Raw genomic sequence first — 57224 nt, 5'->3', positions numbered from 1 at the left:
CGTGTTGAGCGTCGAAAACGGCGTGGTCCACGAGTTGGCCACCAGCGTGGGCGAAACGTCGGCACCGGTTGCGGCCGAACCTGCCGAAGGCCCGGCGCCTGCGATTGCCAATCGATTGTGGGACGCCAGCCATGTGAATGACAAATCACAGGTCATCGCCAGCAGCCGCGCCGACAAGCAGAGCTTCCAGATCGTCAATATGGATGTGCGCTTCGTCTATCGCATCGGCCTGAGCGATCAGGCGGCGCTGGCAGCAACGTACAACAGCGCTGACGTGCCCACGTTGATCCGCAGCACGGCCAGCCGGATTCTGGTTCACGATTTCGCTTCGCGAACCCTGGATGGTTTGCTCGGCGAGGACAGGGTAGGGCTCGCTGAAGAGATCGGTCGCGCCGTGCAGGCTGATCTGCAAAAACTCGATAGTGGCGTGGAAATTCTCGCCACGGTGGTTGAAGCCATCCACCCGCCAGCGGGGGCGGCCAATGCTTATCATGGCGTGCAAGCTGCGCAGATTGGGGCTCAGGCATTGATTTCCCGTGAGCGCGGTGCCGCGGCGGAGGCGACCAACCAGGCGCAACTGCAAGCCAGCATCGCTCACGATCAAGCCACGGCCAGAGCTCATGAAATCAACGCGACCGCTCAGGCCGCCGACCTGAAATTTGCCGCCGAGCGAAAGGCTTATTCCAGCGCCGGCCAGGCCTTCGTGCTGGAGCAATACCTCAGCCAACTGACCCAAGGCCTGACCAACGCCAAGCTGCTGGTTCTCGATCATCGTCTGGGCGGCAGCAACAATGCGCCGACCATCGACCTACGTACATTCACGCTGCCGGCTGACCCTGGGCCGCCGCGTAATTCCGCTCAGCCAGGAGCCATCCATTGAGCCAGCCGACGCCTACACACAATCGCGATCACGATGATCACGCCGGCCACGATCCCGGCCATGGCGGGCATCACCACGGTCATCACCATCATCACCACGGTGATGCACACGAAGCGGGCCCTTTCCCGTGGCGGCGAATGGGTTGGGCGGCGCTGCTGGTGGCGTTTGCCATCGCGGCGGCGAGCCTGGTGCAAGTACGTTCGGGAGAGGCCACGGTCATCACTCGCTTCGGGAATCCATCGCGGGTGTTGCTGGAACCCGGTCTTGGCTGGCGCTGGCCGGCACCGTTCGAAGCGGCGATCCCGGTGGATCTGCGGCTGCGTACAACCTCTAGCGGTTTGCAGGATGTGGGCACGCGCGATGGTCTACGCATCATCGTGCAAGCCTACGTGGCCTGGCAGGTGCAGGGTGATCCAGACAACGTGCAACGTTTTATGCGCGCCGTACAGAATCAGCCGGACGAAGCCGCGCGACAGATCCGCACCTTTGTCGGCTCGGCGCTGGAAACCACCGCCAGCAGTTTCGATCTGGCCAACCTGGTGAACACCGATGCCAACCAAGTACGCATCGCCGATTTTGAAGCGCAACTGCGTCAGCAGATCGATCAACAGCTGCTCACCACCTATGGCGTGCGAGTGCTGCAAGTCGGTATCGAGCGATTGACGCTGCCCTCGGTGACGCTCACCGCGACGGTTGATCGTATGCGTGCCGAGCGTGAAACAATTGCCACTGAACGCACAGCCATTGGCAAGCGTGAAGCCGCGCAAATTCGCTCTGCGGCCGAGCGTGATGCGCGAATCGTGCAAGCCGATGCGACAGTGAAAGCCGCGGACATCGAAGCCCAATCCCGCGTCGAAGCTGCGCAGATTTACGGTCGTGCCTACGCCGGTTCGCCGCAGCTCTACAACTTGCTGCGCTCTCTCGATACCTTGGGCACCATCGTCACGCCAGGCACCAAGTTGATCTTACGCACTGATGCCGCGCCATTCCGGGTGTTGGTTGACGGCCCGCCGACGCTCGATAACAAGTCCGGGTCGCAGCCATGAGTTTAGTTCCACGTGGAACACATGAGTTGAGCAGCCCCTGGATTCAGGCCGGGCGTTTGGCTTTTTTGGCGCTGTACGCCGTGACCGTGCTGGCTGCGTTGGCGTGGGCATTCTCCAATGTGCGGCAAATCGACCCGCAGAATCGGGCCGTGGTGCTGCACTTCGGCGCACTGGATCGCATTCAAAATGCCGGTTTGCTGTTGGCATGGCCGCGCCCGTTTGAGCAGGTGATCTTGTTGCCTGCGGCGGATCGGGTGATCGAGCGTCGGGTGGAAAATCTGCTGCGCACGGATGCTGCATTGCAGGCGGATCGTGTGGCGAGTTTCGCTACGCCGATCAGCGATGCGCTTGCCGGCTCCGGCTATTTGTTGACCGGTGATGCAGGCGTGGTGCAACTGGATGTGCGGGTATTCTACAAAGTCACCGAGCCCTATGCCTTCGTGCTCCAGGGTGAACATGTGCTGCCGGCACTGGATCGGCTGGTGACCCGTAGTGCCGTGGCGCTCACCGCCGCGCGAGATTTGGACACTATTCTGGTGGCTCGACCGGAACTGATCGGCCCCGACAATCAGGCCGCTGAGCGCCGCGAACGTCTGCGCGGCGATCTGGTGCGGGGCATCAATCAACGCTTGGCCGAACTGACGGCGACCGGGCAGGGGCTGGGCATCGAAGTGGCGCGGGTCGATGTGCAATCGAGTCTGCCCGGCCCGGCGGTGAACGCGTTCAACGCGGTGTTAACCGCCAGCCAGCAGGCCGACAAAGCCGTGGCCAACGCGCGCACTGAAGCCGAGAAGCTAACTCAGTCTGCCAACGAACAAGCCGACCGCACGCTGCAAGTAGCTCACGCCCAAGCCAGCGAACGACTGGCCAAAGCCTCCGCCGACACCGCCACGGTGCTGAGTTTGGCCAAGGCGCAACAGCAAGGCACCGACCCGCAAATGCTGCTGCGTATTTACCGTGAGCGGATGCCGAAGATTCTCGGTCAGGCTGGTTCGGTGACCACGGTCGATCCGAAAGACGATTCCCGCCTGATCATTCAGGGAGCTACGCAATGACTGCCCAAACCGCCGCCGCGCCGAGCATGTTGTCCTCGGCTGAACAACGTAGCGCCGCGCGCCAGTTGACCCTGGCCATGCTTGCACTGGGCTTGCTTGCGCTGGGTCTGGTCTGGCGCTGGTTGTCGCCAGAGCAGACCGGTGTGAGTCAATTGCTGCTGGGTTTCGCTTCCTTGCTGGTGGCCGTGCCGGTCATGCGTTCGGCGTGGTACAGCCTGCGTTATCCGAGCTTGCACGGGATTACCGATCAGTTGATCGCCTTGGCCATGCTCGGCGCCTGGGCCACGGGCGATCTGCTCACCGCGGCACTGTTGCCGATCATCATGATCTTCGGTCACGTGCTGGAAGAGCGCAGCGTAATCGGTTCCCAGGAAGCGATTCATGCCCTTGGCAAGCTGACTCGCAGCCATGCACGCAAGATTCAGGCTGACGGTTCCGTCGTAGAAGTCGACAACGGCACACTCAAGGCCGGCGACCTCGTGGAGGTGCGAGCCGGTGATCGGGTACCGGCGGATGGCCGAGTGTTGTCTGGACAGGCAAGCCTCGACACCGCCTCGATCACCGGTGAGTCGGTGCCGATAGAAGCCGGTGTGGGTATGCCGGTGTTCGGCGGGGCGATCAATCTTGATGGTCTGCTGCGCATTGAAGTGACCCGCACCGGTAACGAATCGACCCTGGGTAAAGTCATTGCGCTGATGCAAAGCGCCGAACGTTCCAAGCCGCCGATCACCCGTTTGCTCGAACGCTATGCCGGCAGCTACATGGTGCTGGTGTTGTTGCTGGCGGCTGTAACCTGGTTCATCACCAACGACGCCCAAGCGATGCTCGCGGTGTTGGTAGCGGCTTGCCCTTGTGCGCTGGTGTTGTCGGCACCCGCCACGGCCATTGCCGGGGTGGCGGTGGCGGCTCGGCACGGGATTCTGATTCGCAGCTCGGCGTTCCTCGAGGAATTGGCTGACCTGACGTCGTTGGTGGTCGACAAGACCGGAACCCTGACGTTCGGCACCTTGCGCCTGCAATCCATCGACAGTCCGCTGGAGGATCGCAGTCACGTACTGAAGCTCGCTGCCAGCCTCGGTTCTGCCAGCAGCCACCCGGTCAGCCGCGCCTTGGCCGGGTTGGTCACTCAGGAACACTTTCTGCTGCTCTCTGACATTCATGAGCGTCAGGGGCTGGGTGTGGTGGCGATGACCGAGCAGGGCGAAGCGGCCCTCGGTCGTCCAGAGTTGTTCGCGCAATTAGGCATCGACACTTCAGCTGTTCCCGAACACGACGGCCCGATTGCCGGGCTGGCACTCAACGGTGAATTTCTCGCCTGGCTGTTGCTCGCTGACAGTATCAAACCCGAGGCGCGGTTTGCCCTGAGCGAATTGCGTGAACTGGGTTTGGGTCGTCAGCTGTTGCTCACCGGGGATCGGCAAAGTGTTGCGCACACGCTGGCCCGGGATGTGGGCATCAGCGATGTCGAAGCCCAGGCCTTGCCCGAGGACAAACTCAATCGTGTACTGAAAGAAATCGGCAGCGGATTCCGGCCGATGGTGGTGGGAGACGGCATCAACGATTCCCTGGCGCTCAAGGCCGGTGTGGTGGGCGTGGCCATGGGCGCAGGCGGTGCGGACATCGCGCTGGCCTCGGCCGATATCGTACTGATTGGTAGCGACCTGCGCCGGCTCGGGACTTGTGTGCGCTTGAGTCGCCAATGCCGCCAGACCTTGCAGGTCAACGTGATCATCGGGTTGGGCTGGACTCTGGCCATCGTCGCGTTTGCCGCATTCGGCTGGCTTGGGGCGGCCGGGGCGATGATTGCCGCGCTGTTGCACAACCTGAGTACGTTATTGGTGCTCGGTAATGCCGGGCGTTTGCTACGCTTTCAGGAACCCCTACTCAAGCTTAAGGATGAGGTGTGAGTGCCTACAACTTTCAGAACTGTGTGCCGGATTTGTAGTCATCTAGGGTAAGGCGGTCATTTTCAACGGTCGCCCGTTGGCTGGCTCCACTGTAGGTGGCAACATCGGGAATAGAAAAAGGCTATTAAATCGATAGCCTGCTATTTTTCAAGGATGGTCTACCCTCAGATTTGTCGTCTGAAAAAGGGGGGGCTTTTCATGCTCGCGCAACTTCCACCGGCCTTACAGAATCTGCATTTGCCGCTTCGCTTGCGTCTCTGGGACGGCCATGAGTTCAATCTGGGGCCCAAGCCCAGTGTCACCATTGTGGTCAAGGACCCGCACATGGTTTCCCAGTTCACCCATCCCAGCCTCCACGCGCTGGGGGCGGCGTTTGTCGAAGGCAAACTGGAGCTGGAAGGCTCCATCAGCGACGTGATTCGTGTCGCCGATGAATGGAGTCAGACGCTGCTCAACGAAGACGAAGCTGCGCAACCGGTACGTTCGGTTCACGACAAGGAAACCGACGCCAAAGCCATCTCCTACCATTACGACCTCTCCAATGCGTTTTACCAACTGTGGCTCGACAGCGACATGGCGTATTCCTGCGCCTATTTCGAAACCGGCAGTGAAACCCTCGAGCAAGCTCAACAAGCCAAGTTTCGCCACCTGTGCCGCAAGCTGCGGTTGCAGCCAGGCGAGTATCTGCTGGATGTCGGTTGCGGCTGGGGCGGGTTGGCGCGGTATGCGGCTCGGGAGTTCGGCGCGAAGGTGTTCGGGATCACGCTCAGTAAAGAGCAATTGGAACTGGCCCGCGAACGGGTGAAAGCCGAAGGCCTGGAGGATCAGATCGAACTGCAACTGCTCGACTACCGCGATTTGCCGCAGGACGGGCGCTTCGACAAGGTGGTCAGCGTCGGCATGTTCGAACACGTTGGACACGCCAATCTGGCCGAGTACTGCAAAACCTTGTTCGGCGCAGTGAAAGAGGGCGGCCTGGTGATGAACCACGGGATCACCGCCAAACACATCGACGGTCGTCCGGTCGGGCGCGGTGCCGGTGAGTTCATCGAGAAGTACGTGTTCCCCAACGGCGAGCTGCCACACCTGGCGATGATTTCGGCCGAGATCAGTGAAGCGGGACTGGAGGTCGTCGATGTCGAGAGCCTGCGCCTGCATTACGCGCGAACCCTGGACCACTGGAGCGAACGCCTGGAAGACAATCTGGAAGCCGCCGGCAAACTGGTGCCGGAGCAGGCTTTACGGATCTGGCGGTTGTACCTGGCGGGGTGCGCCTATGCCTTCGCCAGAGGCTGGATCAACCTGCATCAAATTCTCGCGGTGAAGGCCCATCCCGATGGCAGCCATGAACTGCCCTGGACCCGAGACGACATTTACAATTAGAGAATCGGTGAAATAAGCCGCGCGATCCGCATGCCAACCTTTTGCAGGCGGTGGGTCTCCCGGCTTTCTTCTTTGGCGATTTCGTGAGCCTGGGCGAAGTCGTCGTTGAGCATCTGCTCCACCTCGGCGGCAAACGCACTGTCGACCGTCAGCAACATCACTTCGAAATTCAGCCGGAACGAACGGTTGTCCATGTTGGCGCTGCCAATGGCGCTGATTTCGCTGTCGATCAACACCACTTTCTGATGCATGAACCCCGGCTGGTAACGGAACAAGCGCACGCCTGCACGTACCGCTTCGAAGGCGTAAAGGCTGGAAGCCGCGTAGACGATCCGGTGATCCGGCCGCGACGGCAACAGGATCCGTACATCCACACCACGTAGCACGGCCAGTCGCAACGCGGCGAACACCGCTTCGTCGGGGATGAAATAAGGGGTGGTGATCCACACCCGTTCCGTCGCCGCATGGATGGCTTCGACGAAGAATAGTGAACAGGTTTCGTAGGAATCCGCCGGGCCGGTGGCCAGCAATTGGCAGAGCACGCCGTCATCCGGATAAACCTCCGGCAGGATCAGCGGCGGCAGCGAACGAGCCGCCCAGAACCAGTCTTCGGCAAAGGATTCCTGCATACAGGCCACCACTGGCCCGCGTACTTGCACGTGGGTGTCACGCCATGGTGCCAGGGGCGGCTGCTCGCCCATGTATTCGTCGCCGACGTTGAGCCCGCCGACAAAACCGACAATCCCGTCGACCACGACGATCTTGCGGTGGTTGCGGAAATTGACCTGAAAGCGGTTGAGCCAGCCGCTGCGGGTAGCGAAGGCCTTGACCTCGATACCGGCATCGCGCAACGGTTGCACGTAACTGTGGGGCAGGGAGTGGCTGCCGATGCGGTCGTAGAGCAGGTAAATCGCCACGCCCTCGGCCGCTTTCTTCGTCAGTAGGGTGTGCAGGCGTTGGCCGAGGCGGTCATCGTGGATGATGAAGAACTGGATCAGCACCGCTTGCCGGGCATTGCTGATGGCGTCGAAAATCGCATCGAAGGTGGCTTGGCCGTCGATCAGCAAGCGCACTTCGTTATTGGCCAGGCACGGCATGCGTCCCAGTTTCGGCATGGCCCTCAAAGACGCGTAGGCGCTGGAGGCACGCGCAGTCAGTGCCTCTTCTACCCAGGGGCGCCAGTTGAGCTCGGAGATTGCCTTGCGCATTTCTTCGTTGGCTTGCCGCCGGGCCTTGATGTAGCCATCGAAGGTGCTGCGGCCGAAGACCAGATAAGGAATAAGCGTGAGGTAGGGAATGAACAGCAGTGACAGAGCCCAGGCGATCGAGCCTTGAGCGGTCCGAACGGTCAATACGGCATGGATGGCGGCAATCAAGCCCAGCGTGTGCAGCAGAGCGATCAGATAACCAAAAACATGCGGTCCAAAATAATCCATGGGGCAGCCTTGCTCCTGAAGATTCAGTGCTTAACAGACCATGTTCCGGGCAGAATGTCGCTATTTAATTGGCCCATGAACCGAAGCCCGTGGCTGACGTCTAACGGCCACTAATGATCAGGAGTTACTCGATGAACGTTCGTCTGCTGGGTTTGGCCATTGCGTTTGGTTTGGCACTTCCTGTGGCTGCTCAGGCGCAGATGTTGCAACCGGGCTTGTGGGAAATGACTTCAAGCAACATGAAGGTCGATGACCAGAACCTGCCCGATCTGCAATTGATCCTCGGCCAGATACAGAGCCAGATGACCCCTGAACAGCGCGCGCAGCTGGAGAAGCAGGGCATCACCATGGGCGGCAAAGGGATTCGGGCCTGCCTGACGCCTGAGCAGGTGAAGACCGACAACATTCCACTGACGGACCCACAATCGGGCTGCAAGCAGGAAATCACCGAGCGTACCGGCAACCAGTGGAAATTCCGTTTCAGCTGTCCGAAAGCGCAAGGTGCGGGTGTCGCCACATTCCTCAGCGATCGTGAGTTCACCACCAAGGTCAACGGCACCTTCAACGCCACCGGCATTCAGCAGAAGGGTAGCCTCGATACGCGTGCGGTGTGGTTGGGCCAGGATTGCGGGACCGTTAAACCACGGGCCTAACAGCTTTGCGGGCAAGCCGGATCGCCGCACCGCTCGCTCCTACGGGTCATTAACATTCCGTAGGAGCGAGCGGTGCGGCAATCCGACTTGCCCGCGAAGGCGTCCGCCTAGCCACCTTGAATCTTCGGCGGATTCAACCATTCACACACTGCCTCAATCCCCTTCTCCCCGAAATCCTCTCCACTGCAGCTGCGCATGCTGACAAGCCCGCCGTCCTTTTCCTTTGTCATATGGACGATTAGCGTGCGAGGCAATCTGGTCAGAACTCGTTTTGCAGGGCTTTGTAGCCCCGCACCAGATCGACGTTGGTGCGCGCCACGTCTTCGGAAAACTCCGAGGCGCTGACGCTCACCGGTGGGAACTGCGACAGGTCGGTGTTGGGGCCGATGCGTGTGGTGGAGGGTACGTAGAAGTCCTCAGGCAAGTCACGACCATCGACCACCGAATTGTGCCGCACCACGCAACCGTCGCCCACTGCGCAATTGAACAGCACACTGTTGAAACCGATGAATACGCGGTTACCGACGGTGCAGGGGCCATGCACGATGGAGCGGTGGGCGATGGAGCTGAACTCGCCGATGGTCACCGCCGCGCCGGACTTTGAGTGGATCACCACGCCGTCCTGGATGTTCGAATTGGCACCGATGGTGATTGGCTCCATCTCGCCCGAGTCATCCACTTCGTCGGCGCGAATCACCGCGTACGGACCGACGAACACGTTCTCGCCAATCACCACCTTGCCGCAGATGATGGCGGTTTTATCCACGTACGCCGACTCCGCAATCGACGGCAGATCGCCTGAAGGATTCTTGCGGATCATGGCTTGCTCAACGCGTCGTACAAGGTGTTGAGGTTGTATTCGAACAACCCGGCGAACGTGCTGGCCGGGCCGGTCGCCGCGAGGGCATCGGAGTACAGCGTGCCGCCGATATGCGCGCCGCTTTCATCAGCGATTTGCTTGAGCAGGCGCGCGTCCTTGATGTTTTCCATGAACACCGCTTTCACCTTGGCCTGACGAATCTGCGTGATCAGCGCAGCGACTTCGGCAGCCGACGGTTCACGTTCGGTGGACAGCCCTTGTGGCGCCATGAAGTCGATGCCGTAAGCCTGACCGAGATAACCGAAGGCGTCATGGGAGGTCACGATTTTGCGATTACCGGGTGGCAGTGAACCGAGCTTGGCTTTGGCCTCGGCGAGCAAGGCGTAGATTTTTTTCAGGTAGGCCTGGCTGTTGTGTTCGTAGTCGGTTCTGTTGGCAGGGTCGGCGGCGATCAGCGCTTTGGTGATGTTGCTGATGTACAGCTCGGTGTTCGCCAGGTTGTGCCAGGCGTGTGGGTCGGGAATGGTTTCGCCGTCTTCATCCAGTGAGCGCGGAATGACACCGTGGATGGCGCTGATGACCGCAGCTTTGGTCTCGGTGCTGGTCACCAGACGGTCCAGCCATGGCTCGAAACCTAGCCCGTTTTTGATGATCAGTTTGGCTTTGAGAAGGGCCTTTGAATCGTCCGGGGTCGGCTCGTAGGTATGGGCATCGGCGTCCGGCCCGACCATGTTGGTGATCTGAATATGGTCGCCGCCGACCTGATGGGTCATGTCGGCGAGGATGCTGAAGCTGGTGACTACCTGAAGTTTTTCCGCGGCAGACAGCGACATCGACAGCATCAAACTGAACAGCACGAGTAAAGCGCGCATCGGGTAACACCTCATTGGGATGTGAGCAAAGGCGAGCGGCGCAGCAAACCGTGCACCGGACCGAACACCACGGACAGCAAATACAAAGCTCCAGCCACCAGCACGATCGCCGGGCCACTGGGCAGTGAGTAGTAAAACGAAAGCAACAAACCGAGCCAGACCGAGAGGCAGCCGAGCAGTGCGGCGATGACCATCAGTACCGGCAAGCGACGACTCCAGAAGCGAGAAGCGGCGGCTGGCAACATCATCAAGCCGACCACCATCAGGGCGCCGATGGCCTGGAAACCGATCACCAGGTTCAGCACCACCAAGGTCAGAAATACCCCATGAGCCAGTGGCCCGAGGCGGCTGACGGTTTGCAGAAAGAGCGGGTCGAGGGTGTCCAGCAACAGGGGTTTGTAGATGAGGGCCATGGCGATCAGGCTGAAGCCCGAGACCCAAATCATGCCGGTCAAAGTCGGCCCGTCGACCGCGAGTGCCGAGCCAAACAACAGGTGCAACAGGTCCAGCCGTTTGCCGGCGATACCGAGGATCAGCACGCCGCTGGCCAGCGATATCGGGTAGATCGCGGCCAGGCTCGCGTCTTCCCGCAGGCCGGTGCGGCGGGTGATCCAGGCCGCCAGTCCGGCCATGCTCAGGCCTGCGCCGAGGCCGCCGATAGTCAGCGCGGGCAAGCTCAAGCCGGCGAACCAGAAACCCAATGCGGCACCAGGCAAGATGCCGTGGGCCACCGCGTCGCCGATCAGGCTCATGCGCCGCAGGATCAGAAACACCCCAAGCGGAGCGGTGCTGCACGCCAGAACGAGACCACCAAGCAACGCCCGGCGCATGAATACGAATTCGTGGAACGGTTGCCAAAGCTGAGCGGCAGCGATCATCAAGCCACCTGCGTCTGGGGTTGTTGGCGAATCAGCTCGGTACTGGGGCCGAGGACGCAGCCGCTGCTTTTGATCAATAGGGCTTGTGGGATGTGTTGGCGCACAGCGGCCAGGTCATGACACACCACGACCAGGGTTCGACCTTCGGCATGCCAGGCGTGGATGTGTTTCCAGAGCAGCGCCTGGCCGAGCTCGTCGAGCGCGGCGTGGGGTTCGTCGAGCAACAACAAGGGGGCTTCGGCGAGGCTCAGCCGGGCGAGCAGGGCACGTTGCAACTCACCCCCGGAGAGGGCCATCAATGGGCGATATTCCAGGCCTGTCAGACACCAGTCTTCCAGCGCAGATTTGAGGCGCTGGCTGCGAATTTCCGGAGTTTGCTTGCTACCCCAGAAACCTGCGGCCACCAACTCTTGCAGGCTGATGGGGAATTGTCGGTCCAAGTGTTGTTGCTGAGGCAGGAACGAAAGGCCGCCTTTGCGTGGAACATCAATGATGACTTTTCCGGTCAGTGGCTTTTGCAGGCCGGCGATGACTTTTAGCAGGCTGCTTTTACCCGAACCGTTGGCACCGATGACGGCGGTCAGACTTCCTTTGGGTAATTGGAAATCCACCGACGGAGTGAGCGGTTGACCGGGAGCGCCCCAGCGCAAGGCTTGGCATCGGATCATGCGGCCTCCCAATTCCAGCGACTTTCAGCGACAGCATCGTGGGCATGAAGACTTTCGGCGTGAACGACTCGCACATGAAAGGCGTTGATGCCCGGGGAGCGTTTCAGGGCCAGATTCAAGCGTCGAGCAGCGTCTTCGCAGAACATCAGGTTCTGTCCATTGGCGAGGGCGAAGGCTTGTTCGTCGGCGCGTTTCACGGCGGTTTGCACGGCGGTGCCGAGGGCTGCTTCCGCATCGTTGATCGCGGCGATCAGCGGCAGGTCATCCAGACAGTCGTCCAGACGCAGCTGCAATTGCGCATTGCTGCGTTGGCTATGCGGCGTGGCGACGATGCCTTTCGTAGAGCCGAGCCAAGCCAGAACATCAGCGTGTTGCAATGACCGATTAGCGAAATCATCGACGAATTGTTGCTGAATCAACTGCCGCGAAAGGGCCGCTGAGCATGGACAGGTTGAGGAATAAGGAACGTCGATTTTTAGTTCCACGTGGAACATCGTGTTTTTCAAACTCGCTTCGATGCTCACCGGATAAGTTTTCCAACCGGCTAGCGGACTGATGAGCGCGGGTCTTTTGAGCAATAGCTCGGTGTGAATTTTTAGGTAAGCGTTGTGGGAAAGTCCTTCATGGCTCTGAAGAAAACTCTGCAAGACTCGCCGCAACAACGCCGGAGAAAGGTTTTCCTGCTCAAGCATTTCCAACGCCAGATACAGCCGCGACATATGGATACCGCGCGCCTCTCCATCGTCGAGGCTAACACCAGCGTCGACCTTTGCGCTCAGTCGTTGGCCATCGAATAAAACAGGAAGAGCAATGCCGCACATGCCCACCCAATCGAGTGGCAGGGCTTGGCGTGAGGCCTGCGCGGCGATATCCGGCAGAGTCAGCGCATTCATGAGCAGGTCCATCGTGGGAGTTGATTTGGCATGTTATATTATAACAATAAAATCGACGATGCCTTTTTTGTGAGCGCGCTTTCATCATGCACAGACGTCACTTGCTCAACCTGATTCTGGCCAGCACGGCCTTCGCGTTACCCTTCGGTGCGTCGGCCACGCAAATTCGTAATGCACGACTGTGGCGTTCCGACGACAAGCTGCGACTGGTGCTCGATCTGAGCGGGCCGAAAGATCCGATGCTCGCCGGGGTGATTCTCGACATGTCGATGAACGCCACCATCGCCGCCAGTTTGCAGTTGGGCAATACGGTGCTCGGCAGCGGCCTAGCAGCCGGTCATCCGGCTACATGTGAACTTGCCGCTGCTGCCGCCGGAACTGGAGAACCGATTAATGGTGGTCCAGCCAACCCGGCGGTTGTAGCCGACCCAGGCTTCGCCATCGGACGCGATGCCCGTGAAGAACGTCAATTGCCCATAGCGGCTATTGGTTTGCGCCCATTGGCGTTTGCCGGCTGCTTCGAAGCCGCGCAGATAGATCGTGCTACCGACGGTGTTAACGCTGTAGGCATTGCCGTCGGCATCCACGCAGGCCAGCAGATTGGCGCTGCGGGTGCATTTAGCCAGGCTCGGGATTTGTCCCCAGGCATCGACCGCGATCAGCAGCGAAAGGCTCAACAGTGAGAATTTCAGGGCGTTTCCCATGGCATTTCTCAAAGGGGGGACGGGTTAAAGCATCGTGCCCTTTGTCGTGGGGAGCAAGAGGGGAGTGGTTTGTTCGTGTTGTTATGCTATAACATAAATACATCTGTTCTGATGAGCCGCCTCCCAGCCTGAAGCCAAAGAACGTGAAGAGCTTCGCGAACGCCATCAACGGGCGATTTGACCGGCCACATCCTGATGAGGAATACCTGATGCCTAATCGTCTCCCCGTGACCGTCCTATCGGGCTTTCTCGGCGCCGGAAAAAGTACACTTCTTAATTACGTATTACGTAATCGCGATAATTTGCGGGTCGCGGTGATCGTCAATGACATGAGCGAGATCAATATCGATGGTAGCGAAGTTCAACGCGATGTCAGCCTGAACCGTGCCGAAGAAAAACTCGTGGAAATGAGTAATGGCTGCATTTGCTGCACCTTGCGCGAAGACTTGCTCGAAGAAGTCAGCAAACTCGCCAAGGACGGTCGTTTCGATTACCTGTTGATCGAGTCCACGGGGATTTCCGAGCCTCTGCCCGTGGCGGAAACCTTCACTTTCCGCGATGAAGAAGGGCAGAGCCTGGCCGACATTGCGCGGCTAGACACCATGGTCACCGTGGTCGACGGCATGAATTTCCTGCTCGACTATCAGGCCGCCGAAAGCCTTGCTTCCCGTGGCGAAACGCTGGGGGAGGAGGACGAACGCTCGATCACCGACCTGTTGATCGAGCAGATCGAATTCGCCGACGTGATCCTGATCAGCAAGATCGATTTGATCAGCAGTAGCGAGCGCCAAGAGTTGATCGCGATCCTCGAGCGGCTCAATTCCCAGGCCGAAATCATTCCGATGGTCATGGGCGAAGTGCCGCTCAAGAAGATTCTCAACACCGGGCGCTTTGACTTTGAAAAGGCCGCTCAGGCGCCGGGATGGTTGCAAGAGTTGCGCGGTGAGCACGTGCCGGAAACCGAGGAATACGGCATCGCCTCTACGGCTTATCGGGCGCGGCGACCGTTTCATCCACAACGCTTCTTCAGCTTCATCGACCGTCCGTGGGTGAACGGCAAATTGCTGCGTTCCAAAGGCTTTTTCTGGCTGGCCAGCAAACACAGGGACGCTGGTAGCTGGTCCCAGGCCGGCGGCTTGATGCGTCACGGTTTTGCGGGACGCTGGTGGCGTTTCGTGCCGAAAAACCAGTGGCCGCAAGACGAAGAAAGTACCGCCGGGATCATGGAAAACTGGACGACCGCCACTGGAGATTGCCGCCAGGAACTGGTGTTTATCGGCCAGAACATCGACTTCGCGCAACTCACCGTCGAACTCGATAACTGCCTGCTGACGGATGCTGAAATGGCCTTGGGTGTCGAGGGCTGGCAGTTACTGCCCGATCCGTTTGGTCCTTGGCACGAAGAGGCGGCCGCGTGATGTTGGCGCCCAGTCTGAAGCTGCGACCGGTCATCCATCAGGTTCAAGGTGATACGCCAAAAGCGCTGACCGGGATTCTGGACGACGGCGTAAACCTCGCCCTCTGGCAACGCCAACTCCCGGCGCACATTGCCGATTTCGGTCGTTTGTTGTCCCTGAACGAGCCGCTGGCCGAGTCGCTGTCCCTGGAAATGCCCAGCGAAGAAGCCGAACCCAATCTCCACGGTTTAGCCTCAGGTTTCAGCGACCTCGAAGGCTATGAAGGCTTTATCGCTGATGTTTCCTGGCTGGTCAGCGCTTTCGCCTGTCTGTTGGGCGCCCGGCGTATCGGCCTGCGCCTGCGGGTTCTGGACACAGCCATGTGCCCGCGTTTCCATGTCGATCATGTGCCGGTGCGGTTGATCACTACCTACGCAGGAATCGGCAGCCAGTGGCTGAAAGAAGGGGCGATGGATCGTCGGCAATTAGGCAAGCCTGGCGCCGAACCGCAGGACGATTCGCTGATTCAGCAGATCACCAGTGGCGAAGTGGCGCTGCTTAAAGGGGAGAAGTGGCACGGCAACGAAGGCTTCGGCCTGATCCACCGCTCGCCGCAGCCGGCGCCAGGCGAGCGTCGTTTGATCCTGACCCTGGACTGGCTGAGTTAGTGGCTCAAGGTTTGAGCCAGGTTCCCTGGCTCTGGGCTTCGCAAAAAGGCTTCAAATACGCCGCATCGGTGGCCACGCCGTAATAGTGAATATCCTGCCGGTAAGGCATATTGGCGACTTGAGCGTTGCTGCAGACCCCGAATGCGCCGGTAGGGCATTGGTCGACATACTGCACCTCGACTTTCTGCCCAGGCAGATTCGGCTGGCAGAATCCGTCGGCGAACAATTTTTCCGGGATGTTGCGGTTTTGCTGGCAAACCTTCACGTCGAGCCGCTCAGCCGTGCTGTGCACCACGCAGGCCTGAGCCAGCGCGTCGCCCGATGTGAGCGCCAGAAGCAACGACCATCCCATCAACCGCATTCTTTACCTCCTCAGAAAACCTCGACCATGTTGCAGAACATTCCCACCCACGTCATTGCCGGCCCACTAGGTGCCGGCAAGACCAGCCTGATCAAGCACTTGCTGGCGCAACGGCCCGCGGGGGAGCGCTGGGCGGTGTTGATCAACGAGTTCGGCCAGATCGGTCTGGATGCCGCGCTGTTGACCCAGGACGCCGATGGTATCGCACTGGGGGAAGTGGCCGGGGGCTGTTTGTGTTGCGTCAATGGTGCCCCGTTTCAGATCGGCCTCGGGCGGCTGCTGCGCAAGGCACGACCGGATCGACTGTTCATCGAACCTTCCGGGCTGGGACATCCGGCGCAGTTGCTCAGGCAATTGAGTGAGGTTCCATGGCAAGGCGTCCTGGCGGTGCAGCCGTGTGTGCTGGTGCTGGATGCCCAGGCGCTCGCGGCCGGAAAACCGCTGCCTGAGGCGCAACAGCAAGCCTTGAACAGTGCCGGGTTGTTGTTGCTGAACAAGGCAGAAGGCCTCGACGACAATGATCGTCAGCGAATCGCTGCACAGTTGCCGGAGCGTTCTTTGTACTGGACGCAGCAAGCGGTCTTGCCGTTGAGCGAGTTACCGGGGTTCGGAGCTCAGGCTGTCGCGGGTGTGGATAACTTTGTCGTGCCCAAGGGATTGGCGCAGATGCCAGCCATCTGGACCGACCCCACGCTGCCGATTTGCTTGAGTCAGGCGCAAGAGGGTGGCTGGAGCGTTGGATGGCGGTGGCATCCGAGTCAGATATTCGATGCCGTACTGATTGGGAAGTGGCTTGAGCGCCTTGAATGGCGGCGGGTGAAGTTGGTTATCCACAGCGTCGAGGGTTGGGTGTCGGCCAATGCGCTGGATAACTCGTTACTGGAATGGCAACCCAGCGAATGGCGTAGGGATTCGCGTATTGAGTTGATTTTCAGTGAGTCGCAGGATGTTGAGGTGTTGCAGGAAGGTCTGGCGGGATGCAGGGTTCAAGCGAACTAGCTGATTTCTTGCACAGTCTGTGAAGGCCTCTTCGCGAGCAAGCCCGCTCCCACAGGGGGGCTGTGGTGGACACACAAGTTTGTGCAGCACAACAGATCAAATGTGGGAGCGGGCTTGCTCGCGAATGGTTCTAACAGACGACAACTGCCTTCAAGGCCGCCACTTGGTATGTTCTTGCCGCCACTGGCTCAGTTCAATCACCTCAGCTCTGGGCTTTGTGATATCCACCACCGGCGGTGTGTCATCGAACGGCATCGGGTAAGGCGCGAGTTCGATCTGTGCGCTATGGGCGCCGAACTGGGTGATGGTGCCGGTGTGGCGGGTCTCGCCGGTCACGGTGAATTCGAAGTTATACACACGGGCCAGGCGCCGACGGCCATTGGCGTCTTTAATGAAAGCGATCTTTCTCAAGGCTACATTGCCGTCCAGCAGCTCGATTCGCAGCTTGGCGCAATGCTGCATGACCCGCTCCAGCGCACGTTCGCGCAAGCCGTGGTTGTGCCACAACCACGCGCCACCGGTGGCGAGCAGCATCAGCACGAAGATATTTCCGAGGGTCAGCATCAACAGGGTGCTCCAACAAGATAGTGCCAGCTTAACTGTGTCGCCGGTCTGTCGTACAGGCTGCGTTTGGTCGCATACTGCGCGGCTCGAATTTCAATCGTTTGACGGAAAACTCACCGCATGAAGCGTACACCCCATCTGCTCGCCATCCAGTCCCACGTGGTGTTCGGCCACGCTGGCAACAGCGCCGCGGTTTTCCCGATGCAGCGGGTCGGGGTGAACGTGTGGCCGCTCAATACCGTGCAGTTCTCTAACCACACGCAATATGGCCAGTGGGCGGGTGCAGTGTTGGCCCCGCATCAGATTCCGGAACTGGTGGAAGGAATCGCCGCGATCGGCGAGCTGGGCAATTGCGACGCCGTGTTGTCTGGCTACCTCGGTAGCGCGGCCCAGGGCCGGGCGATTCTCGCGGGCGTGGAGCGAATCAAATCGATCAATCCCAAAGCGTTATACCTCTGCGACCCGGTGATGGGCCATCCGGAGAAGGGCTGCACCGTTCCAGCCGAGGTCAGCGATTTTCTGCTGGAAGAGGCGGCGGCAATGGCCGACTTCATGTGCCCGAACCAGTTAGAGCTGAACAGCTTCTCGGGGCGCAAGGCGCAGTCATTGTTCGATTGCCTGGCCATGGCGCGGGCGCTGCTGGCGCGCGGTCCGAAGGCGGTGCTGGTCAAGCATCTGGACTATCCGGGCAAACTGGCGGATGGCTTCGAGATGTTGCTGGTGACCGCTGAAGGTAGCTGGCACCTGCGTCGGCCGCTGCTGGCGTTTCCGCGTCAGCCGGTGGGCGTTGGCGATCTGACTGCCGGGTTGTTCCTGGCGCGTGTGCTGCTGGGTGACAGCCTGGTGGCCGCCTTCGAATTCACCGCGGCGGCGGTGCATGAAGTGCTGCTGGAAACCCAGGCCTGCGCCAGCTATGAGCTGGAGCTGGTGCGGGCGCAGGACCGGATCGCCCATCCGCGGGTGCGGTTCGAGGCGACAGCGATCAGCCTCTGAGCTTCGCGTCGGCCCCATTCGCGAGCAAGCCCGCTCCCACACTGGTTCTCTGTCGTACACGAAATCTGTGTGCGCTGAAAATCTATTGTGGGAGCGGGCTTGCTCGCGAAGACGATCTAATGAACGCCGTCAAACTGACTGAACAGCTCAGGCGTCGCCCTTGATGTCCTGATAACGCTTTTCCAGTTCCTGACGAATCTGCCGACGCTGCTGGGCCTGCATGTACCGACGCTTGTCTTCACTGTTCTGCGGTTGCAGTGGCGGGACCGAGGCGGGTTTGCGCTGGTCATCCACCGCCACCATGGTGAAGAAGCAGCTGTTGGTGTGACGTACCGAGCGCTCGCGGATGTTCTCGGTCACGACTTTGATGCCCACCTCCATCGAGGTGTTGCCGGTGTAGTTGACCGAGGCCAGAAAAGTCACCAGTTCGCCGACGTGAATCGGCTCGCGGAAAATTACCTGATCCACCGACAGGGTCACCACATAGCGGCCGGCATACCGGCTGGCGCAGGCGTAGGCCACTTCATCGAGGTATTTGAGCAGGGTGCCGCCGTGGACATTGCCAGAGAAGTTGGCCATGTCGGGGGTCATCAATACCGTCATCGACAGCTGGGCGTTTCCGGGTTCCATAACGTACTCACGGGTTCAAGGCAGGATTTCTGGGTTACACCTCTGCGGGTGCCTGGTTTTTCAATCTAACAGTTATCGGGACGCCGGGCGGGAAGCCGCCGTCACGCTCGGATCGATCTGTTTCCATATATTGCACCGTCTTCCCGCCGGAAGTCGCGGTGTTACCCTTCGAAAGCCCACGCCAAGGAGCACACGCCATGCATGCCATCAGTTTCATTCAGGACCTGGCAGTGATCATGTTGATCGCGGGTGTGGTGACCGTGCTCTTTCATCGTCTCAAACAACCGGTGGTGCTCGGCTACATCGTTGCCGGCTTCATCATCGGCCCGCACACGCCACCGTTCAGCCTGATCCACGATGAAGCGACCATCAAAACCCTGGCCGAGCTCGGGGTGATTTTCCTGATGTTCTGCCTGGGCCTGGAGTTCAGCCTGCGCAAGCTGTTCAAGGTCGGCGCCACGGCGTTCATTGCGGCCTTCCTGGAAATCGTCCTGATGATCTGGATCGGCTACGAAATCGGTCGCTGGTTCGACTGGAACACCATGGATTCGCTGTTCCTCGGCGCGATCCTGGCGATTTCCTCGACCACCATCATCGTCAAGGCGCTCAATGACCTGAAGATGAAGAACGAGCGTTTTGCGCAGCTGATCTTCGGCGTGTTGATCGTCGAAGACATCCTCGGCATTGGCATCATCGCGTTGCTGTCGAGCATCGCGGTCAGCGGCACCGTCAGTTCCGGCGAAGTGTTTTCCACGGTCGGCAAGCTTTCACTGTTCATGATTGTCGCACTGGTTATAGGCATTCTGCTGGTGCCCCGACTGCTGGCCTATGTGGCCAAATTCGACAGCAATGAGATGCTGCTGATCACCGTGCTGGGCCTGTGTTTCGGCTTTTGCCTGTTGGTGGTCAAACTTGAATACAGCATGGTCCTCGGCGCATTCCTGATCGGCGCGATCATGGCTGAATCGCGGCAACTGCTGAAGATCGAGCAGTTGATCGAGCCGGTTCGCGACTTGTTCAGTGCCATTTTCTTCGTCGCCATCGGCCTGATGCTCGACCCGATGATCCTGCTGCAATATGCCTGGCCGATCGCGGTGATCACCGTGGCTGTGGTGCTGGGAAAGATGTTGTCCTGCGGCCTCGGTGCCTTTATCGCCGGCAATGACGGACGTACCTCACTGCGAGTGGGGATGGGGCTTTCACAGATTGGCGAATTCTCTTTCATCATCGCGGCGCTGGGCATGACGCTGCAGGTCACCAGCAACTTTCTCTACCCGGTGGCGGTGGCCGTTTCAGTGATTACCACGCTGTTGACGCCGTATCTGATTCGCGCGGCCGATCCGCTGTCGATCAAGCTTGCTGCAGTGATGCCCCAGCGTCTGGGCCGTGTGCTGGGGATGTATGGCGAATGGCTGCGCAGCATTCAGCCTCAGGGCGAGGGCGCGCTGTTGGCGTCGATGATTCGGCGGATTCTGTTGCAGGTAGGGGTGAATCTGGCGCTGGTGGTTGCGATCTTTTTCTCGGGCGCATTCTTCGCCGAGCGCATGTCCGCTTACCTGCAAGCCTGGATCAGCGACCCAAGCTGGCAGAAAGCGTTGATCTGGGGCGGGGCGTTGCTGTTGTCGCTGCCGTTCCTGATCGCCGCCTATCGCAAGCTCAAGGCGCTGTCGATGCTGCTGGCGGAAATGGGGGTGAAGCCGGAGATGGCCGGCCGCCACACACAGCGAGTGCGTCGGGTGATCGCCGAAGTGATCCCGATACTCTCGTTGTTAGTGATTTTCCTGCTGCTGGCGGCCTTGTCGGCCAGTATTCTGCCGACCAACAAGTTGCTGGTGCTGATCGCGGTGGTCGCGGCCGCCGTGGCGGCGCTGCTCTGGCGCTGGTTCATCCGCGTGCATACGCGGATGCAAGTGGCCTTGCTGGAAACCCTGGACAACCACAAGGATTTATCCGGGCATTGACCACTCGGCGCATCAGGGCGGATCAGCTTTCCAGCCAGACGTCCCGCGCCCAGTGCCATACCGATTCCCAGGTTTCTTCGGCGATCAGCTCTTCTTCGGCCAGCCACAGCACCACGGTGCCGTCTTCTTCGACCAGGTAGTAATTGTCACCGTCCTGACAGATCGGAATCATGCTGCGATCGACACCAGCGTCCCAAGCGTTGGCGGCAACGTCAGGCAGGTAGGTGTGGGACTGCGGGTCGGTGACGGTCACCGGCTCCAGGCTGCCGTAGACCACGTCGCTGACGGTCAGCAAAAATTCTCTGAAGACGAACGGGATATCGATGAACAGTTGCTCTTCGATTTCCACAATCTGATCTTCGTCAGGCAACTCCAAGGGGACCGGTACCGGTTCGTTGGCTTCACGCAGTTGTTCGATGATTTCTTCCACGTCCGGGATCCTCTTGCTTGAATGGCGCGGTTTAGTTGGGGCGGTTTATACAGTAGCTCGCTATAGATGCAACCGCGAAATAGAAAACCCCGGCCGAGGCCGGGGTTTTATTACAACAGGTGAAACGCGGGAAGTGATCAGCCGTTCTGGCGGATACCGGCCACCAGCCAAGGCTGGTTTTCGCCCTGTGGACGTTCCATGTTCCAGCTTTCGCTGAACACTTCGCCCTGGTCGAAGCGCGAGGACTTCGACACGCCGCTGAAGGTCAGGGTGGCGATGGTCTTGTCCGCACGGTCATCAACGCCGTCCAGTTGTACCTGGAGGTTGTCGATGTAGGTCGACTGGAAGCCGTCGCCCAGATCGGCACGTTCGCGCTTGAGGAACTCCAGCAGTTGCGGAGTTACGAACTCGGCGATCTTGTCCATTTCGTTGGCGTCCCAGTGTTGCTGCAGGGACTGGAAGTGGTTGCGGGCCGCTTCAATGAAGTTGTTTTCATTGAACCAGGCTGGAGCATTGATCACCGGACGAGCGGCAGCAGGTGCAGCCGAACCGCCGAAGATCGAACCGCCTGCAGGCTTGTTCTCGAACACTTCACGTTGCATCGGCGCATGGCCTGCTGGAGCCATATGCTCTTGCTGCTTGCGACGACGAGCGGCGATGAAACGGAAGACCAGGAAGGCGATGACCGCCATGATCAGAATGTCGAAGATCTGCATGCCCTGGAAGCCGTCGCCCATGAACATGGAGGCCAGCAGGCCACCGGCCGCGATACCGGCCAGAGGGCCGAGCCAGCGCGAAGCACCGCCGGCCTTGGCCGCGGCACCCGCAGCACCGGCCGCGCCCGCAGTGGCAGCAGCGCCGCCTGCAGCAGAAGAAGGAGCCATTTGGCTGGTCTGGTGAGTCGGCGCAGCGCCGGAGCTCTTGCCGCCACCAAAGCGCTTGGCGGCATTGGCGTCGAGGCTCATCGTCAGGCCAATGCACAACGCCATGGCGATGCTAAGAAAACGTTTCATAAAGGGAATTCCCATTTGTGGAAGGCACGCGCGCCATGTTGCACAGCTGAAGTGTTGCTGGCTAGCGACAGAGTGTTTCGGGCTTTTGCTTGACAGGTTATGTTCAGCTTCAGTCAGCGCAATAAGGCCTATTAACTTTGGTCTGTAGGACGAGTGGATAAGTTCTGTAGGACTCAGGGCATCACCCTGTGGGAGCGGGCTTGCTCGCGAAGAACGATGACGCGGTACCTCTGATACACCGCGGTGCTGCCTTCGCGAGCAAGCCCGCTCCCACAAAAGGTTCTCGGTCGCCTTTAGATCGCTTCCAGCTTGGCGTAACCCAGCATCAACCACTTGCTGCCTTCGCTGAAGTTCACCTGTACCCGCGCCTGAGCGCCGGCACCTTCGAAATTCAGGATCACACCATCGCCGAATACCGAGTGCCGCACGGTCTGGCCGAGGCTGAACCCGGTGTCCGGGATCTCGCTGCCGCCGAACAGGCTGCTGGAACTTTGCTGCTGGCCACCGCCGAACGGACGGCTGACGCTGTTGGACAGTCGCACTTCCTGGATCAGGCCTTTCGGCACTTCACGTACGAAACGCGACACCTTGTTGTAGGTCTCGCTGCCGTACAGGCGTCGGGTTTCAGCATAGGTCAGCACCAGATTCTGCATCGCGCGGGTGATACCGACGTAGGCCAGGCGGCGTTCCTCTTCAAGACGGCCGGGCTCTTCCAGGCTCATCTTGTGCGGAAACAGGCCTTCTTCCATGCCCACCAGGAACACGTAAGGGAATTCCAGGCCCTTGGCGCTGTGCAGGGTCATCAGCTGAATGCTGTCTTCGTGTTCGTCGGCCTGGGTGTCTCCGGCCTCCAGCGAGGCGTGACCGAGGAACGCCGCCAATGGCGACTGTTCTTCATCCTCTTCCGGGTTTTCGAAGTTACGCGCGGCGCTGACCAGTTCCTCAAGGTTTTCTACCCGGGCCTGGCCTTTCTCGCCTTTTTCCGCCTGGTGGTAGGCGATTAACCCCGACTGCTCGATGACGGTCTGAGTCATCAGGTGCAGCGGCATTTCCAGGCACTTGGCGGCGAGATTCTCGATCAGCTCGATAAACGCGCCAAGAGCACCGGCAGCGCGACCGGTCAGGCCTTTGTTGGCCACCAGCTGACGCATGGCTTCCCACATTGACACATCGCTGTGGCGCGCATGATCGCGGATCGCTTCGACGGTTTTTTCGCCGATGCCACGGGCCGGAACGTTGATCACCCGCTCAAGGGCCGCGTCGTTGCCACGGCCTTCCAGCAAACGCATGTACGCCATGGCGTTCTTGATTTCTGCACGTTCGAAGAAGCGCTGGCCGCCATAAATGCGGTATGGAATGCGTTCGCGCAGCAAGGCTTCTTCCAAAACGCGCGATTGAGCGTTGGAGCGGTACAAAATCGCGATATCGCTACGAGCCAAGCCGGTTTTCAGCGCGCTTTCGATGGTTTCAACCACGTAGCGTGCTTCATCATGTTCGTTGAAGGCGGCGTACAAATTGATCGCTTCGCCTTCGCCGCCATCGGTCCACAACTCTTTGCCCATGCGCCCGGTATTGTTGGCGATCAGGGCGTTGGCGGCTTTGAGGATCCCGGCTGTGGAGCGGTAGTTTTGCTCCAGACGTATGATCTGGGCATCCGGGAAGTCGTCGGAATACTGATAAATGTTCTCGATTTTCGCGCCGCGCCAGCCGTAGATCGACTGGTCGTCGTCGCCGACCACCATCAAGCTATCGCCACCCTTGGCCAGCAGACGCAACCAGGCGTACTGCACGGCGTTGGTGTCCTGGAACTCGTCCACCAGAATATGCCGGAAGCGCTTCTGATAATGGGCGAGCAGGCCCGGGTGATCGCGCCACAGATCGAGGGCGCGCAGCAGCAGTTCGGAGAAGTCGATGACGCCGGCGCGCAGGCACGCGGCCTCATAGGCTTCATAAATGCTGCGCATGGTCGCCAGGAACAGATCGCCGCTGGCTTGAATATGTTGCGGACGCAGACCTTCGTCTTTCTGCCCGTTGATGAACCACTGGGCCTGCCGGACCGGCCAGCGTTGTTCGTCCAGGCCCAGCTCGCGGATCACCCGCTTGACCAGCCGTTGCTGGTCGTCGCTGTCGAGAATCTGGAAGGTCTGGCTCAGGCCGGCTTCCTGCCAGTGCGCCCGCAGCAAGCGGTGCGCCAGGCCGTGGAAGGTGCCGACCCACATGCCGGCCGGGTTGATACCCATCAGCTGCTCGATGCGATGACGCATCTCGGCAGCAGCCTTGTTGGTGAAGGTCACCGACAGAATGGAGTGGGGCGAGGCGTTCTCGACCTGGATCAACCAGGCGATACGGTGCACCAGCACTCGGGTTTTACCGGAGCCAGCACCGGCCAGGACCAACTGACGACCCACGGAGGCAGCTACGGCCTGACGTTGGGCATCGTTGAGGGAGTTCAGCAGAAGGGAGAGATCATCGCGCATCGGGGCATTCTAGGGTGCGCCGTCACACCGGGCAAACCGAGCTTTGCATTAGCCGATGAAAGAAGCACCGATGACGACCGGTCGGTCACCGGCTGCAAGCGTTGGCGGGGCTCGTCTTGCTGCTTTTGCGCCGATGCGGGTGGCTGATATTTTTGTCTGTTTTATGATCTGGGGCAGTTTGGTCCGGGCATCGGCTTGTGTATGCTCCGTTCACAATTCGGGCTCACGTGCTCACTAATAAGAACAAGAACATTGCCTATGACCCTCAGCTCCGACCTGTCGGGCCCCTCTGTGGAGCCCCGGGTTATCCGCAAACAGTACGCCATGGAAATGGCGGTCGAACGCACGCGCCTGCTGTACCAGGGCTCGCTGTTGCCTACGCTGTTCATGCTGATCAATGGTCTGGTCTGCGCCGGCTTGCTCTGGAGCCCGCAGCGTTACTTCGTGGTCAGCGTCTGGCTGATCTGGTTATTGTCGCTGGTGGCGTTGCGAGTGATTCAGGTCGCGGCCTTCGATTCGGCGATTCCTCACCGTCAGGTCCATCCGGTCTGGCGTCGCATGTTCATGCTCGGCTCTGCCATGACTGGCCTGACCCTGGCCGGTGCCGGCATCGCGTTGGTGCCCGCTGACAATTTCATGCAACAAGCCTGGGTGTTCGGCCTGATCGGCGCAGCAGCCCTCTCGGCCAGCGTCGCTTATGCCGTCAGCCTGCCGGCTTTTCTGTCGTTTACCTTGCCCTGTCTGTTGCCGGCCATCGGCTATCTGTTCTGGGGGGGCGATGAACAGGAACAGGGTTGGGGCTGGTTCGGGCTGATTTTGCTGGGTTCGTTGAGCGTGGTCGCCTGGCAGGTCAATCGGCTGATCGATCAAGGGTTGCTGCGGCGCTTTCAAAATCAGGCCCTGATCGAGCACTTGCAGCAGGCGCAAAGTCGCAGTGACCAACTCAACCACGAACTGGCCAGGGAAATCGATCAGCGTCGCTGCGCCGAAAACGAATTACGCGAAACCCAGGTCGACCTCGAAAACCGGGTCGCCCAACGCAGTCTGGAGCTGGACGCTGCCAACCAGGCCTTGAGCAAGAGCGAAGCGCGGCTGGCGCTGGCGTTGAAGGCGAGTGAACTGGGATTGTGGGATTGGAACCTGCAGACAGACGAAGTCCATCACACTCACCTTCAGGAGCTATTTGGCCTGGAGCCGGAATTCGTGACGGCGATGCTCAGCCACCTCAAACCGCGTCTGCACCCCGACGACTTGCCATCGCTGAAGCGGGCGCTGGTCGAGCACTTGAAGGGCCGCAGCGAGGATTATCAGATCGAGTATCGGGTACGGCATGGCGATGGCCATTGGGTCTGGATAGAGGACCGTGGACGAGCGGTCGAACGCGGCGAAAACGGCAAGGTGATCCGCATGGTCGGCACCCGCCGCGATATCAGTGCCAGCAAGGGCCTGGAAGAGCAACGACAACTGGCGGCGACGGTGTTCGAGGCCGCCAGCGAAGGTATTGTGATTCTGGACCCGAATTACGCGTTGATTGCCATCAATCAGGCCTTCAGTCGGGTGACCGGTTACGACATCGAAGACATGCTCGGGCGCAACGTGGTCGATTTGCCCTGCAGCCGCGACGCCCGCCGGCATTACGCGGCAATTCATCAGGCGCTGGAACAGCAGGGCACCTGGCAGGGCGAACTGGTCGAAACCCGTAAGAATGGCGAGTTGTATCCACAATGGCTGCAATTGAATGCCGTACGCGATAAGCGGGGAAATGTAAGTCATATTGTCGGCTTCTTCGCCGATCTGTCCGCCAGGCGGGAATCCGAAGAGCGTATGCGTTACCTTGCTCATTATGATGAGCTCACGGGCTTGGTCAACCGTGCGTTGTTCCGCGAACGGCTGCAAGAGGCTCATCAGCGGGTGCACCAGGGCGGGCGTCGCAGTCTGGCGTTACTGCATATCAATCTGGACCGTTTCAAGCTCCTCAACGACAGCCTCGGTCACGAAATTGCCGATCAGCTATTACAGAAAATGGCTCGACGGTTAGTCAATGCGCTACCGGAAGCGGACACCATTGCCCGTTTGTCCGGCGATGAATTTGCGGTGTTGTTCGATGCCTATGGCAACCTGTCGAGCCTGGCGCGCGTGGCGACCCGTTTGTCGACCAAACTGCGATTGCCAATCACCGTCGAGGGTCACGAATTGGTGGTGAGCGTGTCGATGGGCATCAGCCTGTTGCCAGACACCGCACGGGAGACTTCCGCGCTGGTCAGCCAGTCGAACATGGCCATGCAGCATGCCAAACACTTGGGTGGCAACAACTTCCAGTTCTATACAGACAGCCTGCAAGCCAGCACGCTCGAGCGTTTGCAGCTCGAGAACAAGTTGCGCAAAGCCATCGAAGAAAAGCAGTTGAACGTGTTTTATCAACCGAAACTCTGCCTCGCCACCGGCCGATTGAATGCCGCCGAGGCGTTGGTGCGCTGGAGTCACCCGACCCTGGGCCAGGTACCGCCGGGGGATTTCATCGGTCTGGCCGAGGAAACCGGGCTGATCGGCGCTATCGGCGAGTTCGTTTTGCGCCAGGCCTGTTGGCAAGCCTGCGAGTGGCAGCGTCAGGGACTGGAGCCGATTCGGGTGTCGGTCAACCTGTCGGTGCATCAACTGCGTCAGGGAAAACTGGTCAGCCTGGTACGCCAGGTGCTGGAGGAAACCGGTCTGGCGCCGCACTACCTGGAACTGGAACTCACCGAAAGCCAGTTGCTGGACAGCGTCGAGCACATCATTGCGACCTTCCAGCAGTTGCGCGATTTAGGCGTGAAGCTGGCGATCGACGATTTTGGCACTGGCTATTCGTCTCTGAGCTACCTCAAGCGCATCCCCGTGGACTACGTGAAAATCGATCAGGCATTTATCCGTGGTCTGGGGGAGAGCACTGAGGATACGGCGATCACCCGGGCGATCATCGCCATGGCGCATGGCCTGTCACTGAAAGTGGTGGCTGAAGGCGTCGAACGTCAGGAGCAACTGGAGTTTCTGCGCGCCGAAGGTTGCGATGAGGTGCAGGGCTATCTGATCAGTCGGCCGGTTGATGCAAACGGCTTAGGGTGGTTATTACGTGAGCAAGATGCTGAATGAGAGCTTTGCTGAGTCAGCAGATAGAGTGCTGACTCAGCAGGAGAAGATTTGCTAAGCAAATCGTCTAATCCACCATGAAATGTATGATTCAAGCTGGTTGTTTGACCATGATATGTACTTCAGTCCTTGGTAATTAGATGAGTGCTGGATGCTTATTGCGTTCGTTCTATTTTCCGGGTATAGCTCGAGTACGGATTCTGGCTTTTTAGGTGTGTAAACTATTGAAGATAAACGACCGTTAATGAATCGAAACTGAGCAATCCCACCGCTAGGATCTCCATTGATTTTATAATTATTTATTTCAAATATTTGATAGTCAAATCGTGCTTTAAATGGGCCTCTGCTTTGCTTGGAGTTCTCTAAGAGAACGGGAGTGTAACCTTCAATCTCAAGGTTGTTCACTATCTGTTGAGTGAGGCTGCAACTGTGAATATTGTTTACTAGCAATGGCGATTCTTTTTGGCAGATTTGGTCCACGTCTGCGGGATAGTAATATTTTGCTGCTATGACAGCGAAGAAACAGATCAAAAATAAGACTGTTGAGGTGATTGTTAGTTTTGAATTTATATGTTTAATAATATGAGCCATGCGACGTTGCCTCCATAATCAGGGCATTGTTCTCAAGAAGAGTCATACAGCTTTTTGGGCAGTCATCAGGTTTTTGCTATCTTTGGCTGCACATAATCCAGCTTGGTTGTTCCAGTCATCCATGGCCCTTTCGTATTTGTTTTGTCCGAAATTCGATACTTCATGTGCCCAGCCGGCAAGTCTGCTTGTTGATTCTCCCCAGTTTGATGCTGCAATCATGCACGATGCGACACAGTGTCTGTAAGCGTCCTGAGGTCCGTTATATTCTCCTGGTAGCTCGCTTCTTTTCGCGATGGTCTCGGCTTTTGAAGACCATTCAAACACAGATTCCAATCCAAACGGATCAACAAATTTCAACGGATTACCGTTCACATACCCATATGTATTCATTCCGCCCTTTAGCCCAGTTGGGTCGGTCTCCAAATAGCGTCCTATCTCCGGGTCATAATTTCTGAAGTAATTGTAGTGCAACCCAGTTTCAGCATCGTAGTACTGACCGGGGAAACGGAGGTTTAGAGTCAAATAACCACTGGCTTTCTCCAAACCAAAAGCGTCAGATTTCCATTCCCATACAATTTCCTGAACGGCGTTCGTTACGATGCGGGGTGTGTTGAGGTGGTCGCTATGAATGTAGAACGGATTGCTATTAGTCAATGCACCTGCCGAATCATAATTAATACTCACACCGCCCAATGGCAGGCCATCAAGCCAGAAATAGTATTGACTTTCGAGCTTCTTGCCTTCGCTATTGAACATCGTTTCGCCTAACAGTTGACCATCAGGTCCATAGAGAAATGTTGTAACGCCTTGTGGGGTAATTTTCTGGGTGCGTTGACCTAGAACGTTGTAGCGAAACTGAACCCGGATCATCCCATCAATCTTCACGCTGCTCAGGCGATTCTGTTCGTCGTATGAGAATTGGCGATTGGCGCGGTCTTTGATTAGATTGCCTGCCGCATCGGTGCTCACCAAATGGTCGTCAATCTGGATCAAGCGATTGTTACTGGCGCCATACTGGTAGGTCGTGACTGCACTGTCTTGCACCTTGCCGTCGACCTGAGGAGTGAGAGTTTTGTTGGTGCGGTTACCCACCGCGTCATAAGTGAAGGTTTGCTGTCGGGTGGCATTTGCTTCTTCTGTCAGGCGATCGAGCGGGTCATAGCTGTAATTCAATTCACCGACCGAGTTGCTTTGTACTTTGGTGATGTTTCCGGTGGCATCGTAGGCATAGGTGTTACTCCAGCCGGCGACGGTTTGAGCAGTCAACCGATAGTCCAGATCGTAGGTACGTTGAAGCGTAGTGCCATTCCCCCAGGTGAGGCTTTTGAGCGGGCCGAATGGTAGATAGGTGAGGTCCTGCGCAAAAACAACGGGCTTGTCTGTGCCCCGCTGAATTTGCACTTGGTTGATCTGCCCGGCAGCGTCGCGAAAATAGTGAATGCTGAATCCAGCCGGATAGTCGAGGCGGTTGAGCCGATTGGCCGGGTCGTACCCGTAACCAATTCTTTCGGACTGAGCCACGTCAATCGTAGAGGGCGTATGCAGTTGCGCTATTAGATTGCCGTGTGCGTCATAGTTTAGTTCTGCACACCGTTCGTATCCTCAATCGCCGTCAGGCGACCGACTCCCTTGTTTCCTGCTGCAATCGAGTCGTAATGGAAACGAACATCAAGCTTTGGGTTCGCCGGATAGCGACGACTAAGCAATCGATTCAGAGCATCGTACGCATAGGACGTGACTACCCCTCGAGCATCCGTTTTTTCTGTGATGTTGCCGGCTGCGTCATATTTGTATTTGCTGGTGCCGCTATCGGGACTGTCTAACTGAGTCAGGTTACCCAAGCCATCGAAGTGATAATGGGTGCTCACCCCCCGTGCGTCGCGGACGTGGGTGAGGTTGTCCTGAGCGTCGTACTCAAACTGAGAAGTGCCGTTTAATGGATCGGTGCTCTTAAACGATTGAGCGGGTCGTAGGCGCTGCTATAGCTAGCATCGCGAGGGGTGACGGTAGTAATGGGATTGTCATTAAGGTCGTATTGCAGATGATTCGTTTGGCCACTAGCTCCTATCGAATCAAGCAACCGCCCCAGTTCGTCATACACCCATCGATGCTGTTTCGTTAGCTTTCCTGCATTGTCCTTCAAGCGTACTACTGTTTGGTTACCCATTGGGTCGAGTTCAAATTCAGCTTGCTCCATTAGGTTATTCGTAATTCGGATTAATCGTCTTGCGTCGTCCCAAGTGTAAGCAAGCCAGCTACCATCGCCTTGGGTCAGTCTGGTTATGTCCCCGGTAGCATTGTAATCGAATTGTGTTGTACTGTTTCCTACGCTGACAGATGATAACCATCCTTGAGGCATATAACTCAGTGAAGTTACGACGCTATTAGGATCAACAATTGTCTGCGGATTTCCTATGTAATCGTAGTTTGACATCTCAGTGGTATGCCCAAGTGCGTTAGTAACGCGCATCAGGTTGCTATTTGAGTCATATTCGTAGCGGGTGATATCGCTCACATCGATTCTTGGCCCATCCGAAGATTCGAGCAAGCCAGTGGCATTGTAAGTGAATGACCATCCGCGCTCTGGGGCTTGCCAGAGTGGGACGGTAATGAGAGTGCCGCCGATTGCAAGCGCCAGAAGGCCTACTCTTAATAATAGTGTATTCATGTTCAGATCCTTCTGAATCAATGTGTTTCAATTGTTTGGCTGAGTTTTCGTCCTTCAGCGTCATAGGTATATAGGATTGATCGGTTTGGTTGTTGAATACGCAAGGGAAGGGGCCGCGTAGCGTGCCACTCCGTGGTAATAGTCCTTGATTCAGGCGTTCCACTTGCGTCGATGCGCGAAGTGACCAAGCCGCGGTCGTTATGGGTGAATAGCGTAGTGATGCCCTTACCGTCAGTTTGCGATGTCAGAAATCCGCGTTCGTCGTAGGTAAATGTCGAATTACTTTGTGGACAGCTACTAGCGGTTGGTTCTCCGATGATCGAGGTTATGCGTTTGGCACCTTGAAAGTAACCAAATTTATAAGTTGTATTTTTTCCCAAGGCGTTTGATACAGTGGTTGAATCGTCAGGGTTATATTGGACGGTAACTTTCTCAGTGCCCAGCGCGTGTTCGCTGGAGATTGCCCGACCGTATTGGTCGTAAGTCCATGCCGCATATTTAATTCCACGTTGATCTTCAATCGCTGTTAAAAGCCTGCTGTCTCGTTGGTCTTCATAAAAATATCGTCTTGTTTCCTGAAACTCAGGGTGGTTTTTTATGACCGAAATGAGTTGTTTGTATTTGTTATATTGGTAGCGTATTTTGATCTGTCCCACCTTTAAACTAAGGGGTTGCTTTCTTGAGTCTTCAGTAAATTGAAGTGAATTGCCGAAACTATCGGTTACCGTAGCGACTGTGTCCGAGTAGCTGATAGTGGTGGACAAACTGTGCCTTCGCGTATTTACAAGTTTTCCACTATTATCGAATACTAACGTCATGCCGTTAGTCGATTGGTATATCCAGCGGTTGTCATGCTGATTGAGCGTACTTGCTTCAGTTGCTTCGCTAACGTATAAGTGCCCGATTTTTTTGAATACGTATTGGTTTCCATTGTTGTGTATAACTGTGACTGAATTGTTTTCAATATTCAGCCTGTCTGAGTAATTATGAACCCATAATCCATCAGCACTTCTGTAGTATCTTGTGAATTCGATAGCATTTTCGCGATTATTGTTAGATGGAAATGAGTAATCTGTTTCTGACTGCAACTTGTAGCCTGTCGAAAAATCGATAGGGTTACCAGCGATACTCGATGGACAGGCGTAGCTAGCTTCTAGAAACTCACACTGACCTGAAATGCTGTTAAATTTCTTTCCTTTTGTGCAATGTTCTCCGTAGAGCATTATAGCTAGAACTCCATAGGAGTCGTCGACCGGGTCATCGCCATATATCATGTGACAATCCCAAGCAAGTTTATCCTCTCTTTCTATGGTGGGTGTGTAGTTCCATGCGTCTTCACTTTCCTTGTGTAGCCATCGACAACCTGATTCTGGCGAGGAAAATTTTTCAGGAATCCCCGATTCGGGCTGAAATTGCCAATAATAGTCTTCGCCTAACGAATTTTGAGTTGTTAAGAGGGCGCACAATAAGATTGGTGTGCATTTCTTTCTGATTTTCATATAGACCTTCCGTGGTCAGATATTCTTTAACGGGTGTTCTTGTTTTATATCAGTAAATTAATCATCCGTAGACTATGGAAATAAAATGAAAATAATTGTGTGCGGGGTCATTTGCGGTTTATGTAGACGCAACACCAGATAAATTATGTGTCAAAAATTGTTAATGTTGATTTATCTATATTTCTTCTAAAGCCGCGGGAGCTCAGGGTACGATTTTCGCTGCCCTCAGCAAGGGTGACGCCGCGCGGGTGTTTCCCGCTACATGGGGCATTTCCTGCCAAAATTGGGAAGATCAATGCCATCCGGTTACGTTTTGAGCAGGCAAAAAGCCGATTCATGTAGTATAACTACAAGCGTGCTACATCACCGGCACCTGCCAACAACAAAGAGTCCAGACCCTTGAATCTGCTGCAACATATCGCCCAGTCACGTCACCTGTTACGCAAGTCGGAGCTCAAGGTCGCCGACCACGTGCTGCTTGACCCTGCGGCGGTGATGCACAGCTCCATGGCCGACCTGGCCCACAGCGTGGGCATCAGCGAGCCGACTATCGTGCGGTTTTGCCGCGCCATCGGCTGCTCCGGGTTTCAGGATTTGAAACTGAAGCTGGCGCAGAGCCTGGCGGCTGGCGCGAGCTTCGGGCAGTTCGCGATCCATGAAGACGATTCAGTCGCCGATTACAGCCTGAAAATCTTCGACACCACCCTGCACACCCTGATGGAGGTTCGCGAGAAACTCGATCCGGTGGAGTTGCAGAGGGCTGTGTCGCTCATGTCTCAGGCTCAGCGTGTCGAGTTCTATGGATTCGGTGCTTCGGGCGCAGTGGCGGCGGATGCCCAGCACAAATTTTTCCGTTTGCTGCTGACCGCAGCGGCGTATTCCGACCCGCACATGCAGGCGATGTCGGCGGTTACCCTGAAGCCGAGCGACGTGGCGATCTGCATTTCCCAGTCGGGGCGTTCCAAGGACCTGTTGATCACTGCCAATCTGGTGCGCGAAAGCGGTGCCTCGTTGATCACTCTGTGCCCGAGCCAGACACCATTGGCCGAGCTGTCGACCGTCAATCTGGCGATCGATGTGCACGAAGACACCGAAATCTACACGCCGCTGACGTCGCGCATCGCGCACCTGGTGGTGATCGATGTGCTGGCGATGGGCGTAGCCATGGCCCGCGGTCCGAGCCTGGTCAACCACCTGAAAAGCGTCAAACGCAGCCTTCGCAGCTTGCGGCTGTCGCCCAAGTCAGTAAAAGCCCTCGACGATTGATTCGTCGTTTGGCGTGATGGTCGGAAGGTCGTTCCGACCTTATTCGCGAGCAAGCCCGCTCCCACATTGATCGGCTGTGTTGCACAAAAAGTGTGTATATCGCAGATCCCATGTGGGAGCGGGCTTGCTCGCGAAGGCGTCCTCAAAAACACCCCTGTCATCCGCCAATGTTCACACCTCTGTAACCCTCCCGCCGCCAAACCGTCATCCCTGGCCCCTATCTTGTAACTCCCGTACTCGCCTTGGGAGACTCGAAATGGCTCAGCCCTACGAAGAACGCAACAGCGCCGTCAAAACCCGTCGTCAGCAAGAAGATCAGCGCCGCATGGTATTTCGTCGCGCCATCGAAGATCGCTGCGAACGCCGTCAGCTTCTGGCGGAAATTGGCGAATTTCCTGACGACCTCGAACTCAACTATTGGCAGGCAGCACCGGTAGCTTCCCGTCGAAACGCTCAACCAGCGCGCTGATCTGCGCCCGCTCGCTGCGGATAAACGCAAGGAATGCGTGGGCCACCGGCGATAGCCGTTTGGCCTTGGCCTGCACCAGGCACCAGCTACGCAGCAGCGGCAACTCTTCGACCGGCAGCTCAATCAGGGCGCCGGTTGCCAACTCAAGGTTCAGGGCGTGGCGCGTCAACAGCGCCAAGCCCAGACCTGCCAATACGCATTCACGCTGAGCTTCGGCCGAGGCGACCTCCTGGGTCTGGGTGAAGTGCACGCGCTTCTCTTTGAAATACTCATCGCAGGCCAATCGCGTACCGGAACCGGGTTCGCGCAACAGCAGCGTGTAGGGTTCCAGATCCTGCAAGCGTAACGGCCCCATGTGGCACAGCGGATGATCCGGCGGCGCTACAGCGACGATCGGGTTGTTGAGGAACGGCAGGAATTCCAGTCCCATGTCCTGTGGGACCATCGACATGATCACCAAGTCATCACGGTTATCCGACAGGCGCCGGATGACCTGGCCACGGTTAACAACCGTCAGGTGCAGGTTCACTTCGGGATGCTGGCGTTTGAAGGCGGCAAACAGGTGCGGTACGAAATACTTGGCGCTGGATTCCACTGCCAGTTTCAGCTGGCCCTGCAATGAGCCTTGCATGTCCGACAGCTGCATATCGAGGTTTTCCAGGCGCCCGAAAATGTCCCGGCTGGCGCGCTGCAATGCTTCAGCCGCCTCGGTCATGTAGAGTTTTTTACCGACGTAATCGAATAATGGTTGGCCAATCAGCTCTTCGAGTTGACGAATCTGTAGGCTCACGGCAGGTTGTGTGAGAGACATTTCGTCGGCAGCGCGGCTGTAGGACCTTAAGTCGCACACCTCATTGAAGATCTGCAATTGTCGCAACGTCATACGCATCAATGACTTACGCATTTTCTAGAGACCTTGGGCGGAGACTGATGCTTCAACTATAAGTCTTTGCTTATGTGTAACCCAATTATTATTCATTTTTGTTAATCCCTTGCGAAGGCTAGTGTGGAGCTGCGACTGAATTGAAACATTTAGTCACGCGCCGACCTGGTTTGACAGGTCGTGGGTACCACCGGCTCAAGGGAACCTCCAAGTGATAAAAAAGATCCTGATCGCCAACCGTGGTGAGATTGCCGTACGAATCGTGCGTGCCTGCGCCGAAATGGGCATTCGCTCGGTCGCGATCTATTCCGACGCCGACCGCCATGCCTTGCATGTGAAGCGTGCGGATGAGGCCCACAGCATCGGTGCCGAGCCACTGGCCGGCTACCTGAATGCGCGCAAGCTGGTGAACCTGGCGGTAGAAACCGGTTGCGATGCGCTGCACCCCGGCTACGGTTTCCTCTCGGAAAACGCTGAACTGGCAGATATCTGCGCAGAGCGCGGCATCAAGTTCATCGGTCCATCGGCTGAAGTGATTCGCCGCATGGGCGACAAGACCGAAGCCCGTCGCAGCATGATCAAGGCTGGCGTACCCGTCACCCCGGGGACCGAAGGTAACGTCGCGGATATCGCGCAAGCCTTGATCGAAGGCGACCGCATCGGTTATCCGGTGATGCTCAAGGCGACTTCCGGTGGTGGTGGTCGTGGTATCCGTCGCTGCGACAGCCGGGAAGAACTCGAACAAGCCTTTCCGCGGGTCATTTCCGAAGCCACCAAGGCTTTCGGTTCGGCGGAAGTGTTCCTGGAAAAATGCATCGTCAATCCGAAACACATCGAAGCGCAGATCCTCGGCGACAGCTTCGGCAACGTGGTGCACCTGTTCGAGCGTGACTGTTCGATCCAGCGTCGCAACCAGAAGCTGATCGAGATCGCTCCGAGCCCGCAACTGACCCCGGAACAGCGCGCCTACATCGGCGACCTGTCGGTGCGTGCGGCCAAGGCTGTGGGTTACGAGAACGCCGGCACCGTGGAGTTCCTGCTCGCCGAGGGCGAGGTGTACTTCATGGAGATGAATACCCGGGTGCAGGTGGAACACACCATCACCGAAGAAATTACCGGCATCGACATCGTTCGCGAGCAGATTCGCATCGCCTCCGGTCTGCCGCTTTCGGTGAAACAGGAAGACATCCAGCACCGCGGTTTCGCGCTGCAATTCCGGATCAACGCCGAAGACCCGAAAAACAACTTCCTGCCGAGCTTCGGCAAGATCACCCGTTATTACGCGCCCGGCGGCCCCGGCGTACGCACCGACACAGCGATCTATACCGGCTACACCATTCCGCCGTTCTACGACTCCATGTGCCTGAAACTGGTGGTCTGGGCGCTGACCTGGGAAGAAGCGATGGACCGTGGCTTGCGTGCCCTTGACGACATGCGTCTGCAAGGGGTCAAGACCACCGCCGCGTATTACCAGGAAATCCTGCGTAATCCGGAATTCCGTAGCGGCCAGTTCAATACCAGCTTCGTTGAAAGCCACCCTGAACTGACCAACTACTCGATCAAGCGCAAACCCGAAGAGCTGGCCCTGGCCATCGCCGCCGCCATCGCCGCCCACGCAGGCCTGTGAGGAATATAACAATGAGCAAGAAAATCCACGTTACCGACACAATCCTGCGCGACGCCCACCAATCGCTGCTCGCCACCCGCATGCGCACCGAAGACATGCTGCCGATCTGCGACAAGCTCGACAAAGTCGGCTACTGGTCGCTGGAATGCTGGGGCGGCGCGACCTTCGACGCCTGCGTACGCTTCCTGAAAGAAGACCCGTGGGAGCGTCTGCGCCAACTGCGCGCGGCCTTGCCTAACACGCGTCTGCAAATGCTCCTGCGGGGCCAGAACCTGCTGGGCTACCGCCACTACAGCGACGACGTGGTCAAAGCCTTCGTCGCCAAGGCCGCGGTCAACGGCATCGACGTGTTCCGCATTTTCGACGCGATGAACGACGTGCGTAACCTGCGAGTTGCCATCGAAGCCGTAAAAGCGGCCGGTAAACACGCTCAAGGCACTATCGCTTACACCACCAGCCCTGTGCACACCATTGACGCGTTCGTGGCGCAAGCCAGACAAATGGAAGCCATGGGATGTGATTCCGTGGCGATCAAAGACATGGCTGGCCTGTTGACCCCGTATGCCACTGGCGAACTGGTCAAGGCATTGAAATCCGAGCAGTCGCTGCCCGTGTTCATTCACTCGCACGACACCGCTGGCATGGCCACCATGTGCCAACTCAAGGCCATCGAAAACGGTGCCGATCACATTGACACCGCGATCTCCAGCTTCGCTTCCGGTACCAGCCATCCAGGCACCGAATCGATGGTCGCTGCTCTTAAAGGCAGCGAATATGACACCGGCCTGAACCTTGAGCTGTTGCAGGAAATCGGCTTGTACTTCTACGCCGTACGCAAGAAATACCACCAGTTCGAAAGCGAATTCACCGCCGTCGACACCCGCGTTCAAGTCAACCAGGTACCGGGCGGGATGATTTCCAACCTGGCCAACCAGTTGAAAGAGCAGGGCGCACTGAACCGCATGAGCGAAGTGCTTGCCGAAATCCCGCGCGTTCGCGAAGACCTCGGCTTCCCGCCGCTGGTGACGCCGACCTCGCAAATCGTTGGCACCCAGGCGTTCTTCAACGTGCTGGCTGGCGAGCGCTACAAGACCATCACCAACGAAGTGAAGCTCTACCTGCAGGGCGGCTACGGCAAAGCACCGGGCACCGTGAACGAAAAACTGCGTCGTCAGGCGATCGGCAGCGAAGAAGTGATCGACGTGCGTCCGGCCGATCTGCTCAAGCCGGAAATGACCAAGCTGCGTGCCGAAATCGGCGCAGTGGCCAAGTCTGAAGAAGACGTGCTGACCTACGCCATGTTCCCGGACATCGGCCGCAAGTTCCTCGAAGAACGCGCAGCCGGCACCCTCACACCAGAGGTGCTGTTGCCAATTCCGGAAGCGGGTGGCGTGGCGTCGGCCGGCGGCGAAGGTGTGCCGACCGAGTTCGTCATCGACGTTCACGGCGAAACCTACCGCGTCGACATCACCGGTGTCGGCGTCAAGTCGGAAGGCAAGCGTCACTTCTACCTGTCCATCGACGGCATGCCGGAAGAAGTGGTGTTCGAACCGCTCAACGAATTCGTCAGCGGCGGCAGCAGCAAACGCAAGCAAGCCACTGCACCGGGCCACGTCAGCACCACCATGCCGGGCAACATCGTCGATGTGCTGGTCAAGGAAGGCGACACCGTGAAGGCCGGCCAGGCCGTGCTGATCACCGAAGCGATGAAGATGGAAACCGAAGTCCAATCGGCCATCGCCGGCAAAGTCACCGCCATCCACGTGGCCAAGGGCGACCGGGTGAACCCGGGCGAGATTCTGATCGAGATCGAAGGCTGAGTTAACAGCCTCGATATACCGTTTTAAACCTCGGGGGGGCATGTGCTCCCCTTTTTTTTTGCCCGGTGTTTGAGTGGATTGCAGATCAAGTGTGGGAGCGGGCTTGCTCGCGAAGGCGGTGTGACATTCAGCATCCATATTGACTGACACTCCGCATTCGCGAGCAAGGTATTGCACTGAATCAGTGAATATGAGGCGAGTTCATCAGAACGCTATCCGCCACTGTCCCATTACGCCATGACTGCGGCTGTCGCTCTGTCGATCTCGCCGGTAAGGCCCACACCCAGCGTGTGGTTGGCCGAGAGCCCCAGGTCGAGCCCGGCATCAAGCGACAGGCTGTCGCGATCAAACGCTGCCCCGGCGATGTCGAAACGTTTCCCGCCCTTGACCAACTGTTGGCGCGTTTCGCTGCCGAGCTCGCCGTAGATGTGTTTCCAGCTGGCGCTGAATCGCGATGTCAGGCGCATGCCGTTGTCCAGTGAGTTCAGCTTCGCCGCGCGCAGGCCGAAGGTGCTGCTGAAATTGTCCTGGGTTTGCCCATAGACTTTCAGCGCTGCATCGCCACCTTTTTCGGTGTGGTTGTCACGCTGGTAGCGTTGATAGCCGACGCTGGCGAATGGCTCGACCGTCACATTGTTGCGGCCCAGATTGAAGCCCGCTTCTGCGAAGGCCTGCTGGGTGTTGGCGTCATAGCTGCCTTTGAGGCGGTCGTTGAATCCGTTGAATGCAACCCGACGTTTGCTGCTGCCTTCATGGCTGGCGTAGGTAGCACCGAGACGCAGCGCCAATGGGCCGTCCTGGCGCACCGCATAAGCCCCCAGGTGCCAACTGTCGAGATCGCCGTCGAATTGTCGAGCATCGAGTTTCGTCTGTGATTTTCCGCCCATCACCCCGACATGCCATTGCTGATCGAGCCGCCAGTCGGCGCCCAGAACGAGGCCTTGGGTGGAGTGTTTCAGTGTGTTGTCGAAGTCGCTCTCGGCTTTGCCGCCATTGCCCAATGCCTGAAGCCAGACGCGGCTGCTGTTATCACTGCCAGTGGCAAGGCGTGGAGCTTTGTCGGAGAAAGTGCTCGTGCCGTTATCCAGCTGGCGCATGGCTGAGAGCATGCTGGCGCTGACGGGGCTGACACTGCTTAAAGTGGCTTTTGCGAGGTTGGCGTTGCTACTTGCGGCCAATTGTTCAATGGCGATGGAGGCATTGGCCTTGTTGCTGGCCAGTAGCGCGCCGATGGCGGCGTTGGCGATCACGGTTTTGGGGGTGTCTACACTGCGGGCCAGGGCCTGCGCGCTGGCAGAGGTGGCAACCGTCTCGAGCGGTACATCGTTGCGGGTCAGCGCCACTTGAGTGTCACTATAGGAAGCCTCTGGCGTCATGAATGCCAGATTACTGGTGACTTGTCCGAACTCACCTTCAACATTTCCGGTATTCAGCACGGTTTGGACGGTGCTTTGGGCGTGGTTACCGGGAAGAGCAACAACATTCATACCTGCGTTACTTGGTGTGGCCGTAGCCTCGACCGTAAGCGCTGAAGCGCCTACGGTGGTCTCTTCAAACACAGTGGGGGCTACAGGTTTGGTGGTTTTTTTTCGGGTTTTGGTGGGCTTTGCGTCGGCGTCGACTTGAGGCTCCAGTTGCTGGGCCAGGGAGAACTCTGCACAACCAGCTGCAAGTGCAATGGCCAGGACAAGGTGGTGGGGTTTGTATTTATGTTGAATGGGCATCGAGTACGGCCTCTTTTGACAGGAGGCCAAACTCTAAGAGGGAGGCTATAGGTGCCGATGTCGGCTGCTTCCGACGGGCTTGCGGGGAGTGTCAGATGGTTGTGTAGAAAATGGTCAGCCGCTTGATACCGGTTGATTTTATCTGTTCGCGCTGATGCTTTTTCTTACATCGAATCAAGATATGGGGGCTATCGCATCTTCAAAAACGCATGTGCCGCACGTTAAAGATCAAAAGATCGCAGCCTTCGGCAGCTCCTTCTTCGGGTCGATGTACACCCGGTAGGAGCTTTCGAAGGTTGCGATTTCTCTGTTTTAAACCTGGCTACGGCTCAAATACGCCTTCCCATAATGCCGCTCCATCCGCGCCTGAATCAGCTCCAATCCAATCGACATCAACCAATAAATAATCGCTGCAGTCGTGAGCATCTCGATATAGCGATAGCTCGAGCGCCCATACGATTGCGCCAGGAACATCACTTCCCAAACCCCCATCACCGAAATCAGTGATGAGTCCTTGAGCATCGAGATGAACTGGTTGGTGGTGGGCGGGATGATGGTGCGCATGGCCTGAGGCAGGGTGACGCGCCAGAAGATCACGGTTTCGCGCATGCCCAGGGCCAGCGATGCTTCGCGTTGGCCATGGGGGACGCCGAGGATGCCGGCGCGGAAGATTTCGCTGAGATAAGCGCCGTAGTTCAGCGACAGGGCGATGATGCCGGCAGCGATGGCGCCAGGCACGATGCCCAATTGCGGCAGGCCGAGGTAGATCAGCAGGATCTGGATCAGCAGCGGTGTGCCGCGAAAGAACGAGGCGTAGAAGCTCGCGATACCGAACGCCACCGCGCTTTTCGACAGCCGCGCCAGGGCAGTGATGAAGCCCAACAGCGATGACGTCACGATTGAGCACAGGCACAAGAACAACGTCAGTGCTGCGCCTTGCAGAAAGCCGTTGGGCGCCAGGTGCAGGCCGATCAGGTTCGGCAGTTTGTCGAGGATGATCGAGAACTTCAGGTCGAAGCTCAGGAAGAAACTTGCGAACAAGCCGAACATCGCTGCCCAGGTCAGGTACAGCCGGGTACGGAAGCCGAAAATCCGTTGCAGCAATGACTCAGTCACTGGTTGCGGCGGCTGAGGTGGTTTGGGGAAAGAAGTCATTTGCTGATGTCGGCACCGATCCATTTTTGCGACAGCTTGCTCAAGGTGCCGTCCTGTTTCAGCTGGGCAAACACATCACGTACTTTGGCGTCCCACTGAGCGTCGCCTTTTTCGATGGCCACCGAGTTCGGCTCCGAGTACAGCGGCTGGCCGGCGAGTTTCAAGCGCTTGTCTTCGTTCAGGCGCGGTTGGGCAGTGACAAGGTTGGTGAGGATTGCGTCCAGACGCACGCCAGTACCCAGGCCCAAATCCTGGAACGCGACGTTGTCGGTGTCATAGGGGGCGATCTGCACATTCTCGAATGGGTACTGCAGTTGGGTGTCTTCGGCGCCTTCGATCACCAGGTTTTTGTTCAGATAGCTTTCATAGCTGGAGGCGCTGGTGAGGCCGACTTTTTTGCCGCTCAAATCTTTGGCGCCATGGATGCTGTCGTCCTTGGCATTGACCACGATCACCGCTGGCGAGGCGTAGTACTCGACCGGGAAATCGAAGACTTCGGCGCGGGCCTTGCTCGGGGTCATGGAGCAGATGCAGATGTCGTAACGCCCGCTCCAGCGACCGGCGGCGATCACATCCCAGGACGGCGTTTCGAGGCGCAGCTTGACGCCCAGTTTGTCCGCCACGGCCTTGGCCACGTCGACGTCGAAACCGTCGAGCTGGTTTTGGTCGTTGAGGAACGAGAAGGGCGGATAGCTTTCCATCAACACGCCCACGAGTTCTTTCTTTTGCTCGATGCGGTCCAGAGTGGAGCCCGCAAAGGCTTGGGTAGAGGCAGTCAGAATCGTCAGGCCCAGGGCCAGCAGTGGTTGAAATTTCACAGTTGATCCCTGAAAAAAAAAAGAGGTTGTTATTAACCGGGTGGTGCGTATTAAATAGTTATAAGAACGACTCTGATAGTGAGTTATTTTCATAAGCTTATGAGTGAAAAGCATATGGGCGCAGGGACGGTAATTCTAGATGGTGGCATGGGTCGTGAGTTGCAGCGCCGAGGGGCGCCTTTCAGGCAACCCGAGTGGTCGGCGCTGGCCTTGAGCGAAGCGCCGCAAGCGGTGGAGGCGGTGCACGCGGCTTATATCGAAAGCGGTGCCAACGTGATCACCAGCAACAGTTACGCGGTGGTGCCGTTCCATATTGGCGAAGAGCGTTTTGCCGCTGAGGGCCAGGCTCTCGCGGCATTGGCCGGTGAGCTGGCCCGGCGTGCGGTCGATGCGGCGGGCAAACCGGTGCGCGTGGCCGGTTCATTGCCGCCGTTGTTCGGCTCCTATCGCCCAGACCTGTTTGACGCTGCGCGGGTGACTGAATTGCTGACGCCTCTGGTCAATGGCCTGGCGCCTCATGTCGATCTGTGGCTGGCCGAAACCCAGAGCTCGATTATCGAGGCACGGGCGATCCATGCCGGCCTGCCGAAGGACGGCAAGCCGTTCTGGCTGTCGTTTACCTTGAAGGATGAAGACACCGACGAAGTGCCGCGTTTGCGTTCCGGTGAGCCCGTGGCTGAGGCTGCCGCGGTGGCGGCTGAGTTGGGCGTCGAGACCTTGCTGTTCAACTGCAGCCAGCCAGAAGTGATCGGTGCTGCGATCGATGCGGCGCGGGAAACCTTCGAGCGCTTGGGTGTGAAGATCTACATCGGCGCGTACGCCAATGCCTTCCCGCCACAACCGAAAGAGGCCACGGCCAATGACGGGCTGGACCCGTTGCGCGACGATCTCGATCCGCCGGGCTACCTGCAATGGGCGGCCGATTGGCAGAAGCGTGGGGCCAGCCATTTGGGCGGTTGCTGCGGGATCGGGCCGGAGCATATTGCGGTGTTGGCCCAGAAACTGGTTTGAAAGATCGTTCCCACGCGCAGAAAAGGAGTGCATCCCGCGACGCTCTGCGTCGCCTTCCGGATCGAACGCAGAGCGTCCGTTGCTGCATTCCCACGCAGGAGCGTGGGAACGATCATCAGGTGCGGCACTCAACCAGAGTTTTCACCTGCCCCGATTCCGTCTGGTTCTCATCGGACAACCACCGCTCGAACCCCGCGCCAATCGCCGGCCATTCCGAATCCAGAATCGAATACCACGCCGTGTCACGGTTCTGACCCTTGACCACCATGTGCTGCCGGAAAACCCCCTCAAAACTGAACCCCAACCGCTCCGCTGCATATTTGGAACGGGCATTGCCGTTGTTGCATTTCCATTCCAGACGCCGGTAACCCAAGGCAAAAGATTCCCTGGCCAGCAGGTAAACCGCTTCGGTGCTTCTTGGCGAACGCTGCATCGGTGCGCCGAAGGTCACATGGCCGATTTCGATGCGGCCCTGAGCAGGGACAATCGACATCAGGCTGAGGATGCCTTGCACGTCGCCGCTGGCGCGGTCGATCACCGTGAAGAAATACGGGTCGCTGTTGGCCGCGTGATTGTTCAGCCAATCGTTGAAAGCGCTGCGTTCCGGGAAGGGACCGTAAGGCAAATAATCCCAGAGCTTCGGATCCGAGCCCGGGCCTTCGAGGGCTTTCCACAAGCCGTCGGCGTGACGGGCCGGGTCAAGTTTTTCCAGGCGGATGAAACGCCCTTCGATCAGTTGAACCGAGGGCGGTGGAACACCTTTCCAGTCCGCGAGTGAAGTCGACATGCTGCTCTCCTTGAGTCTTAATGGGCTTTGCAAAACTGGATGAAACCGGGGCGCTCGGCGATGCGCTTATAGAGCTGAATCGCGGTGGCGTTGGTTTCGTGGGTTAACCAATGGACTTCGCAGCACCCGTCGGCCTTGGCCGTGGTGTAGACGAATTCGATCAGTTGCCGCCCGACACCGGTGCCGCGGGTTTCTGGCGTCACCAGCAAGTCTTGCAGGTAACAGGAGTTTTCGATGCTCCAGTTCGAGCGGTGGTAGATGAAATGCACCATCCCCACTGCTTTGCCATCGGCCCAGGCCAGCGCCCCATGGGTCGGTTCGCTCGGGTCGAGCAGGCGCTGCCAGGTGCTCTGGGTGACTGCGTCGGGCAATTCAGTTTTGTAAAAACGCAAGTAGGCTTGCCACAACGGCAGCCAGGCCGCGTGATCGTCGGCGGTGACCTGGCGGATGTCGATCTGATTCATGTTGGTTCCTTAACGCATCAAGTGGGCGAGGGCCTGGTCATGCACATCAGGGCTGGCGACCAGCCCCTCGCGCACACCGGCGATGTCTGCAGCATTGCGGTTCTGGCTGAGCTTGCGTTTGCCCTCCAGACGCTGGATCGGCAAGGCAAAACCGACAATGGCCTTGAGCATGCCATCAATGTAGTCGGTGGGGGCGTCGTCGACTTTCCATGGGTTGGAGCGCCCCGACTCATGACGATCAGTCAGAGCACTGACCAGATTGCGCAGGCGATCGGCGTCGGTGAACACTTCGGTCATGCCATAGGCGTGCACAGCGATGTAATTCCAGGTCGGCACGACTTTGCCATGCTCGGCTTTGCTCGGATAAAACCCCGGGCTGACGTAGGCATCGGCACCGGCAAAAATCACCAGCGCCTCGGCGCCGTTCTGCAATTCCCGCCATTGTGGATTGGCCCGGGCGAGGTGGCCGTAGAGGGTGCCATTCGGGCCTTGGTCAACATTCAGCAGCAGCGGCAGATGACTGGCTTGCAGGCCCTGTTCACCGTGGGTGACCAAGACAGCGAGACGAGTGTCGAGTATCTGCTGATGCAGTTCGTTCAAATCATCGATCGCGAAATTGCTGGGCGTGTACATGGAAATATTCCTTGGCGAATGCCTGCATCCTAGGCAGGCTATTGGTCTGTTGTAAGAGCCATTAATGACCAATTTCATAGGTCCATTACCATGCCGAATCCGCCGCTTCCCTCGTCGTTCAATCCGGCGGGTATCGAACTCGACCGCCGCCAAGGCCTGAGTCGTCAGCTCTATCAAGCGTTGCGGGTGCGAGTGCTCGACGGACGATTGGCCAGCGGCACACGACTGCCGGCCAGTCGCGATCTGGCTGCGGCGTTATCGATTTCCCGCAACAGCGTGGTCCGTGCCTACGATCAGCTCTACGCCGAAGGCTTCATCGAGGGGCGTGTTGGCGACGGGACTTATGTCGCGCAATTGCCTCAAGCCGCGGTGTCGGCAAAAAAATTATCCACAAAAGTATCCACAGGGTTTTCAACAGGGTTACCCACAACCTTATCCACAAATTGGCTGGATTTACCTGTGGTTTCATCCAGTAAAGTTATCCACAGCGGTGCTTTTGGCCGGGTTGAAAAGAACCATTTGGCCTTGCCTCCCAGTGGTCCGCCTCGGGCATTTCGTGTCGGCGTTCCGGCCTTCGATCTATTTCCTTTCGAGGTCTGGGCCAAGCTGAATGCGGCTTTCTGGCGTAAGCCTGATTTAGAGCAACTGTGTTACGGCGACCCAGCGGGTGATGCACGATTGCGTGGGCTGATTGCTGCGTACTTGCGCAGTTCGAGGGGCATGCAGTGTTCGGCTGAGCAAATAGTGATCACCAGTGGCGCACAACAGGGGATTAGCCTTTGTGCACAGTTGCTGGTGGAGCCTGGCGACGGGGTGGGCATTGAAAATCCGGGGTATCGAGCGGCGGGTCATGCGTTCGCTGTCGCCGGCGCGCGATTGCACGGGATAGCGGTGGACAGCGAGGGCATTGATTGCACCGAGTTGGCGGGGCTCAGCGATTGTCGATTGGCTTACGTCACGCCGTCGCATCAGTACCCGACCGGGGTGGTCATGAGCCTGGCGCGACGCCTTGAATTATTGGCCTGGGCCGAACGCACCCAAGGCTGGATCGTCGAGGACGACTACGATGGCGAATACCGTTACAGCGGCGCACCTCTGGCACCGTTGGCTGCACTCGATCGGCAGGGGCGGGTGCTGTATGTCGGAACCTTCGGCAAGGTCGCATTCCCGGCACTAAGACTGGGTTATCTGGTGTTGCCGCCCGGATTGGTTGAGGCGTTCTCCCAGCGTCGTGCGGTGGACGTGCGGCACTCGGAGGTCAGCACTCAAGCGGTAATGGCTGAGTTCATGGCAGCCGGGCACTTCCAGCGACACATCCGGCGTATGCGCCGTGCTGCGTTGAGTCGGCGTAACGTTTTGCTCAATGGCTGGCCTGTGGATATCCCGGGCGTCGGTAAGCTGCCCAGTGTGGCGGCCGGTTTGCACCTGACGGTACGTGTCGACAGCGTGGCCCGTGAGCGCGAATTGATCGAACAAGCCGCCAGTGTCGGGGTGGAGGTCAATGGACTGAGCAGTTATTGGCTGCCAGACACGACGCTCCCCGAGGACCAGCGAGCGGGGCTGGTCCTGGGGTTCGCCGCAGTGCCAGAGACGGCTATCGAATCGGCACTGGCGAGGCTCAAAGAGATCTGGCGCCCGGTATGAGCTGCGCCGCCCGGATCAAGTCCCGGACTTGATCTTGGTCCAGGCGCGGGTCCGTGCCCGTTCGGCATCGCGAGGCAACGGTTGCAGGGTGTAGAGCGTGCTCATCGCCGCTTCGGTCGGGTACAGGTTCGGGTTGTTGCGGATCGTCGGGTCGACCATTTCCGTGGCATCCTTGTTCGGGTTCGGGTAACCGACGAAGTCGCTGACCGGTGCGATGATCTGAGGCTGCAGCAAGTAGTTGATGAAGGTGTAGGCGTCTTCCGGGTTTTTCGCGCCTTTCGGGATCGCCAGCATTTCGAACCAGATCGGCGCGCCTTCTTTGGGCAGGCGCATGTCGACGATCACGGCATTCTTGGCTTCCTTGGCACGGTTGGCGGCCTGGGAGAAACTGCCGGAGTAGCCGACCGCCACGCAGATGTCACCGTTGGCAATGTCGGCCATGTACTTGGACGAATGGAAGTAGGTGATGTAGGGACGAATTTTCATGAGCAACGCTTCAGCCTTGGCGTAGTCCGCCGGCTTCTTGCTGTTGGGGTCCAGGCCCAGGTGTTGCAGGGCCAGCGGCAGGATCTCTGACGGCGAGTCCAGCAGCGCCACGCCACACTGCTTGAGCTTGCTGATGTTCTCTTCCTTGAAGATCAGGTCCCAGCTGTCCACCGGTGCGTTGTCGCCCAAAGCCGCCTTGACCTTGTCCGGGTTGAAGCCAATCAGAATGGTCCCGTACATGTACGGAACGGCGAATTTGTTGCCCGGGTCGTTGGCTTCGATCAGCTTCATCAGCTTCGGATCGAGGTGATTCCAGTTCGGCAGTTTGCTGCGGTCCAGCGGCTGGAACACCCCGGCTTCGATCTGCTTGGCGAGGAACACGTTGGACGGCACCACCACGTCATAACCGGAGTTACCGGTCAGCAACTTGGCCTCCAGCGCTTCGTTGGTGTCGAAGATGTCGTAGACCAGTTTGGTCTGGGTGTTCTGGGCCTTGAAATCTTCCAGCGCTTTGGGGGTGATGTAGTCGAACCAGTTGTACACCCGCAACGTACGTTCTTCAGCGTGAACGGCACCACTGAGCAGCGTGGCGCATAGCATTGCAGGGAAGAGCGCTGGCGCGATAAAACGCTTGAGTCGGTTCATTTGTTCTAATTCCTCTGGGCGCTTTCAAAACCTTCGAGAACGTTCACGGCATTGATGCCGATTTCTTCGACCGCGTAACCGCCTTCCATCACGAACAGCGTTGGCTTGCCGAGGCCCGCGATGCGCGCGCCCATCGCCAGATAATCCGGGCTGTCGAGTTTGAATTGGGAGATTGGGTCGTCCTTGAATGTATCGACGCCCAGGGACACGACGATGATGTCGGCGCCGTACTTTTCGATCTCTTTGCAGGCCTGCTCCAGCGCCGCGCTCCAACTGTCCCAGCCTGACCCGGCGGGCAAAGGGTAGTTGAAGTTGAACCCTTCACCTGCGCCTTCACCGTGTTCGTCTTCGTAACCGAGGAAGAACGGAAACTCGGCTTCCGGGTGGCCATGGATCGAGGTGAACAGCACGTCGCTGCGCTCGTAGAAAATCGATTGGGTGCCGTTGCCGTGGTGGTAATCGACATCGAGGATCGCGACCTTTTTGTGGCCTTGATCGAGGAATGCCTGAGCGGCGATGGCGGCGTTGTTGAGGTAGCAATAACCGCCCATCAAATCGCTGGCGGCATGGTGTCCCGGTGGACGACACAAGGCGAAAGCACTGCGGGCTCCGCGCTGGATCACCGCTTGGGCCGTGAGGGCAACTTGTGCCGCGCTATACGCCGCTTGCCAGGTGCCGGCGGTAATCGGTGCGCTGCCGTCGAAGCTGTAATAGCCGAGCTGGCCGTGCAGGCTGGTGGGCATGATCCGGCGCAAGGTGCGGGCCGGCCAAGTGTAGGGCAGCAAGTCGCCGTCGGTATTGAATTCGGTCCAGCGTGCCCAGGCCCCTTTGAAGAAGTCGAGGTAATCGCGGCTGTGGATGCGCTTGATCGGCCCGAGACCGAAATCCTGCGGCGCCTCGACCGGGCCCAGATGGCGGTGCTGTACGCGTGCCAGCACATGGTCGGCCCGTGAAGGCATTTCGAAGCAGGGCATCAATTGCCCGTCCATCAATTCACAACGGCCGTGATGCAAGTGGTGATCGTCCGAGTAGATCGTCAGCATTCTTGTTCTCCGCAGGCTGATTCGGTTGCACACAGTCTTGCGGCGGGCGGCGTTTGGGAGAACGGCAGGAAAGGCCAAAAGGGGATCGATATGGCCAAAAGATTTGACCGAAATTCGCCCCTTATTGGCACGCCGACGCCCTCGAATGACGCACCTGACCCTGTAGGAGCGAGCGGTGCGGCGATCCGACTTGCCCGCGAAGCTTTTGGCGTTCTTGAGAATGCCTTCGCGAGCAAGCCCGCTCCCACAGTGGATGTGCGTCGTGCATCGATACTGTGTTCGCTGAAGGTCAAATGTGGGAGCGGGCTTGCTCGCGAAGACGGCCTGAAGAACGCCGCCATCCTCAAGGCCTGAACTGGCTCGGCGCCACGCCACTCCAGCGCACAAACGCATGTCGGAAGCTCGCGGTCTCGCTGAACCCCAGCGCCTCGGCAATCCGATAGATCGGCAGTTGATCTTCGCAGAGCATTCGCTTGGCCTGCTCGAAGCGCAACTCATCAAGCAGTTCCTGATAGCTGCAGCCCAGGTCCTTCAGATGTCGCCGCAGGGTGCGCGCCGAGCAATTCAACTGTTCAGCCAACCCATCCAGGCCCGGCGCCGCGTTGAGTTGTGCGGCGAGTAGTTGGCGGATACGCCCGAGCCAGGCCTGACGCCCGGTGAACTCGGTGTTTTGCTTTCGGCAGCGTTCAGCCATGGCCTGATGGGTGATGGCGTCCGCCAGAGGCAGGGGTTGTTCGAGCCAGCGTTTGTCGAAAGCGAAGGCATTGGACACAGCATCGAACTGCAAGGGGCAGTCGAAACGCTCGGCGTAGCGCGCCTGATAGTCCGGCGCCGGGTGTTCGAAGCGGGCGCCGAGTAGAGGCAGGGGGTGGCCGAGCAGGTCTTCGCAGGTGACTTTCATCGAGACCAGGCAAAACTCGACATTGAACGGCGCCAGCGCCGGATTTTCCCGATAGTCGCCCGCGGTGAGCCAGATGCGCTCGTCCTCTTCCTCCAGGCTCAACTCGAACAGTGTTCCCAATAGCGCCGGATAGTGCAGCGCCAGCCGCAAGGCGTCACCTAAAGTGGCGCTGGTGAGTAAGGCGTACCCGAGCATGCCGTAGGAAGAAACGTGCATCCGCCGGCCCAGTTCCAGGCCGATATCGCGGCGTAATGCGACGGCGTTGGCGCAAACCAGCATCTCCTGGTTGGTGGTGATGCGCGTGTCCGCCCGGCTCAGATCCGCCGCGCTGATGCCGCTGCCGGCCAGCAATGCTTCGCTGGACAGGCCTTCGGCCTTGAAGGTGTTGAGCACCAGGGAGACAGCGTTGAGGGTGGTGAGGTGGGAGTGGAGCATGGGTGCTTCCAGCCGTTAAGTAGCTGGAGGCGAGCAAGTTATATGCCCAACGACGATCCTGTGGAGCGGGCTTGCTCGCGAAAGCGGTATGTCAGGCGACATCGATGTTGACTGTGCCGCCGTCTTCGCGAGCAAGCCCGCTCCCACAGGTTCCGCACCTTAACTGACAGGTATTGGGGCTTGCCCGCGAAGGCGGCGGTACATCCAACATCAATGTGGCTGATCAACCGCTTTCGCGAGCAAGCCCGCTCCCACAAGGTTTTGTGTTGTGTCAGCTCAGTTCGCCGCCCAGGTCGAGTTCAACCAACTGCCGAACTTCAGCGGCTTCAAGCCCTGCGCCCAGTAGCCCATGCAACTTGCCAAACGCAGCCTCGCGAGTCATGCCGCCACCGGACAACACTCCGGCGTCACGCAAGCGGCTACCAGCCTCGTACACGTCAAGTTCGACGCCACCTTCATGACATTGTGTAACCGCGACCACCACCACATCTTTGTCCCGCGCCCGTTCCAGGCTGGCGAGAAACTCTGGGTTGTCGCTTGGCCCGGTACCGCTGCCATAACATTCCAGTACCAGACCCTGAATCCCGCTGTTGAGCAGGCCATCCAGTTGATCGGCACCGATGCCGGGGAACAGCGGCAGCACCGCGACCTTCGCCAGCTGTTTAGGCTGGTTGTAGTTCAGTCGCTCAGGTATCGAGGACGCTTTCACACCGCCGCCCTGACGCTCCAGCCGCTTGAACGGATGACGACCGAAACTGCGAACCTTGGCGCAACGGGTCGGGTCGAGCAGTTCGCCGTGGAAGTACAGATGAACGCCCGGTGCCAGGCCCTGGCCAAGAGCAACCAACGCACCGCTCAGGTTTTCCCAGGCATCACTGTCGGTCACGCCGGCCGGCAGCATGGAGCCGGTGAACACAACGCGGGCATGCAGGCCGAGCAGTTGAAAGCTCATGGCCGCGGCGCTATAGGCCAGGGTGTCGGTGCCATGCAGGATCAACACGCTGTCGCAGCCCTGGACATCAACGGCGTCGACCACGGCTTCACGCAGTTGCTGCCAGTAGGCAGGCGTCATGTTGGCGCTGTCGATCAGCGGCGACATCTCGCGAAAGCGCCACTGCGGCACCACCAGTTCAGGTTGGCTGTGCAGATACTCGCGCATCCGCGCTTCGAAACCGGACGCCGGCGCCAAGCCATGGGCACTGGCCTGCATGCCGATGGTGCCGCCGGTGTAGAGCACCATGACGTGCTGGGCAGCAGGAAAAGTCGAGGAATTCATGGAGGTTCTCCGAAAACGATGTGGGAGCGACGGTGCGACGATTCGACCTGCTCGCGATGGACCGGGGTCGCGTTCGACCGATGTGATCTCAAGCTCGAACCAAAACGGCAGCATCAAAAAAGCTGCCACAACATACGACCGAGCATGACGCCGGTCGCAAGCTGTGTCACGCCGGGCGCAGGGGATGCGCCCGGCTTTTTACCGATCAGCGTTGCGCTGCGGTCACGCCTTGCGGCTCGGCTGCGGCCGTAGGAGCGGCGGCTTGCGGATTGGCCGGCCAGGCTTTCAGGTCCAGGTCCAGATCCGGGAACTTGCTCGAATCGAACACCGGGGTCTTGATGCCGGCAGCGCGCTGGTCATCGTAGTCACGCAGGATGCGCATGCCGACCTTGAACAGCAGGAACAGCGCGATCAGGTTCACGAAGGCCAGCAGGGTCATGGTGATGTCGGCGAAGGCGAACACCGTGCCGAGGTTTTCGATGGCACCCCAGAAGATCAGTACCAGTACCAGCGCACGATAGGCGATCAGTGCCTTGCGGTTTTCGCCGATCATGAAGCGCAGGTTGTTCTCGCCCAGGTAGTAGTTGTAGAGGATCGAGGTGAACACGAACAACGCCAGCGCCACGGAAATGAACATCCGGCCCCATTCACCGACCACGGCGGCCAGGGAGTTCTGGGTCAGGGCAATGCCGTCGCCTTCGAAGCCCGGAGTGTAGAAGCCCGACAGCAGGATCAGCAACGCGGTGCAGGTGCAGATCACGAAGGTGTCGAGGAACACGCTGAACGCCTGAACCACGCCTTGCGCGACCGGGTGCTCGACCGAGGCCACGGCAGCCACGTTCGGTGCACTGCCCAGGCCCGCTTCGTTGGCGAACACGCCGCGCTTCACGCCCATGACGATAGCGCTGCCGATCAGACCGCCGAACGCCTGGTCCAGACCAAAGGCGCTTTTCACGATGGTCACCAACATGCCCGGAACGTGGTCGAACTGCAGCACGATCACATAGATGGTCACGCCGATGTACACCAGGGTTTTCACCGGGACCAGCAGGTCAGCAACCTTGGCGATCCGCTTGATACCGCCGATGAACACCAGACCCAGCAATGCCGCCAGGGCCAGGCCGGTATAGGTGGTGTCGAAGCCAAAGGCGTTGTTCAGCGAGTGGGTCACGGCATGGGCTTGCAGGCCGTTGAAGGCGAAGCCGAAGGTGATCAGCAGCAGGAAGGCCATGATCATGCCCAGCCAGCGTTTCTGCAGGCCGTGCTGAATGTAAAAGGACGGGCCGCCACGGAACTGGCCTTCGGAGTCGCAGCGCTTGTAGAGCTGGCCGAGGGAGCATTCGAAGAAGCTGCTGGACATGCCGACCAGCGCGGTCACCCACATCCAGAACACCGCACCGGGGCCACCAAGGGTCACGGCGATGCCGACACCGGCGATGTTGCCCGCACCGACGCGGCCGGCGAGGCTGAGCATCAGGGCCTGGAACGAGCTGAGTTGTTCGGAGCTGCTGCGCAAGCTGTCACGGAACACCGCGAACATGTGGAAGAAATGACGGAACTGAACGAAACGCGAGCGGATCGTGAAGTAGCTACCGAGCCCGACAATGAGCACGATCAGTACTTTCCCTGAGAGGAAGTCGTTGATGACTTCGAGCATGGAGTATTCCTCGCTATTTTTTGTGTGTGCGAATACTGGATGGTCCGACACATCGGGTTACACCGGATTGCGCGTGGCACAACAGGTGGGTCGAAGGTTCGTCCCCGTTCCATATCGCGGGTTTGTTATTAGTTCGGGTTTCGCATGGGTTTGGGCCTCGTTACCGACGACCGCTCACGCGAAGAGGGCCGGCACTATACATAGGAGAGTGCCTGCCGTCTGCACGGTTGTGGTGCAAGCGACGAAACGAGAGCTGCAAGATCTAAAAAATCGCAGCCTTCGGTAGCCTCTACAGGGGGTCTCAAACCCGGTAGGAGCTGCCGAAGGCTGCGATCTTGGCGGAACTGAAAATATTCAACATGTTTGGAAAATCCGCAAAAGGGTAAAAAAAAGGGCTTGAGGGAGTAGATCCCCAAGCCCTCAAAAGGTGAGAGGTGTCTAGTCCCTCGACCTGGTGAGCGTGCTCTTCATTGAAGAGCGAGCGTTTGGTTAAGCCTTCAGAGGCACCAGACGCGGAGCAATCATATTTTCCGGGCGCAGGATGTCGGCGAGCATTTCTTCGTCGAGCAAGCCTTCTTCGCGGACCAGTTCCAGCACGCCGCGGCCGCTTTCAAGAGCGATACGGGCAATGCGGGTGGCGTTTTCATAGCCGATGTACGGGTTCAGCGCGGTGACCAGGCCGATCGAGTGTTCGACCAGTTCACGGCAGCGCTCTTCGTTGGCGGTGATGCCGACGATGCAGTGCTCGCGCAGCATGTCCATGGCGCGTTGCAGCAGGCGGATCGAGTCGAAGATCTTGAAGGCGATCAGCGGCTCCATCACGTTCAGTTGCAACTGGCCGCCTTCGGCCGCGATGGTCAGGGCCAGGTCGTTGCCGATGATCTGGAACGCCACCTGGTTCACGGCTTCAGGGATAACCGGGTTGACCTTGCCTGGCATGATCGAGCTGCCTGGCTGACGCGCTGGCAGGTTGATTTCGTTGATGCCGGTGCGTGGGCCGCTGGACAGCAGGCGCAGGTCGTTGCAGATCTTCGACAGCTTGACCGCGGTGCGCTTGAGCATGCCGGAGAACAGCACGAAGGCGCCCATGTCGGAGGTGGCTTCGATCAGGTCGGCGGCCGGCACCAGCGGTTGACCGCTGATGGTTGCCAGACGCTGAACGGCCAGGGCCTGGTAACGCGGGTCGGCGTTGATGCCGGTACCGATCGCGGTGCCGCCCAGGTTCACTTCGGTCAGCAGCTCCGGTGCCAGGGTCTTCAGGCGCGCCAGGTCTTCGCTCAGGGTAGTGGCGAAGGCGCGGAACTCCTGGCCCAGGGTCATCGGCACGGCGTCTTGCAGTTGGGTACGACCCATCTTCAGAACGTGGCTGAATTCTTCACCTTTGGCGGCGAACGACTGGATCAGGCTGTCGAGGCTGGCCAACAGTGCATCGTGACCCAGCAGCAGACCCAGACGGATCGCGGTCGGGTAGGCGTCGTTGGTCGACTGCGCCATGTTCACGTCGTTGTTCGGGTGCAGGTACTGGTATTCGCCCTTGCTGTGGCCCATGGCCTCCAGCGCGATGTTGGCGATGACTTCGTTGGCATTCATGTTGGTTGAAGTGCCAGCGCCGCCTTGAATCATGTCCACCACGAATTCTTCGTGGAAATCGCCGCGGATCAATCGGGCACAGGCTTCGCTGATGGCAGCGTGCTTGGCTTCGCTCAGGTGACCCAACTCGCGGTTGGCGTCAGCGGCGGCCTGTTTGACCATTGCCAGACCGACAACCAGTTTCGGGTAATGCGAAATCGGAACGCCGGAGAGGCGGAAGTTATTCACCGCTCGCAGGGTCTGGATGCCGTAATACGCTTGAGCAGGTACTTCGAGTACGCCAAGCAGGTCTTTTTCTGTGCGGAAAGATGCAGCGGAAGACATGATAGAAATCATCTCGATATGGACCCGGTCTGTGCCGGAACGCTGCAAATGCTAGGCTGGTGAACTATTTTGGGCCAATGCTGTTAAACACTAGCCTATGCACATTCGGCATAATGTCCGTGTGACGCCGCGTGTTCGGCGAGCGTGTGACCTAAATTGGTGCGTGTCCGGGAGGGCGTGATGAATCTGGAAAGCAAATGGCTCGAGGACTTTAGTGCTCTGGCGGCCACCCGCAGCTTCTCCCAGGCGGCGGAACGACGCTTCGTGACCCAGCCTGCATTCAGTCGGCGAATCCGCAGCCTCGAAGCCGCGCTGGGCCTGACACTGGTCAATCGCTCCCGCACCCCGGTCGAGCTGACGGCGGCGGGGCAGTTATTTCTAGTCACTGCGCGAACCGTGGTCGAACAGCTGGGCGAAGTGCTGCGCCACCTTCATCATCTGGAAGGCGGGCAGGGCGAGGTGATTCAGGTTTCCGCCGCTCACTCCCTGGCGTTGGGTTTCTTCCCGCGCTGGATCGCGCAGTTGCGTAACGAAGGGCTGAACATCGCGACGCGACTGGTGGCCACCAACGTCGGCGATGCGGTGCATGCATTGCGTGAAGGCGGCTGCGATCTGATGCTGGCGTTTTACGACCCGGATGCGGCCATGCAAATGGACCCGGAAATTTTCCCGTCGCTGCATCTGGGGGACACCGAAATGCTTCCGGTCTGCGCCGCCGATGCCGATGGCAAACCCTTGTTCGACCTGGAAGGCGAGGCCAGCGTGCCGTTGTTGGCCTACAGCGCCGGGGCATTTCTGGGGCGCTCGGTCAACATGCTCCTGCGTCAACGAGCGCTGCGATTCACCACCATTTATGAGACCGCCATGGCTGACAGCCTCAAAAGCATGGCACTGGAAGGATTGGGTATCGCCTGGGTGCCGCAGCTCAGTGTCCGCGCCGAGCTGGCTCGGGGTGAACTGGTGATCTGCGGCGGCCCGCAATGGCACGTGCCACTGGAGATTCGTCTCTATCGCTGTGCACTGGTGCGCAAGGCGAATGTGCGGTTGTTGTGGCGCAAGTTAGAGGGCAGCGCGGCGAGCCCGGCTTCCTGATGGAGTCATGTCGCCGTGAGAGGACGCGCTTACGGAAATTGGTTGAGATGATTGCGAATGTTGTCTTTGTTTTTGTCGCTGAAACGATAAACGTTGCCACGAAACGGGGAGAAATTGTCGGTACTCATGATTGTGTCGTTCCACCAGCCATCGTAGGCAACTTCACTGTCTTCGTGAGTCGCGCCAAACATGTGACCGATTTCATGTGCGGCGTTACGGTAAGAGGTGATCGCTGCAATGCCGCAGTGGCCTGTCATCGTGGCGATGCCACGGACCGAGTTATTAATGTTATACCGGGTCAACAGGAGAAACTTGTTGATATTCAAATCGTAGGGTTTGGTCAAGGACGCTTCATATAACAAGCCGCTTATCTGGTCTGTCCATGTACGAAGCGCGGCGACTTCATTCTCGTTCCGGTAGTCGAAGCTCGTCAGTTCCGGTGCCCTGTTTTTTTCGAGCATGATGATGGCAACGTCTCGTCCCGAGATTTCCTCAAGTTCGGGAATAAGCCATGCCAGGTGATTGTCATACAACGTGTTTCTGTTGTAATCCGCAAGGTCGTCGTGAACGAAGACCATGACGAGGAGAGGTTTTTTACTGTGCATATGAATTCCTGTTCAATTAATGTTCCTTAATTCGATCTGAAGTTTTTTATCCTTAAGTTTGCTCTTAAGGGAGCCGACTGAGGTACTGGCGAATGTTGTCCCTGTTTTTGTCGCTGAAACGATAAGCGTTGCCCCGTAGTGGTGTGAACGGATCCGCCAGCATGATGGAGTCGTGCCACCAACCGTCATAGACGACTTCACTGTCCTCGTGAGTCGCCCCCAGCATGTGACCGATTTCATGTGCTGGTGCCTGGGTAAATGTCGTAGCTGCAATGGCGCAGTGGCCTTTAATAGCGG

At 58.3% G+C, this 57224-nt stretch carries 51 protein-coding genes and 3 pseudogenes (2 of these 54 running past the window's edge); 21 read left to right on the top strand and 33 right to left on the bottom strand.

The window, feature by feature from the left end; genetic code table 11:
• From hflK (IC37_RS09045) to cfaB, 5 genes are all read left to right on the top strand, one after another.
• Positions 1-880 carry the 3' portion of a protease modulator HflK gene (gene hflK / locus IC37_RS09045; RefSeq protein WP_030132520.1) on the top strand. The gene continues 1085 nt to the left of window position 1, outside the view, so 880 of the gene's 1965 nt are visible here — the last part of the coding sequence; its start codon lies beyond the left edge, outside the window; it ends in the stop codon at positions 878-880.
• The gene (gene hflC, locus IC37_RS09040) at positions 877-1926 is read left to right on the top strand and encodes a protease modulator HflC (RefSeq protein ID WP_030132519.1); all 1050 of its coding nucleotides are present in this window, start codon (positions 877-879) and stop codon (positions 1924-1926) included. Before hflK (IC37_RS09045) ends, hflC begins: the two co-directional genes overlap by 4 nt.
• Positions 1923-2981 carry a protease modulator HflK gene (hflK, locus tag IC37_RS09035; RefSeq protein WP_030132518.1) on the top strand — a complete coding sequence of 353 codons (1059 nt, stop codon included), beginning with the start codon at positions 1923-1925 and terminating at the stop codon, positions 2979-2981. Before hflC ends, hflK (IC37_RS09035) begins: the two co-directional genes overlap by 4 nt.
• Complete coding sequence (locus IC37_RS09030) at positions 2978-4888, top strand: cation-translocating P-type ATPase (RefSeq protein WP_030132517.1); 1911 nt, start codon at positions 2978-2980, stop codon at positions 4886-4888. Before hflK (IC37_RS09035) ends, IC37_RS09030 begins: the two co-directional genes overlap by 4 nt.
• 198 nt (positions 4889-5086) lie before the next feature.
• Positions 5087-6271, top strand: coding sequence for a C17 cyclopropane fatty acid synthase CfaB (gene cfaB, locus IC37_RS09025; RefSeq protein WP_030132516.1), 1185 nt, complete (start codon positions 5087-5089; stop codon positions 6269-6271).
• On the opposite strand, the gene cls is transcribed toward cfaB, so the two are convergent.
• Together cls and IC37_RS30910 are read right to left on the bottom strand one after the other, a co-directional pair.
• Positions 6268-7707: a cardiolipin synthase gene (cls, locus tag IC37_RS09020; protein WP_030132515.1), complete on the bottom strand. Its 1440-nt coding sequence runs from the start codon at positions 7705-7707 to the stop codon at positions 6268-6270. The genes cfaB and cls overlap by 4 nt on opposite strands.
• Positions 7708-7730: 23 nt before the next feature.
• Positions 7731-7811: pseudogene (locus IC37_RS30910) on the bottom strand (CRISPR-associated DxTHG motif protein); the annotation flags it as partial.
• A 27-nt stretch (positions 7812-7838) separates the two neighbouring features.
• Between IC37_RS30910 and IC37_RS09010 the strand changes: the two are divergent.
• Positions 7839-8360 (top strand): DUF3617 domain-containing protein, encoded by a 522-nt coding sequence (locus IC37_RS09010; RefSeq protein WP_030132514.1) that lies wholly within the window; start codon positions 7839-7841, stop codon positions 8358-8360.
• 259 nt (positions 8361-8619) lie between these two features.
• Here the strand turns inward: IC37_RS09010 and IC37_RS09005 are convergent, their stop codons facing one another.
• Genes IC37_RS09005 through folE2 form a run of 5 tightly spaced genes read right to left on the bottom strand, consistent with a single transcriptional unit; the run spans position 8620 to position 12491 of the window.
• A complete protein-coding gene (locus IC37_RS09005) occupies positions 8620-9180 on the bottom strand; it encodes a DapH/DapD/GlmU-related protein (protein ID WP_030132513.1) in 561 nt (186 codons plus the stop codon).
• Positions 9177-10052: a metal ABC transporter substrate-binding protein gene (locus tag IC37_RS09000; protein WP_030132512.1), complete on the bottom strand. Its 876-nt coding sequence runs from the start codon at positions 10050-10052 to the stop codon at positions 9177-9179. The genes IC37_RS09005 and IC37_RS09000 overlap by 4 nt, the downstream gene beginning before the upstream one ends.
• An 11-nt stretch (positions 10053-10063) precedes the next feature.
• A complete protein-coding gene (locus tag IC37_RS08995; RefSeq protein WP_095920347.1) occupies positions 10064-10930 on the bottom strand; it encodes a metal ABC transporter permease in 867 nt (288 codons plus the stop codon).
• Positions 10930-11598 carry a metal ABC transporter ATP-binding protein gene (locus IC37_RS08990; protein WP_030132511.1) on the bottom strand — a complete coding sequence of 223 codons (669 nt, stop codon included), beginning with the start codon at positions 11596-11598 and terminating at the stop codon, positions 10930-10932. The genes IC37_RS08995 and IC37_RS08990 overlap by 1 nt, the downstream gene beginning before the upstream one ends.
• Entirely contained in the window at positions 11595-12491 is an 897-nt protein-coding gene (gene folE2, locus IC37_RS08985) for a GTP cyclohydrolase FolE2 (RefSeq protein ID WP_030132510.1), read from the bottom strand. The genes IC37_RS08990 and folE2 overlap by 4 nt, the downstream gene beginning before the upstream one ends.
• An 86-nt stretch (positions 12492-12577) precedes the next feature.
• Between folE2 and IC37_RS30435 the strand changes: the two are divergent.
• A pseudogene (locus tag IC37_RS30435) lies at positions 12578-12721 on the top strand (N-acetylmuramoyl-L-alanine amidase); the annotation flags it as partial.
• A 96-nt stretch (positions 12722-12817) separates the two neighbouring features.
• Here IC37_RS30435 and IC37_RS30430 read toward each other — a convergent pair.
• A complete protein-coding gene (locus tag IC37_RS30430) occupies positions 12818-13195 on the bottom strand; it encodes a hypothetical protein (RefSeq protein WP_030132509.1) in 378 nt (125 codons plus the stop codon).
• A 209-nt stretch (positions 13196-13404) separates the two neighbouring features.
• On the opposite strand from IC37_RS30430, the gene zigA reads away from it, so the two are divergent.
• Complete coding sequence (gene zigA / locus IC37_RS08970) at positions 13405-14613, top strand: zinc metallochaperone GTPase ZigA (RefSeq protein WP_030132508.1); 1209 nt, start codon at positions 13405-13407, stop codon at positions 14611-14613.
• Entirely contained in the window at positions 14613-15260 is a 648-nt protein-coding gene (locus tag IC37_RS08965) for a DUF1826 domain-containing protein (protein WP_030132507.1), read from the top strand. Before zigA ends, IC37_RS08965 begins: the two co-directional genes overlap by 1 nt.
• Before the next feature lie 4 nt (positions 15261-15264).
• On the opposite strand, the gene IC37_RS08960 is transcribed toward IC37_RS08965, so the two are convergent.
• Positions 15265-15621, bottom strand: a complete 357-nt coding sequence (locus tag IC37_RS08960) for a hypothetical protein (RefSeq protein WP_030132506.1) — start codon at positions 15619-15621, stop codon at positions 15265-15267.
• Positions 15622-15648: 27 nt separating this feature from the next.
• On the opposite strand from IC37_RS08960, the gene IC37_RS08955 reads away from it, so the two are divergent.
• Positions 15649-16620, top strand: a complete 972-nt coding sequence (locus tag IC37_RS08955) for a GTP-binding protein (RefSeq protein WP_030132505.1) — start codon at positions 15649-15651, stop codon at positions 16618-16620.
• Between the two features lie 150 nt (positions 16621-16770).
• On the opposite strand, the gene IC37_RS08950 is transcribed toward IC37_RS08955, so the two are convergent.
• Positions 16771-17184 (bottom strand): DUF3301 domain-containing protein, encoded by a 414-nt coding sequence (locus tag IC37_RS08950; protein ID WP_030132504.1) that lies wholly within the window; start codon positions 17182-17184, stop codon positions 16771-16773.
• Positions 17185-17304: 120 nt separating this feature from the next.
• On the opposite strand from IC37_RS08950, the gene pdxY reads away from it, so the two are divergent.
• Positions 17305-18177 carry a pyridoxal kinase PdxY gene (gene pdxY / locus IC37_RS08945; protein ID WP_030132503.1) on the top strand — a complete coding sequence of 291 codons (873 nt, stop codon included), beginning with the start codon at positions 17305-17307 and terminating at the stop codon, positions 18175-18177.
• 147 nt (positions 18178-18324) lie between these two features.
• On the opposite strand, the gene IC37_RS08940 is transcribed toward pdxY, so the two are convergent.
• On the bottom strand, positions 18325-18807 hold the full coding sequence (locus IC37_RS08940) for an acyl-CoA thioesterase (RefSeq protein ID WP_030132502.1): 483 nt from the start codon (positions 18805-18807) through the stop codon (positions 18325-18327).
• Positions 18808-19004: 197 nt separating this feature from the next.
• On the opposite strand from IC37_RS08940, the gene IC37_RS08935 reads away from it, so the two are divergent.
• Positions 19005-20768: a cation:proton antiporter gene (locus IC37_RS08935; RefSeq protein WP_030132501.1), complete on the top strand. Its 1764-nt coding sequence runs from the start codon at positions 19005-19007 to the stop codon at positions 20766-20768.
• A gap of 22 nt (positions 20769-20790) precedes the next feature.
• Here IC37_RS08935 and IC37_RS08930 read toward each other — a convergent pair whose 3' ends face one another.
• The 3 genes from IC37_RS08930 to uvrD form a co-directional block, all read right to left on the bottom strand.
• Positions 20791-21198: an SMI1/KNR4 family protein gene (locus tag IC37_RS08930; protein ID WP_008007803.1), complete on the bottom strand. Its 408-nt coding sequence runs from the start codon at positions 21196-21198 to the stop codon at positions 20791-20793.
• A gap of 137 nt (positions 21199-21335) precedes the next feature.
• The gene (locus tag IC37_RS08925; protein WP_030132500.1) at positions 21336-22211 is read right to left on the bottom strand and encodes a Tim44 domain-containing protein; all 876 of its coding nucleotides are present in this window, start codon (positions 22209-22211) and stop codon (positions 21336-21338) included.
• 293 nt (positions 22212-22504) lie between these two features.
• The gene (uvrD, locus tag IC37_RS08920; RefSeq protein WP_030132499.1) at positions 22505-24688 is read right to left on the bottom strand and encodes a DNA helicase II; all 2184 of its coding nucleotides are present in this window, start codon (positions 24686-24688) and stop codon (positions 22505-22507) included.
• Positions 24689-24946: 258 nt separating this feature from the next.
• On the opposite strand from uvrD, the gene IC37_RS08915 reads away from it, so the two are divergent.
• A complete protein-coding gene (locus IC37_RS08915) occupies positions 24947-27817 on the top strand; it encodes an EAL domain-containing protein (RefSeq protein WP_030132498.1) in 2871 nt (956 codons plus the stop codon).
• A gap of 630 nt (positions 27818-28447) precedes the next feature.
• Here IC37_RS08915 and IC37_RS30425 read toward each other — a convergent pair.
• From IC37_RS30425 to IC37_RS08905, 4 genes are all read right to left on the bottom strand, one after another.
• Positions 28448-29926, bottom strand: coding sequence for an RHS repeat domain-containing protein (locus tag IC37_RS30425; RefSeq protein WP_051414913.1), 1479 nt, complete (start codon positions 29924-29926; stop codon positions 28448-28450).
• A gap of 56 nt (positions 29927-29982) precedes the next feature.
• Complete coding sequence (locus tag IC37_RS30420; protein ID WP_256580689.1) at positions 29983-30273, bottom strand: RHS repeat domain-containing protein; 291 nt, start codon at positions 30271-30273, stop codon at positions 29983-29985.
• A 65-nt stretch (positions 30274-30338) separates the two neighbouring features.
• Positions 30339-31073 (bottom strand): RHS repeat protein, encoded by a 735-nt coding sequence (locus tag IC37_RS30415; RefSeq protein ID WP_051414912.1) that lies wholly within the window; start codon positions 31071-31073, stop codon positions 30339-30341.
• Positions 31074-31090: 17 nt separating this feature from the next.
• Positions 31091-32572 (bottom strand): DUF6531 domain-containing protein, encoded by a 1482-nt coding sequence (locus tag IC37_RS08905; protein WP_081729431.1) that lies wholly within the window; start codon positions 32570-32572, stop codon positions 31091-31093.
• A 399-nt stretch (positions 32573-32971) separates the two neighbouring features.
• On the opposite strand from IC37_RS08905, the gene hexR reads away from it, so the two are divergent.
• Positions 32972-33838: a transcriptional regulator HexR gene (gene hexR, locus IC37_RS08900; RefSeq protein ID WP_007896526.1), complete on the top strand. Its 867-nt coding sequence runs from the start codon at positions 32972-32974 to the stop codon at positions 33836-33838.
• 256 nt (positions 33839-34094) lie between these two features.
• Positions 34095-34307 carry a PA3496 family putative envelope integrity protein gene (locus tag IC37_RS08895; RefSeq protein WP_030132497.1) on the top strand — a complete coding sequence of 71 codons (213 nt, stop codon included), beginning with the start codon at positions 34095-34097 and terminating at the stop codon, positions 34305-34307.
• On the opposite strand, the gene IC37_RS08890 is transcribed toward IC37_RS08895, so the two are convergent.
• Positions 34249-35211 carry a LysR family transcriptional regulator gene (locus IC37_RS08890; RefSeq protein WP_030132496.1) on the bottom strand — a complete coding sequence of 321 codons (963 nt, stop codon included), beginning with the start codon at positions 35209-35211 and terminating at the stop codon, positions 34249-34251. The genes IC37_RS08895 and IC37_RS08890 overlap by 59 nt on opposite strands.
• A gap of 190 nt (positions 35212-35401) precedes the next feature.
• Here IC37_RS08890 and IC37_RS08885 point away from each other — a divergent pair, with 190 nt between their 5' ends.
• Both IC37_RS08885 and oadA read left to right on the top strand, forming a co-directional pair.
• Positions 35402-36817: an acetyl-CoA carboxylase biotin carboxylase subunit gene (locus IC37_RS08885; protein WP_030132495.1), complete on the top strand. Its 1416-nt coding sequence runs from the start codon at positions 35402-35404 to the stop codon at positions 36815-36817.
• Between the two features lie 11 nt (positions 36818-36828).
• Complete coding sequence (oadA, locus tag IC37_RS08880; protein ID WP_030132494.1) at positions 36829-38637, top strand: sodium-extruding oxaloacetate decarboxylase subunit alpha; 1809 nt, start codon at positions 36829-36831, stop codon at positions 38635-38637.
• 204 nt (positions 38638-38841) lie between these two features.
• Here the strand turns inward: oadA and IC37_RS08875 are convergent.
• The 3 genes and pseudogenes from IC37_RS08875 to IC37_RS08865 all read right to left on the bottom strand — a co-directional run bounded on the left by IC37_RS08875 (position 38842) and on the right by IC37_RS08865 (position 42334).
• Positions 38842-40361 (bottom strand): annotated as a pseudogene (locus IC37_RS08875) (autotransporter domain-containing protein).
• Positions 40362-40673: 312 nt separating this feature from the next.
• Entirely contained in the window at positions 40674-41516 is an 843-nt protein-coding gene (locus tag IC37_RS08870; RefSeq protein WP_030132493.1) for an amino acid ABC transporter permease, read from the bottom strand.
• Positions 41513-42334 carry an ABC transporter substrate-binding protein gene (locus IC37_RS08865; protein ID WP_030132492.1) on the bottom strand — a complete coding sequence of 274 codons (822 nt, stop codon included), beginning with the start codon at positions 42332-42334 and terminating at the stop codon, positions 41513-41515. The genes IC37_RS08870 and IC37_RS08865 overlap by 4 nt, the downstream gene beginning before the upstream one ends.
• 114 nt (positions 42335-42448) lie before the next feature.
• Here IC37_RS08865 and IC37_RS08860 point away from each other — a divergent pair, with 114 nt between their 5' ends.
• Positions 42449-43345, top strand: coding sequence for a homocysteine S-methyltransferase family protein (locus IC37_RS08860; protein WP_030132491.1), 897 nt, complete (start codon positions 42449-42451; stop codon positions 43343-43345).
• 115 nt (positions 43346-43460) lie between these two features.
• On the opposite strand, the gene IC37_RS08855 is transcribed toward IC37_RS08860, so the two are convergent.
• Genes IC37_RS08855 through IC37_RS08845 form a run of 3 tightly spaced genes read right to left on the bottom strand, consistent with a single transcriptional unit; the run spans position 43461 to position 45229 of the window.
• Positions 43461-44132: a GNAT family N-acetyltransferase gene (locus IC37_RS08855; protein ID WP_030132490.1), complete on the bottom strand. Its 672-nt coding sequence runs from the start codon at positions 44130-44132 to the stop codon at positions 43461-43463.
• Between the two features lie 17 nt (positions 44133-44149).
• Positions 44150-44596 carry a GNAT family N-acetyltransferase gene (locus IC37_RS08850; protein WP_030132489.1) on the bottom strand — a complete coding sequence of 149 codons (447 nt, stop codon included), beginning with the start codon at positions 44594-44596 and terminating at the stop codon, positions 44150-44152.
• A 9-nt stretch (positions 44597-44605) separates the two neighbouring features.
• Positions 44606-45229, bottom strand: a complete 624-nt coding sequence (locus tag IC37_RS08845; protein WP_030132488.1) for an FMN-binding negative transcriptional regulator — start codon at positions 45227-45229, stop codon at positions 44606-44608.
• A 90-nt stretch (positions 45230-45319) separates the two neighbouring features.
• On the opposite strand from IC37_RS08845, the gene IC37_RS08840 reads away from it, so the two are divergent.
• On the top strand, positions 45320-46873 hold the full coding sequence (locus IC37_RS08840) for a PLP-dependent aminotransferase family protein (protein ID WP_030132487.1): 1554 nt from the start codon (positions 45320-45322) through the stop codon (positions 46871-46873).
• Positions 46874-46888: 15 nt separating this feature from the next.
• Here the strand turns inward: IC37_RS08840 and IC37_RS08835 are convergent, their stop codons facing one another.
• Together IC37_RS08835 and IC37_RS08830 are read right to left on the bottom strand one after the other, a co-directional pair.
• A complete protein-coding gene (locus tag IC37_RS08835) occupies positions 46889-48004 on the bottom strand; it encodes a polyamine ABC transporter substrate-binding protein (RefSeq protein WP_030132486.1) in 1116 nt (371 codons plus the stop codon).
• 5 nt (positions 48005-48009) lie between these two features.
• Positions 48010-49047 (bottom strand): histone deacetylase family protein, encoded by a 1038-nt coding sequence (locus IC37_RS08830; RefSeq protein ID WP_030132485.1) that lies wholly within the window; start codon positions 49045-49047, stop codon positions 48010-48012.
• A gap of 90 nt (positions 49048-49137) precedes the next feature.
• Between IC37_RS08830 and IC37_RS08825 the strand changes: the two genes are divergently transcribed.
• Complete coding sequence (locus IC37_RS08825) at positions 49138-49401, top strand: hypothetical protein (RefSeq protein ID WP_030132484.1); 264 nt, start codon at positions 49138-49140, stop codon at positions 49399-49401.
• On the opposite strand, the gene IC37_RS08820 is transcribed toward IC37_RS08825, so the two are convergent.
• The 4 genes from IC37_RS08820 to aspA form a co-directional block, all read right to left on the bottom strand.
• Entirely contained in the window at positions 49391-50383 is a 993-nt protein-coding gene (locus IC37_RS08820) for an AraC family transcriptional regulator (protein WP_030132483.1), read from the bottom strand. The two genes, IC37_RS08825 and IC37_RS08820, sit on opposite strands and share 11 nt — an antisense overlap.
• A 271-nt stretch (positions 50384-50654) precedes the next feature.
• Entirely contained in the window at positions 50655-51659 is a 1005-nt protein-coding gene (locus IC37_RS08815) for an asparaginase (RefSeq protein WP_030132482.1), read from the bottom strand.
• Between the two features lie 205 nt (positions 51660-51864).
• Positions 51865-53316 carry a sodium:alanine symporter family protein gene (locus IC37_RS08810; RefSeq protein WP_030132481.1) on the bottom strand — a complete coding sequence of 484 codons (1452 nt, stop codon included), beginning with the start codon at positions 53314-53316 and terminating at the stop codon, positions 51865-51867.
• Between the two features lie 489 nt (positions 53317-53805).
• Positions 53806-55230 (bottom strand): aspartate ammonia-lyase, encoded by a 1425-nt coding sequence (aspA, locus tag IC37_RS08805; RefSeq protein WP_030132480.1) that lies wholly within the window; start codon positions 55228-55230, stop codon positions 53806-53808.
• Positions 55231-55410: 180 nt separating this feature from the next.
• Between aspA and IC37_RS08800 the strand changes: the two genes are divergently transcribed.
• Positions 55411-56322, top strand: coding sequence for a LysR substrate-binding domain-containing protein (locus IC37_RS08800; protein ID WP_030132479.1), 912 nt, complete (start codon positions 55411-55413; stop codon positions 56320-56322).
• 29 nt (positions 56323-56351) lie between these two features.
• On the opposite strand, the gene IC37_RS08795 is transcribed toward IC37_RS08800, so the two are convergent.
• Both IC37_RS08795 and IC37_RS08790 read right to left on the bottom strand, forming a co-directional pair.
• A complete protein-coding gene (locus tag IC37_RS08795) occupies positions 56352-56927 on the bottom strand; it encodes a reprolysin-like metallopeptidase (protein WP_030132478.1) in 576 nt (191 codons plus the stop codon).
• A gap of 64 nt (positions 56928-56991) precedes the next feature.
• Positions 56992-57224: the final stretch of a reprolysin-like metallopeptidase gene (locus tag IC37_RS08790; protein WP_030132477.1), read on the bottom strand. The gene runs 358 nt beyond the window's last position; only the last 233 of its 591 coding nucleotides appear in the window; its start codon lies off the right edge, out of view — the gene reads right to left on this strand; the stop codon is at positions 56992-56994.

This window comes from Pseudomonas sp. QTF5, from assembly GCF_000512695.2.
Classification (GTDB): Bacteria; Pseudomonadota; Gammaproteobacteria; order Pseudomonadales; family Pseudomonadaceae; genus Aquipseudomonas.
This window is presented reverse-complemented; position numbering and strand designations above follow the sequence as displayed.

Bases quoted from the DNA above. Each gene is read 5' to 3' on its own strand.
- IC37_RS08950 (WP_030132504.1), bottom strand. From the start codon at position 17,184: ATGCTGACCCTCGGAAATATCTTCGTGCTGATGCTGCTCGCCACCGGT.
- IC37_RS08955 (WP_030132505.1), top strand. From the start codon at position 15,649: ATGTTGCAGAACATTCCCACCCACGTCATTGCCGGCCCACTAGGTGCC.
- IC37_RS08905 (WP_081729431.1), bottom strand. From the start codon at position 32,572: ATGAAAATCAGAAAGAAATGCACACCAATCTTATTGTGCGCCCTCTTA.
- IC37_RS08810 (WP_030132481.1), bottom strand. From the start codon at position 53,316: ATGCTCGAAGTCATCAACGACTTCCTCTCAGGGAAAGTACTGATCGTG.
- IC37_RS08915 (WP_030132498.1), top strand. From the start codon at position 24,947: ATGACCCTCAGCTCCGACCTGTCGGGCCCCTCTGTGGAGCCCCGGGTT.
- pdxY (WP_030132503.1), top strand. From the start codon at position 17,305: ATGAAGCGTACACCCCATCTGCTCGCCATCCAGTCCCACGTGGTGTTC.
- IC37_RS08850 (WP_030132489.1), bottom strand. From the start codon at position 44,596: ATGAATCAGATCGACATCCGCCAGGTCACCGCCGACGATCACGCGGCC.
- IC37_RS08830 (WP_030132485.1), bottom strand. From the start codon at position 49,047: ATGCTGACGATCTACTCGGACGATCACCACTTGCATCACGGCCGTTGT.
- IC37_RS08825 (WP_030132484.1), top strand. From the start codon at position 49,138: ATGGCCAAAAGATTTGACCGAAATTCGCCCCTTATTGGCACGCCGACG.
- IC37_RS08990 (WP_030132511.1), bottom strand. From the start codon at position 11,598: ATGATCCGATGCCAAGCCTTGCGCTGGGGCGCTCCCGGTCAACCGCTC.
- IC37_RS08795 (WP_030132478.1), bottom strand. From the start codon at position 56,927: ATGCACAGTAAAAAACCTCTCCTCGTCATGGTCTTCGTTCACGACGAC.
- IC37_RS30415 (WP_051414912.1), bottom strand. From the start codon at position 31,073: ATGAATACACTATTATTAAGAGTAGGCCTTCTGGCGCTTGCAATCGGC.
- aspA (WP_030132480.1), bottom strand. From the start codon at position 55,230: ATGTCTTCCGCTGCATCTTTCCGCACAGAAAAAGACCTGCTTGGCGTA.
- IC37_RS08965 (WP_030132507.1), top strand. From the start codon at position 14,613: ATGTTGGCGCCCAGTCTGAAGCTGCGACCGGTCATCCATCAGGTTCAA.
- hflK (WP_030132518.1), top strand. From the start codon at position 1,923: ATGAGTTTAGTTCCACGTGGAACACATGAGTTGAGCAGCCCCTGGATT.
- IC37_RS09030 (WP_030132517.1), top strand. From the start codon at position 2,978: ATGACTGCCCAAACCGCCGCCGCGCCGAGCATGTTGTCCTCGGCTGAA.
- IC37_RS08995 (WP_095920347.1), bottom strand. From the start codon at position 10,930: ATGATCGCTGCCGCTCAGCTTTGGCAACCGTTCCACGAATTCGTATTC.
- IC37_RS08925 (WP_030132500.1), bottom strand. From the start codon at position 22,211: ATGAAACGTTTTCTTAGCATCGCCATGGCGTTGTGCATTGGCCTGACG.
- IC37_RS09010 (WP_030132514.1), top strand. From the start codon at position 7,839: ATGAACGTTCGTCTGCTGGGTTTGGCCATTGCGTTTGGTTTGGCACTT.
- IC37_RS08895 (WP_030132497.1), top strand. From the start codon at position 34,095: ATGGCTCAGCCCTACGAAGAACGCAACAGCGCCGTCAAAACCCGTCGT.
- cls (WP_030132515.1), bottom strand. From the start codon at position 7,707: ATGGATTATTTTGGACCGCATGTTTTTGGTTATCTGATCGCTCTGCTG.
- IC37_RS08815 (WP_030132482.1), bottom strand. From the start codon at position 51,659: ATGAATTCCTCGACTTTTCCTGCTGCCCAGCACGTCATGGTGCTCTAC.
- IC37_RS08860 (WP_030132491.1), top strand. From the start codon at position 42,449: ATGGGCGCAGGGACGGTAATTCTAGATGGTGGCATGGGTCGTGAGTTG.
- IC37_RS30430 (WP_030132509.1), bottom strand. From the start codon at position 13,195: ATGGGAAACGCCCTGAAATTCTCACTGTTGAGCCTTTCGCTGCTGATC.
- IC37_RS08935 (WP_030132501.1), top strand. From the start codon at position 19,005: ATGCATGCCATCAGTTTCATTCAGGACCTGGCAGTGATCATGTTGATC.
- folE2 (WP_030132510.1), bottom strand. From the start codon at position 12,491: ATGAATGCGCTGACTCTGCCGGATATCGCCGCGCAGGCCTCACGCCAA.
- IC37_RS08800 (WP_030132479.1), top strand. From the start codon at position 55,411: ATGAATCTGGAAAGCAAATGGCTCGAGGACTTTAGTGCTCTGGCGGCC.
- uvrD (WP_030132499.1), bottom strand. From the start codon at position 24,688: ATGCGCGATGATCTCTCCCTTCTGCTGAACTCCCTCAACGATGCCCAA.
- IC37_RS08845 (WP_030132488.1), bottom strand. From the start codon at position 45,229: ATGTACACGCCCAGCAATTTCGCGATCGATGATTTGAACGAACTGCAT.
- IC37_RS09005 (WP_030132513.1), bottom strand. From the start codon at position 9,180: ATGATCCGCAAGAATCCTTCAGGCGATCTGCCGTCGATTGCGGAGTCG.
- zigA (WP_030132508.1), top strand. From the start codon at position 13,405: ATGCCTAATCGTCTCCCCGTGACCGTCCTATCGGGCTTTCTCGGCGCC.
- IC37_RS08840 (WP_030132487.1), top strand. From the start codon at position 45,320: ATGCCGAATCCGCCGCTTCCCTCGTCGTTCAATCCGGCGGGTATCGAA.
- IC37_RS09000 (WP_030132512.1), bottom strand. From the start codon at position 10,052: ATGCGCGCTTTACTCGTGCTGTTCAGTTTGATGCTGTCGATGTCGCTG.
- IC37_RS08835 (WP_030132486.1), bottom strand. From the start codon at position 48,004: ATGAACCGACTCAAGCGTTTTATCGCGCCAGCGCTCTTCCCTGCAATG.
- IC37_RS08870 (WP_030132493.1), bottom strand. From the start codon at position 41,516: ATGACTTCTTTCCCCAAACCACCTCAGCCGCCGCAACCAGTGACTGAG.
- IC37_RS08820 (WP_030132483.1), bottom strand. From the start codon at position 50,383: ATGCTCCACTCCCACCTCACCACCCTCAACGCTGTCTCCCTGGTGCTC.
- cfaB (WP_030132516.1), top strand. From the start codon at position 5,087: ATGCTCGCGCAACTTCCACCGGCCTTACAGAATCTGCATTTGCCGCTT.
- oadA (WP_030132494.1), top strand. From the start codon at position 36,829: ATGAGCAAGAAAATCCACGTTACCGACACAATCCTGCGCGACGCCCAC.
- IC37_RS08890 (WP_030132496.1), bottom strand. From the start codon at position 35,211: ATGCGTAAGTCATTGATGCGTATGACGTTGCGACAATTGCAGATCTTC.
- IC37_RS08855 (WP_030132490.1), bottom strand. From the start codon at position 44,132: ATGTCGACTTCACTCGCGGACTGGAAAGGTGTTCCACCGCCCTCGGTT.
- IC37_RS08940 (WP_030132502.1), bottom strand. From the start codon at position 18,807: ATGGAACCCGGAAACGCCCAGCTGTCGATGACGGTATTGATGACCCCC.
- IC37_RS08960 (WP_030132506.1), bottom strand. From the start codon at position 15,621: ATGCGGTTGATGGGATGGTCGTTGCTTCTGGCGCTCACATCGGGCGAC.